52 protein-coding genes (2 of these 52 only partly in view) are annotated in these 57,671 nt (G+C 56.7%); 27 read left to right on the forward strand and 25 right to left on the reverse strand.

Annotated elements, in window-relative coordinates; genetic code table 11:
* From ACQG22_RS05875 to ACQG22_RS05900, 6 genes are all read right to left on the reverse strand, one after another.
* Positions 1–593, reverse strand: the 5' portion of a protein-coding gene (locus ACQG22_RS05875; RefSeq protein ID WP_248091050.1) for a glycyl-radical enzyme activating protein. It extends 367 nt beyond the left edge of the window; only the first 593 of its 960 coding nucleotides appear in the window; its start codon is at positions 591–593; its stop codon lies off the left edge, out of view.
* On the reverse strand, positions 556–2,937 hold the full coding sequence (gene cutC / locus ACQG22_RS05880; RefSeq protein WP_108453291.1) for a choline trimethylamine-lyase: 2,382 nt from the start codon (positions 2,935–2,937) through the stop codon (positions 556–558). Before cutC ends, ACQG22_RS05875 begins: the two co-directional genes overlap by 38 nt.
* Positions 2,938–2,948: 11 nt before the next feature.
* Positions 2,949–3,272 carry a DMT family transporter gene (locus tag ACQG22_RS05885; RefSeq protein WP_058651695.1) on the reverse strand — a complete coding sequence of 108 codons (324 nt, stop codon included), beginning with the start codon at positions 3,270–3,272 and terminating at the stop codon, positions 2,949–2,951.
* Between the two features lie 14 nt (positions 3,273–3,286).
* Positions 3,287–3,625, reverse strand: coding sequence for a DMT family transporter (locus tag ACQG22_RS05890; RefSeq protein WP_029883738.1), 339 nt, complete (start codon positions 3,623–3,625; stop codon positions 3,287–3,289).
* A 117-nt stretch (positions 3,626–3,742) separates the two neighbouring features.
* Positions 3,743–4,546, reverse strand: coding sequence for a PhzF family phenazine biosynthesis protein (locus tag ACQG22_RS05895; RefSeq protein WP_369706353.1), 804 nt, complete (start codon positions 4,544–4,546; stop codon positions 3,743–3,745).
* Positions 4,536–5,204 carry a helix-turn-helix transcriptional regulator gene (locus ACQG22_RS05900; protein ID WP_029883740.1) on the reverse strand — a complete coding sequence of 223 codons (669 nt, stop codon included), beginning with the start codon at positions 5,202–5,204 and terminating at the stop codon, positions 4,536–4,538. Before ACQG22_RS05900 ends, ACQG22_RS05895 begins: the two co-directional genes overlap by 11 nt.
* A gap of 223 nt (positions 5,205–5,427) precedes the next feature.
* On the opposite strand from ACQG22_RS05900, the gene ACQG22_RS05905 reads away from it, so the two are divergent.
* From ACQG22_RS05905 to ACQG22_RS05940, 8 genes are all read left to right on the forward strand, one after another.
* Positions 5,428–5,784 carry a hypothetical protein gene (locus ACQG22_RS05905; protein WP_246931587.1) on the forward strand — a complete coding sequence of 119 codons (357 nt, stop codon included), beginning with the start codon at positions 5,428–5,430 and terminating at the stop codon, positions 5,782–5,784.
* 139 nt (positions 5,785–5,923) lie between these two features.
* Entirely contained in the window at positions 5,924–6,049 is a 126-nt protein-coding gene (locus ACQG22_RS05910; protein WP_255250417.1) for a hypothetical protein, read from the forward strand.
* Positions 6,050–6,486: 437 nt separating this feature from the next.
* Positions 6,487–6,864, forward strand: coding sequence for a hypothetical protein (locus ACQG22_RS05915; RefSeq protein ID WP_130626529.1), 378 nt, complete (start codon positions 6,487–6,489; stop codon positions 6,862–6,864).
* 43 nt (positions 6,865–6,907) lie between these two features.
* Positions 6,908–7,456: a fimbrial protein gene (locus ACQG22_RS05920; RefSeq protein WP_246931586.1), complete on the forward strand. Its 549-nt coding sequence runs from the start codon at positions 6,908–6,910 to the stop codon at positions 7,454–7,456.
* A 108-nt stretch (positions 7,457–7,564) separates the two neighbouring features.
* Positions 7,565–8,263 (forward strand): fimbrial biogenesis chaperone, encoded by a 699-nt coding sequence (locus ACQG22_RS05925; RefSeq protein ID WP_246931585.1) that lies wholly within the window; start codon positions 7,565–7,567, stop codon positions 8,261–8,263.
* 19 nt (positions 8,264–8,282) lie between these two features.
* Positions 8,283–10,793 (forward strand): fimbria/pilus outer membrane usher protein, encoded by a 2,511-nt coding sequence (locus ACQG22_RS05930; RefSeq protein WP_369706354.1) that lies wholly within the window; start codon positions 8,283–8,285, stop codon positions 10,791–10,793.
* Positions 10,793–11,329: a helix-turn-helix transcriptional regulator gene (locus tag ACQG22_RS05935; RefSeq protein ID WP_058651700.1), complete on the forward strand. Its 537-nt coding sequence runs from the start codon at positions 10,793–10,795 to the stop codon at positions 11,327–11,329. Before ACQG22_RS05930 ends, ACQG22_RS05935 begins: the two co-directional genes overlap by 1 nt.
* 14 nt (positions 11,330–11,343) lie before the next feature.
* Positions 11,344–12,342, forward strand: coding sequence for a fimbrial protein (locus ACQG22_RS05940; protein ID WP_369706355.1), 999 nt, complete (start codon positions 11,344–11,346; stop codon positions 12,340–12,342).
* A gap of 298 nt (positions 12,343–12,640) precedes the next feature.
* On the opposite strand, the gene ACQG22_RS05945 is transcribed toward ACQG22_RS05940, so the two are convergent.
* From ACQG22_RS05945 to ACQG22_RS05965, 5 genes are all read right to left on the reverse strand, one after another.
* Complete coding sequence (locus tag ACQG22_RS05945) at positions 12,641–12,997, reverse strand: hypothetical protein (RefSeq protein ID WP_130626524.1); 357 nt, start codon at positions 12,995–12,997, stop codon at positions 12,641–12,643.
* Positions 12,998–13,430: 433 nt separating this feature from the next.
* Positions 13,431–13,763, reverse strand: a complete 333-nt coding sequence (locus ACQG22_RS05950; protein ID WP_146257225.1) for an SMR family transporter — start codon at positions 13,761–13,763, stop codon at positions 13,431–13,433.
* A 115-nt stretch (positions 13,764–13,878) separates the two neighbouring features.
* A complete protein-coding gene (locus ACQG22_RS05955; RefSeq protein ID WP_353798200.1) occupies positions 13,879–14,301 on the reverse strand; it encodes a DUF2000 domain-containing protein in 423 nt (140 codons plus the stop codon).
* Positions 14,302–14,310: 9 nt separating this feature from the next.
* Complete coding sequence (brnQ, locus tag ACQG22_RS05960) at positions 14,311–15,615, reverse strand: branched-chain amino acid transport system II carrier protein (protein ID WP_102751653.1); 1,305 nt, start codon at positions 15,613–15,615, stop codon at positions 14,311–14,313.
* Positions 15,616–15,706: 91 nt separating this feature from the next.
* Positions 15,707–15,889, reverse strand: a complete 183-nt coding sequence (locus ACQG22_RS05965) for a hypothetical protein (protein WP_154819466.1) — start codon at positions 15,887–15,889, stop codon at positions 15,707–15,709.
* 316 nt (positions 15,890–16,205) lie between these two features.
* On the opposite strand from ACQG22_RS05965, the gene ACQG22_RS05970 reads away from it, so the two are divergent.
* Positions 16,206–16,664: an SgcJ/EcaC family oxidoreductase gene (locus ACQG22_RS05970; protein WP_369706356.1), complete on the forward strand. Its 459-nt coding sequence runs from the start codon at positions 16,206–16,208 to the stop codon at positions 16,662–16,664.
* Positions 16,665–16,702: 38 nt separating this feature from the next.
* On the opposite strand, the gene betA is transcribed toward ACQG22_RS05970, so the two are convergent.
* Genes betA through betI form a run of 3 tightly spaced genes read right to left on the reverse strand, consistent with a single transcriptional unit; the run spans position 16,703 to position 20,454 of the window.
* On the reverse strand, positions 16,703–18,367 hold the full coding sequence (gene betA, locus ACQG22_RS05975; protein WP_045902366.1) for a choline dehydrogenase: 1,665 nt from the start codon (positions 18,365–18,367) through the stop codon (positions 16,703–16,705).
* A 13-nt stretch (positions 18,368–18,380) separates the two neighbouring features.
* Positions 18,381–19,853, reverse strand: a complete 1,473-nt coding sequence (betB, locus tag ACQG22_RS05980; protein ID WP_045293331.1) for a betaine-aldehyde dehydrogenase — start codon at positions 19,851–19,853, stop codon at positions 18,381–18,383.
* A gap of 13 nt (positions 19,854–19,866) precedes the next feature.
* The gene (betI, locus tag ACQG22_RS05985) at positions 19,867–20,454 is read right to left on the reverse strand and encodes a transcriptional regulator BetI (protein ID WP_058651704.1); all 588 of its coding nucleotides are present in this window, start codon (positions 20,452–20,454) and stop codon (positions 19,867–19,869) included.
* 128 nt (positions 20,455–20,582) lie between these two features.
* Between betI and betT the strand changes: the two genes are divergently transcribed.
* Together betT and nadS are read left to right on the forward strand one after the other, a co-directional pair.
* On the forward strand, positions 20,583–22,616 hold the full coding sequence (betT, locus tag ACQG22_RS05990; protein WP_013097646.1) for a choline BCCT transporter BetT: 2,034 nt from the start codon (positions 20,583–20,585) through the stop codon (positions 22,614–22,616).
* 138 nt (positions 22,617–22,754) lie between these two features.
* Positions 22,755–23,039, forward strand: a complete 285-nt coding sequence (nadS, locus tag ACQG22_RS05995) for a NadS family protein (RefSeq protein ID WP_013097645.1) — start codon at positions 22,755–22,757, stop codon at positions 23,037–23,039.
* An 80-nt stretch (positions 23,040–23,119) separates the two neighbouring features.
* Here nadS and entD read toward each other — a convergent pair whose 3' ends face one another.
* Together entD and ACQG22_RS06005 are read right to left on the reverse strand one after the other, a co-directional pair.
* The gene (gene entD, locus ACQG22_RS06000) at positions 23,120–23,767 is read right to left on the reverse strand and encodes an enterobactin synthase subunit EntD (RefSeq protein ID WP_369706357.1); all 648 of its coding nucleotides are present in this window, start codon (positions 23,765–23,767) and stop codon (positions 23,120–23,122) included.
* 82 nt (positions 23,768–23,849) lie between these two features.
* On the reverse strand, positions 23,850–26,090 hold the full coding sequence (locus ACQG22_RS06005) for a TonB-dependent siderophore receptor (RefSeq protein ID WP_013097643.1): 2,241 nt from the start codon (positions 26,088–26,090) through the stop codon (positions 23,850–23,852).
* Positions 26,091–26,157: 67 nt separating this feature from the next.
* On the opposite strand from ACQG22_RS06005, the gene fes reads away from it, so the two are divergent.
* The 3 genes from fes to entF are packed head-to-tail and all read left to right on the forward strand — an operon-like array spanning position 26,158 to position 31,515.
* Complete coding sequence (gene fes / locus ACQG22_RS06010) at positions 26,158–27,435, forward strand: enterochelin esterase (protein WP_369706445.1); 1,278 nt, start codon at positions 26,158–26,160, stop codon at positions 27,433–27,435.
* Positions 27,436–27,445: 10 nt separating this feature from the next.
* Positions 27,446–27,658 (forward strand): MbtH family protein, encoded by a 213-nt coding sequence (locus ACQG22_RS06015; RefSeq protein ID WP_013097641.1) that lies wholly within the window; start codon positions 27,446–27,448, stop codon positions 27,656–27,658.
* Positions 27,655–31,515 (forward strand): enterobactin non-ribosomal peptide synthetase EntF, encoded by a 3,861-nt coding sequence (entF, locus tag ACQG22_RS06020; protein ID WP_369706358.1) that lies wholly within the window; start codon positions 27,655–27,657, stop codon positions 31,513–31,515. Before ACQG22_RS06015 ends, entF begins: the two co-directional genes overlap by 4 nt.
* An 83-nt stretch (positions 31,516–31,598) precedes the next feature.
* On the opposite strand, the gene fepC is transcribed toward entF, so the two are convergent.
* Genes fepC through fepD form a run of 3 tightly spaced genes read right to left on the reverse strand, consistent with a single transcriptional unit; the run spans position 31,599 to position 34,392 of the window.
* On the reverse strand, positions 31,599–32,399 hold the full coding sequence (fepC, locus tag ACQG22_RS06025) for an iron-enterobactin ABC transporter ATP-binding protein (protein WP_214452893.1): 801 nt from the start codon (positions 32,397–32,399) through the stop codon (positions 31,599–31,601).
* Complete coding sequence (fepG, locus tag ACQG22_RS06030; RefSeq protein ID WP_044158800.1) at positions 32,396–33,388, reverse strand: iron-enterobactin ABC transporter permease; 993 nt, start codon at positions 33,386–33,388, stop codon at positions 32,396–32,398. The genes fepC and fepG overlap by 4 nt, the downstream gene beginning before the upstream one ends.
* Positions 33,385–34,392 carry a Fe(3+)-siderophore ABC transporter permease gene (fepD, locus tag ACQG22_RS06035; protein ID WP_023621325.1) on the reverse strand — a complete coding sequence of 336 codons (1,008 nt, stop codon included), beginning with the start codon at positions 34,390–34,392 and terminating at the stop codon, positions 33,385–33,387. Before fepD ends, fepG begins: the two co-directional genes overlap by 4 nt.
* A gap of 108 nt (positions 34,393–34,500) precedes the next feature.
* Between fepD and entS the strand changes: the two genes are divergently transcribed.
* Positions 34,501–35,748: an enterobactin transporter EntS gene (gene entS / locus ACQG22_RS06040; RefSeq protein ID WP_369706359.1), complete on the forward strand. Its 1,248-nt coding sequence runs from the start codon at positions 34,501–34,503 to the stop codon at positions 35,746–35,748.
* 46 nt (positions 35,749–35,794) lie between these two features.
* Here entS and fepB read toward each other — a convergent pair whose 3' ends face one another.
* Positions 35,795–36,754: a Fe2+-enterobactin ABC transporter substrate-binding protein gene (gene fepB / locus ACQG22_RS06045; RefSeq protein WP_013097635.1), complete on the reverse strand. Its 960-nt coding sequence runs from the start codon at positions 36,752–36,754 to the stop codon at positions 35,795–35,797.
* A gap of 188 nt (positions 36,755–36,942) precedes the next feature.
* Between fepB and entC the strand changes: the two genes are divergently transcribed.
* The 5 genes from entC to entH are packed head-to-tail and all read left to right on the forward strand — an operon-like array spanning position 36,943 to position 41,768.
* On the forward strand, positions 36,943–38,118 hold the full coding sequence (entC, locus tag ACQG22_RS06050; protein WP_248032140.1) for an isochorismate synthase EntC: 1,176 nt from the start codon (positions 36,943–36,945) through the stop codon (positions 38,116–38,118).
* Positions 38,119–38,127: 9 nt separating this feature from the next.
* The gene (entE, locus tag ACQG22_RS06055; protein ID WP_095427322.1) at positions 38,128–39,738 is read left to right on the forward strand and encodes a (2,3-dihydroxybenzoyl)adenylate synthase EntE; all 1,611 of its coding nucleotides are present in this window, start codon (positions 38,128–38,130) and stop codon (positions 39,736–39,738) included.
* Positions 39,739–39,748: 10 nt separating this feature from the next.
* The gene (locus ACQG22_RS06060) at positions 39,749–40,603 is read left to right on the forward strand and encodes an isochorismatase (RefSeq protein WP_013097632.1); all 855 of its coding nucleotides are present in this window, start codon (positions 39,749–39,751) and stop codon (positions 40,601–40,603) included.
* Complete coding sequence (gene entA / locus ACQG22_RS06065; RefSeq protein ID WP_013097631.1) at positions 40,603–41,355, forward strand: 2,3-dihydro-2,3-dihydroxybenzoate dehydrogenase EntA; 753 nt, start codon at positions 40,603–40,605, stop codon at positions 41,353–41,355. The genes ACQG22_RS06060 and entA overlap by 1 nt, the downstream gene beginning before the upstream one ends.
* A complete protein-coding gene (gene entH, locus ACQG22_RS06070; protein WP_047351875.1) occupies positions 41,355–41,768 on the forward strand; it encodes a proofreading thioesterase EntH in 414 nt (137 codons plus the stop codon). The genes entA and entH overlap by 1 nt, the downstream gene beginning before the upstream one ends.
* Before the next feature lie 67 nt (positions 41,769–41,835).
* Here the strand turns inward: entH and ACQG22_RS06075 are convergent, their stop codons facing one another.
* Positions 41,836–42,948 carry a M20 family metallopeptidase gene (locus ACQG22_RS06075; protein WP_038420892.1) on the reverse strand — a complete coding sequence of 371 codons (1,113 nt, stop codon included), beginning with the start codon at positions 42,946–42,948 and terminating at the stop codon, positions 41,836–41,838.
* A gap of 292 nt (positions 42,949–43,240) precedes the next feature.
* Between ACQG22_RS06075 and cstA the strand changes: the two genes are divergently transcribed.
* Positions 43,241–45,346, forward strand: a complete 2,106-nt coding sequence (gene cstA / locus ACQG22_RS06080; protein WP_013097628.1) for a pyruvate/proton symporter CstA — start codon at positions 43,241–43,243, stop codon at positions 45,344–45,346.
* A 103-nt stretch (positions 45,347–45,449) separates the two neighbouring features.
* The gene (locus ACQG22_RS06085) at positions 45,450–45,647 is read left to right on the forward strand and encodes a YbdD/YjiX family protein (RefSeq protein ID WP_013097627.1); all 198 of its coding nucleotides are present in this window, start codon (positions 45,450–45,452) and stop codon (positions 45,645–45,647) included.
* Here the strand turns inward: ACQG22_RS06085 and ACQG22_RS06090 are convergent.
* From ACQG22_RS06090 to ACQG22_RS06105, 4 genes are all read right to left on the reverse strand, one after another.
* Positions 45,644–46,048, reverse strand: a complete 405-nt coding sequence (locus ACQG22_RS06090) for a helix-turn-helix domain-containing protein (protein ID WP_013097626.1) — start codon at positions 46,046–46,048, stop codon at positions 45,644–45,646. The two genes, ACQG22_RS06085 and ACQG22_RS06090, sit on opposite strands and share 4 nt — an antisense overlap.
* A complete protein-coding gene (locus ACQG22_RS06095; RefSeq protein WP_029882114.1) occupies positions 46,029–46,325 on the reverse strand; it encodes a type II toxin-antitoxin system RelE family toxin in 297 nt (98 codons plus the stop codon). The genes ACQG22_RS06090 and ACQG22_RS06095 overlap by 20 nt, the downstream gene beginning before the upstream one ends.
* Before the next feature lie 183 nt (positions 46,326–46,508).
* A complete protein-coding gene (locus tag ACQG22_RS06100) occupies positions 46,509–47,252 on the reverse strand; it encodes an SDR family NAD(P)-dependent oxidoreductase (protein ID WP_013097624.1) in 744 nt (247 codons plus the stop codon).
* Positions 47,253–47,309: 57 nt separating this feature from the next.
* A complete protein-coding gene (locus ACQG22_RS06105; RefSeq protein WP_369706360.1) occupies positions 47,310–48,398 on the reverse strand; it encodes an oxidoreductase in 1,089 nt (362 codons plus the stop codon).
* Between the two features lie 159 nt (positions 48,399–48,557).
* Between ACQG22_RS06105 and ACQG22_RS06110 the strand changes: the two genes are divergently transcribed.
* The 5 genes from ACQG22_RS06110 to ACQG22_RS06130 form a co-directional block, all read left to right on the forward strand.
* Positions 48,558–50,060 carry a sugar ABC transporter ATP-binding protein gene (locus ACQG22_RS06110; protein ID WP_219246994.1) on the forward strand — a complete coding sequence of 501 codons (1,503 nt, stop codon included), beginning with the start codon at positions 48,558–48,560 and terminating at the stop codon, positions 50,058–50,060.
* A complete protein-coding gene (locus ACQG22_RS06115; RefSeq protein ID WP_045293358.1) occupies positions 50,057–51,052 on the forward strand; it encodes an ABC transporter permease in 996 nt (331 codons plus the stop codon). The genes ACQG22_RS06110 and ACQG22_RS06115 overlap by 4 nt, the downstream gene beginning before the upstream one ends.
* A gap of 19 nt (positions 51,053–51,071) precedes the next feature.
* Positions 51,072–52,136 carry a sugar ABC transporter substrate-binding protein gene (locus tag ACQG22_RS06120; protein ID WP_029882119.1) on the forward strand — a complete coding sequence of 355 codons (1,065 nt, stop codon included), beginning with the start codon at positions 51,072–51,074 and terminating at the stop codon, positions 52,134–52,136.
* Between the two features lie 43 nt (positions 52,137–52,179).
* Positions 52,180–53,421: an LVIVD repeat-containing protein gene (locus ACQG22_RS06125; protein WP_369706361.1), complete on the forward strand. Its 1,242-nt coding sequence runs from the start codon at positions 52,180–52,182 to the stop codon at positions 53,419–53,421.
* Between the two features lie 132 nt (positions 53,422–53,553).
* A protein-coding gene (locus ACQG22_RS06130) for an Ig-like domain-containing protein (protein WP_369706362.1) crosses the window boundary here: on the forward strand, positions 53,554–57,671 show its 5' portion. Its footprint extends 40 nt past the window's final position; only the first 4,118 of its 4,158 coding nucleotides appear in the window; it begins with the start codon at positions 53,554–53,556; the stop codon falls past the right edge of the window.

The raw sequence follows: 57,671 nt of genomic DNA on the forward strand, positions 1-57,671 counted from the left end.
AAATCGTACATAATCAGATTGCAGCCAGCGGACGCCTGATGAAGCGCATGCCAGGAGGCATAGCCAGCAGTTTCAAGGGTGATATGAATATCCTCGGTCTTCAGTCGATCAATAAGCGCCCGGGCAAAATTGGGCTGGGTAGCCACTTCGCCGCCGCTCAGCGTGACGCCGCCGCCGGACTGCCGGAACCAAATCTCGTCCGCCATCACCCGTTCAAAGACCGTCCCTGCGCTGACATGCTCACCAACTACACCGATCGCGGCGGTGGGGCAGTGTGCTTCGCACAGGCCACAGCCTGTACAGCTACGGTCGCGTTCCAGGGTGTGGATATTCTCCATCCGCCGATGAAGCCCTGTCGGGCACAACGCCGCGCATTTGCCGCAGTGCAGGCAGCGGTCAGCGTGGTAAAAGAGCTCCCTGCCGGGGGTTATTCCCTCCGGGTTGGCGCACCAGGCGCAGCGCATCTGGCAACCTTTGAAAAAGACAATACTGCGGATCCCCGGCCCATCATGTAACGAAAACCGCTGAATGTTGGAGATCCAGCCGGACACCTGATCAGAAGGATCGCTGAGTGGTTCTGCTGATAATCTCATCCTGGACCTCTTTACTTAATTCAACGAAGAACGCGCTGTATCCCGCTACCCGAATCATCAGGTTGCGATAGTCGGCGGGATTTTGCTGGGCCTTACGCAGCGTCTCATCATCCACGTAGCTGAACTGCAGCTGGGCATTTCCCAGAACGCTGGCGGTGCGCAGCAGGTGGATCAGGCTGTTCTGCCCCTCTGTCGTTTCCAGCATGCCGTACATCAGCTTGATGTTATGCACCATGCCAATGTCCATCTCTTCAACGTTAATCCGGCTGACGGAGTTGATAATGGCGGTAGGGCCGAGGTAATCCGTTTGCTGAGCCGGGCTTATCCCGTCCGCGAGCGGTTTACCTGCCAGACGCCCGGAGGGCAGTGCGCCGGTGATAAGCCCGAACGGCGTGTTATTGGAGATAGAGAGCGTGCCGAAGGCGAATGGCGCATACAGCATCCGGTACCGGCGGTGCTCCTGCTCAAGAAAACGCACCAGCTCCCGTGCGATCTCGTCCACGGCCAGAATGTCGTTACCGTACTTCGGTGCCCGCAGACAGGCGGTCTGGATCTCGTCGTAGCCGACAAAATTGTGGTCGAGTGCTTCTACGATCTCTGGCAACGTGAAGCGGGAGGTTTCATAGACCAGAGTTTTGATCGCCATCAGCGAGTTCACGCAGTCGGCGAGGCCGGTCCAAATCAGGCCCGGTCCGGCATTCAGGGAGGCGCCGCCCTGGGTGACATCTTTTGCCGTCGCCATACACCCGTCGATAAAGCATGACATCAGGGGCTTACGGGCATGCTCGGCGTGCAGTTTCTGTACAACCCGCGTGGCCTGTGCCGCGTTGCGAACGATGGCGGAGAGCTGGCTTCGCACCGCCTGTTCTACCTCTTCATACGTGGTAAATTGCGTCACATCACCGGTTGCCGGGCCGCACGGCTTTCCGGCACGATTGTGGCCGTTGCGCAGCGCCAGCTCGATGGCGGCCGTAAAGGTGGTGTAACCCACCGAGGTCCACTGGTACATTTTTCCTGACTTCTGCGGCTCGACGCAGCCCATCAGACAGTAGTCGCGGGCGTCTTCGTAGCTGAAGCCTTTATGTAGCATCATCCTGATATGCGCATCGTCAAAGTGGCAGGCCGGGAATCCCATCCCGCTGCGCACGACGTCGACCACTTTGCGCATAAACGGCTGGGGAGACTGGTTGTGGATACGTACCGCCAGCCCGGGCTGGTAGATTTTTAATTGTGCCGAGCAGTCCATGATCATCAGGGTCAGCGGGTTGGTGGCGTCGCCGCCTTCGCGTTTCTGCCCACCCACCACAAGATTGATAAAAGGCTGGTAACCCGCAAAATACATGGCCGTCGGTTCACTGCAGATCCACAGGGTTTCGGCCATTTTGATCATCCAGCAGCAGAGCAGCTCTTCTGCCTGCTGCCGGGTGAGCGTACCGTTGTTGAGATCGCGCGCCAGCAGCGGCCAGAGATATTGATCGACGCGGCCAAGAGAGATGCCGGTCTGGTTCTCCTCCAGCATAAAGAGAGAGTGAACGAACCAGATAGCCTGTAGCGCATCGTGAAAATGGCGCGGCGGATGTTCCGGTACGTGACGACAAATGTCGGCAAGCTGCAGCAGCTCGTCCCTGCGCAGAGGGTCATTTTCCGTTTCGGCAAGCTGCGCCAGGTAGCGCGAGTAGCGTTGTGCATAGGTCACTACACCGTCGCAGGTATGCAGCATGGCGGTGTAAAAATTAAAGGCGTCGCTATAGTCGGGCGTAGTCGCATCGAGTGCAGCCAGACGTGCCGATGCTTCGTCCCGAATCCCTTTTATGCCTTTGCCAAGCAGGAGCGTGTCGTAGCCCGGGCAGGAGTCGCCACCGCCGTTTTGGGTTTTGATGGTGACATCGCAGATCCCGTCGTCGTGGCACCACTCCCACAGCCCGAGCGTCGTGAGCCGGGTTTGCGCCATCTCGTCCAGCGAGCGACCTTCCCAGTAAGGAAACACCTCTTCCCGCAGCAAACGCCGTGTTTCATCATCAATCTGGTACGGGTCCTGCGCGCGATGGGGGAGGTTATCCAGCTCTCCGGCCACCCAGCGCCAGCTTATTTCAGGCGAGACTTCGCCGCCCCGTGCGCCCCCGGCCGGATGGCTGACGATCAGTTCATTATCGGCCACGTACAGGGGAGCCTTTTCACAGGCGCGGCGGAAGGCCAGCGCCCTTAACAGGGTGTTATCCATCCCGGGGTTTTCTTTATACACTTCGGTGACGCTGACGGCCCGGTGTGCAGAGACAAAAGGCTTTGCCTGCAGGTACTTATCACGAAGCTGTATCACTCGCAGGGAAAGATGTTCTGTGTTCATGCTGTCTCTCCTCAAATGGCGATGACGATCAGTCCTGCCACAATGCAGCAGATCCCAACTTTTTCGAGAATGCTGCTGCGCAACTGGTAAAACAGGCTGCTCATAAGCGTAATCATGACTATCCCCATACCTGACCAGAGGGCGTAGGCCGCCACGGGTGAAATGGCTCCCATAAGCATCGACAAGGCATAAAATGAAATGACGTAGCACACCAGACATTGAATGGTTAGCGGGATATTTTTAAAATTATCCGTTTTAGGTAGCAGAAGCGTGCCGATAACTTCCATCGTGACTGAAATAATCAGCCAAAACAGATAGGTTAATAGAGTAAACATAATTGTTCGCTGTGTTATTTATTTTGCTTAATCGCCAGGTTTAATATGATTATTCCACTGATGACCAGGCATAAACCCATCCATGCATTCTGCCCGAGCGTAAAATGAAAAATACGCGTCTGAATATAGCTAATGCTGAATATGCCGAACGCAGACCAAATTGCGTACGCCACGCCAATATGAATTCTGCGTAATGCGAGGGATAAAAAATAATAACTGATTCCGTAGCATATTATCGCAGCGGTTCCCACAGCAGGACGCTGAAAACTGTTTGAGAGCGATAATAATGTTGTGGCAATCACTTCAATGGATACCGCCGCAATCAGTGCGGTAACGCTTTTGGATAACGTCATTGAATTATTCTCACAAAATAAAATAATACGTAGGGATTACAATAAAACCGATGCTGTGTGTTCACCTCCCGGAAATGAATAATTTAAATATAAGAAATTAAACACACATCCGTGTGCTTACAGAATAAAGGTCCCTTCAATAATCAGACACGCTTCACCCGTCAGCGCGATACGCCCGTTATCCTTAATATGGCAAATCAGCTCTCCTTTACGGCATCCCCCTTGTTGGGCATGCAGCGTTTTCTTGCCCAGCTTTTCACTCCACAGCGGTGCCAGAAAGGTGTGCGCGGAGCCCGTCACCGGATCTTCGTCCACACCTACCTGAGGGCCAAACCAGCGAGAACGAAAATCATAGGTACGTGATGCAGCGGTAACGACCACGCCACGCGTGTTAAAAGTATTGAGGGCGGCAAAGTCAGGGTTAAGGGTGTCTAACTGCGCTTCGTCATCAATCACCACGATGAGATCGGCGGCTTGCCAGATTTCGCCTGTCCCTTCTTCCAGCCCCAGCGCGCTAAGCAACCCCTGCGGAGCCTCAATGAGAGAGGGGATGGACTGTGGAAAATCGAGCGTGAATTTGCCGCCGTTTGAGGTCACCGTCAGTTCACCGCTGCGCGAAAAGAAGCGAATGCTTTTGCCAGCACTTTCGTCACCTAGCAGAACGCTGGCCGCCGCGAGCGTTGCATGGCCGCAGAGATCCACTTCCACCGCAGGCGTAAACCAGCGGATCCTGAAACCGTCGTCCTGTTTAACCACGAACGCAGTCTCAGAAAGGTTATTTTCTGTGGCGATATGCTGGAGAACAGAGTCTTCTGGCCAGGCGTCCAGCAGGCAGACTGCTGCTGGGTTGCCGGTAAAGGGGCCGTCAGAGAAGGCGTCAACCTGGTAAAACGGGATGCGCCGGGGGCTGTTATTTTTCACCCATCACCTCAAGATCGTTATAGACCGTATAGCGGGTCACTCCCAGGGCCTGCGCCGCGTGCTGGACACCGCCTCGCATTTTGAAAATGCCTTTAGCATGCATTTCCGCAACAATTTTTAGCCGCTGTGCTTTCTGGACTTTTTTACCCGGGACCGAATGCTTATCAATAATTTCCTGGATTGACTGCTCGATGATACCTCCCAGGTTCATATCCTGCGGGTCCGTCTCTGCAAGCGGGCTGACCGCTATCGCGTCCAGGTACTTGCGCATTTGCTCATAAGGGGAGGTATCGACATTGATGCAAAAGGCCATTAACGGTACCCCTTCATCACTGTAATAAATGGTTGAGGCGCTGTTCAGGATCTTCCCGGATGCAGTGACGGTTTTATAATTTTTGACTGTAACCGGGGTGCTGTCCTGGCTGTTTTTCAGCAGCAGAGCAAAGCCTTTGTCCTTTTCAGGACCGGATAAGAGATTGTCACCCGCCTTTCTACCGCTCACATGCCCGTTGATAATTTTTACAACGGACTGTTCAGGTGTGGTCAGGTTATGTAACACAATCTCCTGGTTCGCCGACAACGTACCTGCCAGTGCTTCCATTGCCGCTTCCAGTGGCCCGGAAATCAGTTCAATATGTTTCGCGTAATCTGATTTCATTCGTGTTCCTCTCTATCCGGCATGGTCAGATGTTCTGTTTAATCGCTCGTTTTCATTTCCGTCCCTCGCCATTCCTGGCTGAGACGGCCTCTCCGTAGCGTCAAATTATACCTGTTATGTTTAAATATCAACAAAAAGTTGATGTTGGTGTTATGTGCGCGTAGATTTCAGGGCTCACCGTACGGTTAAAGAGACCGGAACAGCATAATTTTTAAGGAATACGATGAAGATCCTGAGCGTAATGGTGGCCGTAGTGCTGCTGACAGCATGCCAGCTGGTACGGCCTTTTGGCGAGGCTACGACCTATCAACCCTTCACTGTTTCTGCCCATCCCGGGCTGGATGGGCGCTATCACTGTATGCGAAGCGCACTCATTGCGGACGGCTACGACGTGGAGCTGATTTTCCCTGAGCGGGATACCCCCAACTTTTTTGATATTGCTAAAGGGGACAGGCTGATTGCCCAGATCGATATGTCTCATACAACGGGGGCAAACTTTATCGATATTACCCTCATCTCTGGTGCAAAACAGACCAATGAAGAACTTGCTCGGGTGTTAACACCCTGTGTTGGCGGGTGATTGTCGAAATAGTGGGACATGTGGGCGGTCCCCCTTCCCGTATCGTCCGCGTAACTGAGAAGTCATAATTCAACAAAAAGTTGATTATTACTCATTGTGTTTATAATATACCCCCACTGGCATCCGTTAAGGGGGGTATATGAACAGCGATCGTCAAAAGAACACCGGCTGGAGCAAATGGTCAGAGCGAGGCTTCGTTTATGCCGTCGTTCTGCTTTGCATCATCAACTACGTTTACCAGCTCTTTCGCATATTTTCTGCCTGAGGTTCGCCGCCTTATGCCAGACGGGTGAGAAAGAGGCATTTTCCCGCCTGACAAAAACAAATGAAGCATTAGTTAAGCTGTTATTACTTTTCGTAATCAGTATAAATCGCTAAAAAAAATAGTTTTTCAGACAAAAAACCTCACAAATTTAGTGGTAATTACAATTCAACATTATCATTTATAAACTGTGGAATTATAAATTGGAGTGGTTTTTTGCTTCATTTTTCTTTCTGTTTTTGGTGTGTTTGACTGCTTTTTTGCATTTTATGTGGTTAAAGGGGTTGGTTTTTTCACTGATTGACACATTTATCGTTACTAAACACAATATAACCTCACAGTGACAGTGGTATTAATCCTGAAGCCAGTTTTAGGGAGGTATTCGTATAAAAAAGAATAGGGATCTTGTCGCCTGTCAGGCAGCGTGTAGCGGTTATATTGTGGAATTTAATAATGGCTCCCGTCTCTGGATAAACCGGGAAACATTGCTTGTCGGATGGATTGATAATTCGCAGGCTCCCCGAAAAGGAGGGATGCGTTTTCAGAAGACAAAGATGAATCTTTTTGCCTATCTTCTGGAGCACGCAGTCCGAAAAGAGATCAGCCGCGATGAATTATTACATCAGGTATGGGAAAAGTACGGCCTTAAGTCATCCAGCAGGCAATTATGGCATGCAATAGGCCAGCTGAAACTCAGCCTGTTTACATTGGGTATCCCTTACGAATTTATTTCGTCAAATAAAGGGAAGACCTATTCGCTCGAAAAAGTGAAGGTCTTCTTTATTACCCAGGCTGAGATTAATGATGAAGCATTTTAAGAATGCATAAGCAACTTAACTTTTTTTAAATGAGATTGTAAGGATGTCTAATCAATTTAAGATATTTCTGGCGGTATGCACTTATGCCATCACCAGCACTCTGGTTTATGCCGCGAGTTCGGGGACGATCACCTTTACCGGTTCGGTAAACAGTGAGACCTGTGCGGCGGTGGTAAATAATGGTAGTGCTGATGGCACGGTATCTTTACCCGCCGTACCGACCTCAGCATTAAGTGCAGCAGGAGCGACAGCGGGGGCAACCGCGTTCACCATTAATTTGACCGGTTGTGACCCTGCAAATACTAAAACCCGCGCTTTTTTTGAAGCGGGGGGACAGGTTAACAGCGCCGGGCGCTTAAACAACTCGGATACCGCCGGAGCAACAAACGTCGAGCTGGAATTGCTTGATGTGGATGACAACAGCTCCGTCATTATGGCGGGTGACTATGCTTCACAGTCCACGTCCGGAACCACGATTGATGCGTCGTCCAGTACCGGCACGCTGAATTATGCCGTCCGTTATTATGCGACCGGGGCGGCGACATCCGGGGCAGTAGCCAGCTCTGTGACGTACAGTATTATTTATCTCTGATTTAATCGCACAGTACGGATATAACAATAATTAAACAAGGAGTGTGATCTTCTTGAGGTCTGTCGTCGGCCTGAGGAATCAGGCCGTTTTTTACCAGAATGGAACAATATGAAATTAAAATTTATCGGTACGCTTATTTTATTCTGTTTTTTTAATCATATCGCTGCGGCAGCGATCTCTCTTTCCGGAACGCGCGTTATCTATCCGCAGGGAAAAAAAGAGATAGCGCTGGAAATTAAAAATCATGGCTCACAGCCGGTGCTGACCCAAAACTGGATAGATGACGGAAACAGTGAGGCATCACCCGACAAACTGAATACGCCTTTTGTAATTACGCCGCCTATCGCCAGAATTAATCCGGAACAGGGGCAGTCATTGCGTATATCTGCTGTGGAAAATACGCTACCCCGGGACCGGGAATCGGTTTTCTGGATCAATGTACTGGAAATTCCGGCGGTCAATAAAACGGCGGTAAATAAACTGCAAATGGCTTTCCGGACACGCATTAAATTATTTTATCGCCCTGAAGGCCTCGCCGGAACACCTGAAAAAGCCGCGCAGCAGCTCAGCTGGCGAAAAGTATCTACCACGCAGCTGGAAGCAATCAATAACACGCCCTGGAGCGTTTCTCTGGCAGGGGTGGCATCCGGTAACTGGAAGACGGTGGGGGATGTCGTGCCTGCCTGGGGCAAAAAAACGTTCACGATAAAACGCGGACATGCTCTCGCCTCCGGCGGAGATATCACCTGGACATATATCAATGATTATGGTGCTGAGCGTTCCGCAAATGGTCTCCTGAAAAATTAATTCACAGGACTCGGATGTTATGAAGAAGGGATTATCGGTATGGCCACCGCTTTCAGGCGTGGCTTGCGGGGTGATTTCTGCGCTGTTTTTCTCTTCCGGCGTTCAGGCTGACGATGACATACAGTTTGACAGTAATTTTTTGCGCATCTCACATCCGGAAAAAGTCGACCTGTCGGCGTATATGAAAAACGGACTGCCGGCGGGCCGGTACCGGGCGGATATTTACCTGAATAATAAGCTGGTCATGATCGATGATATTCGCATTAGCGGAAAAGAGACTGACTCGCAGAGAATTCTGTTGTCGCCAGCGACCATCGCAGGATTACAGTTAAAACAGAACAGACTGTGTGTAAATAACGACGGGCAATGGTGCGATCTGCAGGCTGTCCTGCCAGAAAGTCATCTGGAATTTAACGGCGGCAGACAGCGGCTTGATGTCAGTATTCCCCAGGCCCTGCTGCAGCATGCCGCGCGCGGCCAGGTAAGCCCGGCGCTCTGGGATGCCGGGATCCCCGCGCTATTACTTGGGTATAACGTGAATGGCTACCGTAGCGAGAATAGCGGCGGAGAATATAACAACCTCTATGCGGCGCTGAACGGTGGGCTGAATATCGGCTCCTGGTATTTTCGCCATAACGGGACGTTAAGCTGGCAGCAGCAGAATGGCACGCAGCAGAAAAAATATACCGTGCTTAACAGCTACGTGCAGCATCCACTGGCGGGTATTGAGGGAAACCTGACGTTAGGGGAATCGAACACCTCCGGGCAGCTATTTGACTCTGTGGCGTTTACGGGGGCATCGGTCGCCAGCGATGACCGGATGCTGCCCGCCTCCCGGCGGGGGTACGCGCCGGAGATCCGTGGCGTGGCGCAAACCAACGCGAAAGTGATGGTTCATCAGAACGGTAAACTCATTTACGAGACGTCTGTTTCGCCCGGGGCCTTTGTTATCAACGATCTGTATCCGAGCGGTTATGGCGGCGATCTGAACGTCACGGTACGTGAGGCGGACGGCTCACAACATTTTTTTGACGTTCCCTATGCATCGGTTGCGCAGCTGCTGCGCCCGGGAACACACCGTTACAGCGCGACGGCGGGCAGGCTGAGGGGGGATTATCTCAGTGAACGTTCGGCATTTGGTGAAGTGACCTATCAGCGGGGGCTGACGAACCGCCTGACCGGCTCAGGAGGGATACAGGCGACGTCATTTTATCAGGCCATGCAGGCCGGCTTTGCGGTGGGAACGCCTGTCGGCGCGGTGTCATTCGATACCACCTGGTCGCAAACCCGGCTAAGAGAACAGACGCTGCGGGGAGAAAGCATCCGGCTGAGTTACAGCAAATTTATTCCGGCGAGCCAGACGCAGTTTTCACTGGCTACCTGGCGATACTCGACGGGAAATTATCTTTCTCTGATGGATGCCGCCCTTTTACATCAGCAGCGGCCTGGTGAGGGAACAGACGGACGGACAGGTAAAACCCGCAATCGTATGACGCTGACCCTCAACCAGGGGTTACCCGATAAATGGGGACAGCTGTATGTGACGGGTATCCTGCAGGATTACTGGGGCCGAAAAGGCTACGACCAGCAGTATCAGGCGGGCTACACCCTGACCACGGGCAGGGTGAACTGGAATCTGGGGGTTAACCGCAGCCGCACGGCCGGGGGTGATTTTCAGAATATCTGGACACTGAGTTTCAACATGCCGCTGGGAGGGATCTCCTCGCCGCTGCTTACCGGGCAGATGTCGCGTGACGGTAAGGGACATTTCAGCGAGCAGGTTGCGCTTTCCGGCAGTGCAGGTGAACGACAGCAATTTAGCTGGAATGCCGGGGCATCGCATCAGCATCAGTCGGGAGATTCCGGGCAAATTGGCGGCACGTGGACCGGGCCGGTTTCCACCCTCACGGCAAACTATGCCCAGGGTCAGGCGTGGAAGAGTGGCTCTCTGGGAATGAGCGGTACCGCAGTCGCGCATTCCGGTGGCGTGACTTTCTCTCCCTGGACCGGCAACACCTTCGCGCTGGTTGAGGCGAAAGGTGCTGAAGGGGCTGAAATACCGGGCTACGCCGGAACGCGCGTTAACCGTGCTGGTTATGCGCTGGTGCCAAATCTGATGCCCTATCAGAAAAATAGCGTGTCGATAGATCCCACCTCGGTAGAGGATGACCTGGATCTCGACAGCACCAGCCAGCAGGTGATCCCGTACGCGGGTGCCGTGGTGAAAGTGAAATATCGTGCCGCTGAAGGCGTGCCGGTACTGGTGACGGTACGTCGGAGCAACGGAGAAGGTGTGCCTTTCTCGGCTCGTGCCATCGATGCCAGTCATCAGACAGTGGGATATGTCGGGCAGGGGGGGCGCCTGTATGCCCGTCTGGCGCAGCAAAGCGGAGTACTGGAACTTCGCTGGGCAGATGACACAGCGTCCCGCTGCAAAATGAAGTATTCGCTCCCGTCCACGGCGGGAAAAAAATTGCTGACCTTCGACGCAATCTGTAATTTATACGACGTAACAACGTCAGGACGCTAATGAAAGTTTTAGTTTGTGTATTTACTGATAATGAATTTTTCTTTTCAGCCATGGTGGAATTGATCGCCTCGCATCCGCTATTAGCGAAAAAATATACGCTGTGTAAAATCCGTTCAGATGAGACAGGTGCGTGGATGCGGACAGCCAATAATGAACATATGATTATTGCAGGGCCGGACATGGAATCGCTGGTCAGAATTTTTTGCCTGGAAAAACAATGGGATTATTTGACCGCGCGTTACAATGCCCGCGAAATGCAGGAGTTTCTGTCCCGGAGAATAAACCGACAGCATGAAGCAAAAAAACACCTTGTACGAACAAGAACACACTTAAAACTTTCAACGCAGGAGTTACGCGTACTGTCCTGGTTTATTCTTGGGATATCGCCGCATAACATGTCCAGACACTATGGTTTATCAATTAAAACGATCAGCACCTATAAGCGGCGCCTGATGGATAAACTGTATATTAAATCTGATGCCGAGCTGTTTAAGGTTGGCTTGATGTATCAAACATACCGTAACCATTTTGGCTGATTGATGAGGGTTGAATGAACATTTCTGTAAAGGCAGGGGTATTCGTATTTCTGTTTCTGATGATAATTTCAAAAGCGGTAATAGCTGCAGACTGTAGGTTTTACATTGGTAACGTGAATGATATAGCAATCGATGTTGGCGATATTCAGGCGCCGATAGATTCTCAGACTGGAACCGTACTTTACCGTAAAGTCTACCAGTATGATTCTATTGCGTCTCATCAGGGGATTATGTGTAGCGATACTGCCACGGATGCGGTCAGTTTCGTCCTGACAACCACAATGAGTAACGCATTGAGCTCAGTTACTAATACCTATAATACTAATATTGATGGTATTGGTATTAGACTTTCGCTTTATGATTCTAAGGGCTATGCGCAGTTTCCGGCGAACGAAACGAATCTTCCTTTTACCACCAATATTTTCATTAACGGCTGTGCTACCGCATGCAATAATAACTTTGGTACTGGCTATATGAAGTTTGTGCTTGAACTAATCAAAACGGCCCAAACTACCTCTGCGGGTAGTTTATCTTATTCGGTGTCAAACCTGATAACCGCAGGGAATCTTACAATGGCAAATATAATTGTATCAGCCAATATCAAAGAAAGTACCTGTAACGTAGACGCGGCCACACCTGATATCGTCCAACTGAGTCCGGTTACAGTCAGTGCGCTTCCTTCTATTGGCAGCACTGTCGGAGCAACAGCTTTTTCAGTCAAACTGAATTGTCAGGGTAGTCCTAAGGTAAGTATTACCTTGACTGATAAAAACCAGATTACCTCCTCAGAAGAGGGAGTGTTAAATATTGATGCCGATAGTACGAGCTCAGGTGTGGGGGTCCAGTTATTGTTCAATAACAACCCTGTAAAACTGGGCGAGGCGCTGGATGTGGGTGTTGCCGATAATTCTGCTTTTGAAATCCCTTTTGTTGCTCAGATTATTAGAACCGATACAGCCATTAGCCCCGGGAGTTTTACTGCTGGTTTTTACTATAACATTTCCTATTTATGACTATTGATAAAATCTAACTTTGTGGAATTTAACTATACACTGCATTTAGTATGTCATTAACAGGCAGCCTGACCATAACCTTACCACCCAGAATTACACCGTGAATTATGGAAAATTCTGTGGTGGCAGGGAACGTAACGGGAAAAGTGGTGTATACGCTCAATTATCTTTAGCGTGATATTTGCTGTCAGCGAATGTAATTCCACTCTGATAAAACATTCCCCTTTTTACATAAAATAATAACATTAGCGCCCAAAAAGCCTCTGCTAAAAGAGGCTCAGGCAATCTTTTCTCACTGTTATGGCGTTAAGCGTGTTTTGCCGTGAGGGCAGGTTTTGAAAATGCATCGTGTTGTTGAAGCGCAATACGGGGTTTCAGGCTCTCTGTCGCCCGGGCAGCTGGACATGTTGTGCATGACTCGCCAGAGTGTCGGACTGTATTTATCAATTTGTATAATGTTTACGGCACGTAATTTTTCGGAAATAATAAAACCGTTGTTGTTAACCGTAATTTTATCACCCGGTTTGATAAGATAATCACCTTTATACCACAGCAAATATTTATGATTATGTTGCGTGATTATTTTGGTAAAGAAGGTGCCTGTGATGGGACTGACAATAGTGCCTAATGAAATCCATAATTTTGTTATTTCCACTCATCTACCTTTTTAACAAATAAAATACTCTATAAATACAGTTTAGCCACCTCAGTAGAGAGTACATAATAGTTATTGCCTATTCATAAGATTAACGCTGATAAGCATCTGATAAATCTGCTGTCAAATATACGACAATACTTTACATTGATAAAACATTACGTTGAATATTTAACAGAAGTAATAATATGTTTTTGCTGCGGCGGTAATAAATGATTAAATATTAAACGACAGTCCGGATTTAATGTTCCTCCCACAAAGATAACACCTCCTCAACGTTTCTTACGCCATCGCGAAAATAATTAACATGGCGTTTTTCGATAAAAAAGACTTCAAGGGATAAGAGGAGAAACAGCAACACCACAAAAATAACGAGAAAATTTTTGATCATAATTTGTACCGTATGACGTAAAACCAGGCGGGATAGCGCTTTTCAATGACCTGATGAATTTGAAAACAGGTTTATCACTACCACGCCCGCAATGATCAGCCCCATCCCTGCCAGGGCGGCCATATCCAGTTTTTGGCCATAAACAACCCATCCCACCAGACTAATCAGGACAATTCCGGCTCCTGACCATATCGCATAGATAATGCCCGTCGGTATGGTTCGCATGGGAATGGTTAACGACCAAAACGCAAGAAGGTAGAAAAGAACCGTAACGGTGGCAGGCCATAGCCGGGTAAAGCTGTCGGATAATTTTAATGCTGTTGTTGCAATAACTTCACAAATAATTGATATAAAAAGAAAAAGGTAGCTATTCATATAAAGGCCTGTCACAACATACTTCTGTATCACCCAAATCGGGTGGAAAAATAGTATCAACATTTAGTTGTAAATTAAACTTGGTGTTTAATTTTGTGTGAGCCAGCGCACCTTCTCAGGCCAGCTTAAAAACAGAAAATTTTCTGGTGATCGGCGCTATCGCTTCCGTATCCCCGTAGAGCGCAATGGCGACGAATTCCAGTGCTTCAAGCGTGGTTTCTTTCGTTGCCTGAATCTGGGCTTCAGAGGAGGGGCCAAGCATCGTCGTCGTAAAGAAATTAAACGGGATCCCCGCTTCCTGACATTTCAGTGCCGCGGTTTTTAACTGATTGCTGTTTTTGGCCTGCAGGATCACGACCGGGTAATGGCTAAGATAAGCGTTCAGCCCGCTTTCAGCGTTTGGGTAGTCATGGAAGAGGACATCATCCGCCTTGCGCATGATCCCGGCGGCCAGGTGGGCCGTGGCATTCAGCAGCAACGCCGGATCCTGCGTGCGGTTAACAACGACATAGAGTTTTTTTTGATTGTCTTCAAACATCTCGATTCCTCAGTGATTTTTTGATTTATACCGTAGCTGGTCATTCACGAACGTTACGCAAAGTATGCCGACAGCAGGTAGCAGCCAGGCCAAGCCCTGATTATGTAGCGGCATCCTGGCACTGAGCGTAGTCAGCCATAAGGGGCCGCCCGCGGCGCTAAGTGCCTCAGCCAGACCAAACAGAAAGGTGACGAATGCCGCAGGGACAATGACCCGCGCTGGTGAGTGGAAGGTTGTCCGCATGAAAAAGGTCACGATAAGTACAACAAACACCGGATAAATCGCCGTCAGAACCGGCACCGATAACGCAATCAATTGGGTCAACCCGATATTTGATATCAGCATGGAGACGATGGCAAAAAACCAGATGCAGGTTCGATAGCTAAAACGGGTATGGTCGCTGAACCAGGCGCCACAGGCCGATGTCAGCCCGACAGCGGTAACCAGGCAGGCAAGGGTCATCAACACCCCCAGAAAAATGTCGCCGCCAGGCCCATAGCTAAAGTGGACATAAGCACTGAGCACCTGAGCGCCGTTTGTTGCCCCATCAATCAGCCCGCTGCTACTCAGGCCAAGCCGGAACAGGCCTGCATACACCACGACAAGGCCCACGCCTGCAATCAGGCCGGAACAGAACGCATAACGAGTAATAAGGCGGGGAGAGGTCACCCCTCTGGATTGAATCGCTCTGACAATCACCAGCCCAAAGACCAGGGCTGCCAGCGTATCCATCGTCAGATAACCATTGGTGATCCCCTGAGAAAAAGGGGAGGTGGCATACAGACCCTGTGGAGGCAGGGGAGCCCCCGCTGGTACGAGCATCGCCGTGATTGTCAGTACCAGAAGCGCCACGATTTTCAAAGGCGACAGGAACTTGCCTACCGTATCGAGAAGGCGGCCGGGATGAAGGGAGATCAGAACGACCAGCGCGAAAAAGCTCAGGCTCCACCATGCTAAGCCATACGCGCCAGGGTGATAATGTTGTAATGCCAGCTCGTACGAGACGGTGGCGGTTCGCGGAATGGCGAACAGCGGTCCGATACAAAGATAACAGGCAATAGTCAGGACCAGACTGCAGAGGCGTCCGGTGGGCTGGGTTATTGCCTGCAGCGATCCGCCGGCTTTCGCCATGGCAATGGCGGTCATCACCGGCAACCCGACACCCGTCAATAAAAAGCCCATTGCGGCATACCAGACGGATGTTCCTGCCTGTAAGCCGATCAGGGGCGGAAAAATGATATTACCGGCCCCAACAAACAAGGCGAAGTTGAGAAACCCCAGGATAAAAATGTCTCTGACGCGGAAAGTTGTCATGTGGATATCGTCTTCACTCTGGTTGTCGGCAGCGCCAGAGGTTAATTATAAAACACGCCCTGAAACCGGGCGTGCCAGCCGTGCATGGGGATCAACGATGGCCGTGATGCCCATGAAAATCATGCCAGCCATGTGCATGGGAAGGATCATGGTGCCAGTGATGATGATCCGGATGATGGCGATCGGTGGAGTGATGATCCCTGATCACGCAGCCGCTGAGCATCAGGCTCAGGATAACCAGGGAGACATTCAGACATAACTTACTGTTCGGCATACTGCCATCCTCTCAAGAGTGCTTAATGAGTTGAGGGCAATGATATAGATTAAACAAAAAGTTGTAATTTCAACATTTGTTGTATGTTGAAATTAAAGGTAACAAAATTATTCAATGCGTAAAATCTTATGAAAATAAAATTACAATTTAACTTATTGTTTTATAGGTGATTTTGTTTTGATGGATTTGTCTCGCTGTATAAAAATCGCCCTTTTCTCTCACTTCTGTAAAAAGCGTAATAATAAGTAATTGAGATTGTCACGCAGCGGAATAAAACGGATAGTGCGCCCCACAGGAACAAAACCACATAAGGAAAATGGTTATGAAAACGTTACTCTCTCTTGCTGCACTTCTTGGTCTTGCCTCATCTTCTGCTTTTGCTGCCACTGCACAGGACTGTGTAAAGGCAGATAACCCGCAAATTGAAGCACTCTTTGATAGATGGAATGCCTCATTACAAACAGGCGATGCCCATAAAGTGGCGGAAAATTATCTGAGTGATGCGGTTCTGCTACCGACAATTTCAAATCAGGTGCGACTGACCGATCAGGAGCGCGTGGATTACTTCCAGGATTTTCTGAAGAAGAAGCCTTACGGGAAAATTGATAGCCGCACCATTCGTCTGGGCTGCAATAAAGCTATTGATACCGGAACGTATACCTTCACTTTCGCCGATAAATCGACCGTGACTGCCCGCTATACCTTCACCTATGCGTGGGATGGAAAAGAGTGGAAAATTTCCTCCCATCACTCTTCCGCAATGCCTGAAGGATAAGATCTGTCCCCTCTCCCTTTGGGGAGAGGGGGAACCACTCAGCGTCTTACCGGCGCTCCGTTCGCCACGTAATACGCCGCTGTACTCTTCGCCAGCGGCTCGCGCCCGCGAATGGCATCAGCAATTTTCTCACCGATCATAATGGTGGTGGCGTTCAGGTTGCCGGTGATGATCTGCGGCATGATCGACGCATCCACCACGCGTAACCCTTCGAGCCCGTGAACGCGGCCTTCGCCATCGACTACCGCCATCTCGTCATAGCCCATTTTGCAGCTTCCACACGGGTGGAAGGCGGTTTCGGCGTGGTTGCGCACGAACTCGTCCAGCTGTTCGTCGGTCTGGCACTCAACCCCCGGGCTGATTTCGCGGCCACGGTATTTGTCCAGCGCGGGCTGATGCATGATTTCGCGGGTGATGCGGATCGCATCGCGGAATTCCTGCCAGTCCTGCTCGTGGGACATATAGTTGAACAGGATCGCCGGATGCTGGTGCGGATCGCGCGATTTAATACGCACATGCCCGCGGCTTGGTGAGCGCATCGACCCAACGTGACACTGGAAGCCGTGCTCTTTCACCGCGTTGGAGCCGTTGTAGTTAATCGCCACCGGCAGGAAGTGATACTGAATATTCGGCCACTCGAACTCCTCACGGCTGCGGATAAACCCACCCGCCTCGAAGTGGTTGCTCGCCCCCACGCCGGTGCCGCCAAACAGCCACTCGGCGCCAATCTTCGGCTGGTTCCACCACTGCAGGGCAGGGTAGAGGGAGACCGGCTCTTTGCATTCGTACTGGAGATACATCTCCAGGTGATCCTGCAGGTTTTCGCCCACGCCGGGCAGGTCATGCACCAGCGGAATATCAAACTGCTTCAGCAGTTCCGCGTTGCCCACGCCGGAGCGTTGCAGGATCTGCGGAGAGGCAATCGCCCCGGCGCACAGCAGCACCTCTTTGTTTGCCGATGCTTTGGACGGGATGGTGCTTTCGCCTTCCAGCCACTCAACGCCCACGGCGCGCTTGCCGTCAAAGAGAATGCGATCGGTCATGGCGTGGGTGCAGATGGTCAGGTTCGGGCGCTGCTTCGCCTGGTCCAGATAGCCGCGCGCGGTGCTGGCGCGTCGGCCCTGTGGCGTAACCGTTCTGTCCATCGGGCCGAAGCCTTCCTGCTGATAGCCGTTGAGATCGTCCGTGCGCGGGTAGCCCGCCTGCACGCCCGCTTCCACCATTGCCTCAAACAGCGGGTTCACGCCCGGTTTGGAGGTGGTGACGCTCACCGGGCCGTCGCCGCCGTGGTAGTCGTTTGGACCCACGTCGCGGGTTTCAGCCTTACGGTAGTAGGGCAGGCAGTTGAGGTAGCTCCAGTGCTCCAGACCCGGCTCTTTCGCCCAGTTGTCCAGATCCATCGCGTTGCCGCGCACGTAGCACATGCCGTTGATGAGCGAGGACCCGCCCAGCCCTTTACCGCGTCCGCACTCCATGCGGCGGTTATTCATATAGGGCTCTGGCTCGGTTTCGTACGCCCAGTTGTAGCGCTTGCCCTGCAGCGGGAATGCCAGTGCGGCAGGCATCTGGGTGCGGAAGTCAAAGCGGTAATCCGGGCCGCCCGCTTCAAGCAGCAGAACGGTGGTATCCGGATCTTCAGTCAGTCGTGTTGCCAGAACGTTGCCGGCAGAGCCGGCACCAATAATGATGTAGTCAAATTGCAAAAAAACCTCCCGGTTAAAATATGGACTGGAATTTACCCATCTCAACCTGGATGGACTTCACCTGGGTGTAACTCTGGAGCGTCATCACGCCGTTTTCGCGGCCGATGCCGGAGTGCTTGTAGCCGCCGACCGGCATCTCTGCCGGGGATTCACCCCAGGTGTTGATCCAGCAAATACCCGCCTCGAGCTGATGAATCGCGCGGTGGGCGCGGTTCAGATCCGCCGTCACGATGCCTGCCGCCAGCCCGTAGTCGGTGTCGTTGGCGCGGCGGAGAGCTTCTTCTTCAGATTCATAGGTGAGGATGGACATCACCGGCCCGAAGATCTCTTCGCGCACAATGGTCATCTCGTCGGTGCAGTCGGTGAACACGGTCGGGGCGACCCACGCGCCGTTGTCAAAGCCTTCGCCCTTCAGCACGTCACCGCCGCACAGCACGCGCGCGCCTTCCTCTTTGCCTTTGGCGATATAGCGCAGCACATTGTCGCGGTGCGGGAAGCTGACCAGCGGGCCAAAGTTGGTGTTTTCATCGAACAGATCGCCCGCGCGGATGCGGCCCACGCGCTCAACGATTTTCTGCTCAAACGCGGCCTTGAACTTCGCGGGTACGAACACGCGGGTGCCATTGGTGCAGACCTGGCCGGAGCTGAAGAAGTTGGCCATCATCGCGATGTCGGCAGCGAGATCGAGATCCGCATCGTCAAACACAATCAGCGGGGATTTGCCGCCCAGCTCCATCGTCACCTCTTTCAGGGACGAGGCCGCCGAGTTCGCCATCACCTTTTTGCCGCTGGCGACGCCGCCGGTGAAGGAGACTTTCGCGATGCCCGGGTGTTCGGTCAGGTACTGGCCGGTCTCCGCGCCCACGCCCGGCAGAACGTTAAACACGCCGTCCGGCAGGCCCGCTTCGGTGTAGATTTCCGCAAGCTTCAGGGCGGTGAGTGGGGTGACTTCGCTCGGCTTGAAGATCATCGCGTTGCCCGCCGCCAGCGCCGGGGCGGATTTCCACAGGGCGATCTGGATCGGGTAGTTCCACGCGCCAATACCCGCCACCACGCCCAGCGGCTCGCGACGGGTGTAGACGAAAGAGGTATCGCGCAGTGGGATCTGGCTGCCTTCCAGCGCCGGGATCAGCCCCGCGTAGTACTCCAGCACGTCCGCACCGGTGACGATATCCACGGTTGAGGTTTCCGAATACGCTTTACCGGTGTCGAGGGTTTCCAGCTTCGCCAGTTCGTCGTTCCGCTCGCGCAGGATATCGACGGCGCGACGCAGAATGCGCGAGCGCTCCATGGCGGTCATTGCCGCCCAGATTTTTTGCCCTTGCCGGGCACTCTGGACGGCGCGATCGACATCTTCGCGCCCGGCGGCCTGTACGGTCGCCAGAACGTCGCCGTTAGCCGGGTTAATGGTCTCGAAGGTGCGACCGCTGGTGGCGGATGTATAACCACCATTGATATAAAGCTGCTGTTCTGCCATTCGGGACATAAATTCTCCTCGGTTATTCGGTCGGTAAATGCTGGCTGATAAAGTGGCTGGTGAGCGACTGGGCTACGTTTTTATCCAGCGGTTTGCCGCTTAGCGCGGCGCGCAGCCACAACCCGTCGATCAGCGCTGCAAGCCCGTAGCCCGCCTCCTGCGCCTGTTCACGCGGCAGTTCGCGGCGGAATTCGTACACCAGGTTTGAAAGCAAACGGCGGCTGCTTACCTGTTGCAACCGGTAGAGCATCGGCTGATGCATGCTGCTCGCCCAGAAGGCCAGCCAGGCTTTCATTGCCGCGCTGCTGATCTGGGTTTCATCAAAGTTGCCGCCGACAATCGCCTGCAATCGTTGCTCTGCGCTGCCATCCGGCAGGGCATGCAGGCGGCTCAGAACCGCGTCGCGCAGCTGGCCGGTGATGTCGCGCATGGTCGCTTCCAGCAGGCCATTTTTATCTTTGAAGTAGTGACTGATGATCCCGGTTGAGACTCCCGCCCGACGGGCGATCTGCGCGATGGTTGCGTCATGCATTCCCACTTCATTTATTGCTTCCAGCGTGGCGTCGATCAGTTGCCTGCGCCGGATCGGCTGCATCCCCACTTTGGGCATTTTTGCCACTCCATTCATCAGCGTTGGTTAACCATTAAAGCGGTTTTTGATTGGACGTTCAATATAAAATGTGTCTTAATTGTTGCGGATTTGGATTTTAATAGTTACAAAAATAGTGGGGATACTGGATGACAGATCTTTCGCAAGACAGAGAAAAGGACAAAATCAATCCGGTTGTTTTTTATACATCCGCAGGACTGATTTTGTTGTTTTCCCTGATGACGATCTTCTTTAGCGACTTCTCTGCCGAGTGGATTGGGCGCACCCTGAACTGGGTGTCGAAGACCTTCGGCTGGTACTATTTGCTGGCGGCGACGCTCTATATTGTCTTTGTTGTCTGCATTGCCTGTTCGCGCTTTGGCTCGGTGAAGCTCGGGCCCGAGCAGTCAAAACCCGAGTTTAGTCTGTTAAGCTGGGCGGCGATGCTGTTTGCCGCCGGTATCGGCATCGACCTGATGTTCTTCTCCGTGGCCGAACCGGTCACGCAATATATGCAGCCGCCGGAAGGGGCAGGGCAGACGATGGAGGCCGCGCGCCAGGCGATGGTCTGGACGCTGTTCCACTACGGACTGACCGGCTGGTCGATGTACGCCCTGATGGGCATGGCGCTCGGATACTTTAGCTATCGTTATAATTTACCCCTCACCATCCGCTCCGCGCTGTACCCGATTTTCGGTAAAAAGATAAACGGCCCGATAGGGCACAGCGTCGATATTGCGGCGGTGATCGGCACCATCTTCGGTATCGCCACCACGCTTGGCATTGGCGTGGTGCAGCTCAACTACGGGCTGAGCGTGCTGTTTGATATCCCGGATTCGCTGGCGGCGAAAGCCGCGCTGATCGCGCTGTCGGTGATTATCGCCACCATCTCGGTCACTGCCGGCGTGGATAAGGGGATCCGCGTGCTCTCCGAGCTGAACGTCGCGCTGGCGCTGGGGCTGATTTTGTTTGTGCTGTTTGTGGGCGACACTTCGTTCCTGCTCAATGCCTTAGTGCTGAACGTGGGTGACTACGTGAACCGCTTTATGGGCATGACGCTGAACAGCTTCGCCTTTGACCGCCCGGTGGAGTGGATGAACAACTGGACGCTGTTCTTCTGGGCGTGGTGGGTGGCGTGGTCGCCGTTTGTCGGCCTGTTCCTGGCGCGTATTTCACGTGGTCGCACCATCCGCCAGTTTGTGATGGGCACGCTGATCATTCCGTTCACCTTTACCCTGCTGTGGCTGTCGGTCTTTGGCAACAGTGCGCTGCATGAGATCATCCACGGTGACGCGGCGTTTGCGCAGGAGGCGATGGCGCACCCGGAGCGCGGATTCTACAGCCTGCTGGCGCAATACCCGGCGTTCACCTTTAGCGCCTCCGTGGCCACCATTACCGGCCTGCTGTTTTACGTCACCTCGGCGGATTCCGGTGCGCTGGTGCTGGGGAACTTCACCTCGAAGCTGAAGGACATCAACAGCGATGCACCAAACTGGCTGCGTATCTTCTGGTCGGTCGCCATCGGCCTGCTGACGCTCGGCATGCTGATGACCAACGGGATTTCCGCCCTGCAAAACACCACGGTGATCATGGGTCTGCCGTTCAGCTTTGTGATCTTCTTTGTGATGGCCGGGCTGTATAAATCGCTCAAGGTGGAAGACTACCGCCGTGTCAGCGCCAGCCGCGATACCGCGCCGCGCCCGCTGGGCGCCCAGGACAGACTGAGCTGGAAGAAGCGTCTCTCGCGCCTGATGAACTACCCGGGCACGCGCTACACCAGCCAGATGATGGAGACGGTCTGCTTCCCGGCAATGGAAGAGGTGGCGCAGGAGTTGCGATTACGCGGTGCCTACGTGGAGCTGAAAAACCTGCCGCCGGAAGAGGGTGAGACCCTGGGGCATCTGGATCTACTGGTGCATATGGGCGACGAGCAGAACTTTGTCTATCAGATCTGGCCGCAGCAGTATTCGGTGCCCGGGTTTACCTACCGCGCGCGCAGCGGCAAATCGACCTACTACCGGCTGGAGACCTTCCTGCTGGAAGGCAGCCAGGGGAATGATTTGATGGACTACAGCAAGGAGCAGGTGATTACGGATATTCTGGACCAGTATGAACGGCACCTGAACTTTATCCATCTGCACCGGGAAGCGCCGGGGAATAGTGTGATGTTCCCGGATGTTTGAAGTTTGATCTGAATAACGCGTTTGAAAGTTGAGGGGCCAGATTGTTGTGAATCTGGCCCTGTACTTTTCAAATAGTGCTTATTATATCTTGAATCGGAGGTGTACTATGTACTCCTTTGTATTGTTTCAAGGTATAGAATGAGTATCTTTGATGAGTTAAAAACTTCGCTTGAAGAGGCCGTTGAGATCCATAGCGGAAGGAAAGCCGCTTCCAGGGTAACTCGCTATGAAGTCGCGGATGTTCGCGCAATCAGAGAACAGCTAAATGTTACTCAAAGCGAAATGGCGAAGGCGCTTGGCACGAGCGTTGATACGATAAAAAGCTGGGAGTCTAAACGTCGTAACCCAACCGGGCTGGCGGCGAAGGTTCTCAATGTGATTCAGAAGGATCCCGCGTTTTATAAAGCGCTTGCAGCTCAATGAGCCCCCTCATGCCGGGTGGCGGCTTCGCCTTACCCGGCCTACCGCGAGCCAACTTTGTAGGCCTGATAAGCGAAGCGCCATCAGGCTTGTAGCAGCGTCAACACGCTGTCATCCCTTTTGTGCCAGAAGAGGGTGAAACGTGTGCCCTCCGCATATTCTCCAGCCGGGTGTGAAAGCACCAGCACAAGAGTTTTATCATCTAACGCTGCGACTCTCGCACAGTCAAAACCCATGTAAATCTTTACCTGCGGAAACAGCGCTTTAAACAAACTTTCTTTCGCGCTAAACGCGAGCGTCAGCGCCTGTGCAAAAGGGTAGCCTGAACGCGTTAAACACGCCGCTTCCTGCGCATTGATGATACCGTCCTGGATTTCATGGGCTTCACGGTTGGAAAGGATCGCCTCTGTATCGATACCTACAAGGGCATGAGGATGGTGAACCACAACCGCCATCGCCTGCGTGCCGCTGTGGGTGATGCTGCCCGAAATCCCGTCCGGCCAGAGCGGTTCGCCGCTGGGGCCGATGCCGGGAACGGCGTGGCCAGGTAAGGCATGCGCGGCGGCGATGCGGCCCGCCAGATGCTCGGCTTTGCGTTTGCGTCCGGCGTCAGCCAGCTGTGCGTGATGGGGGAGCCAGAGGAGATCGGCGTCGGTGAAGGTGGTGGGGGCGAAGGTGATGCGGTGAATGGTGAGGCTGGCGAGAACGAAAGTGCTGTGGGTTGTGTGCATGGTTTTCCCTTCAGAATTGTGCGGCCTGTTGCCCTCACCCCGACCCTCTCCCACAGGGAGAGGGGGGAAGTCACTGCCTGTATCAGAATCGGGTATTCACGCTCATATACCACGTGCGGCCTGGCTCATTATAGGTATAAGCCCCTGCGCCGTACATATAGGCACCCGTCGAGGTATTCCCGGTGGTCTGGGCATTACCCGCACGCCACTGACGTTTGTCGAAGACGTTATCCACGCCGCCGGTCAGGCTGACGTTTTTGGTCACGTCCCACGTCGCGCTCAGGCCAAGGATGCTATACGGGCTGACCTCGTCTTTCTCAGACCCGGTCACCGGCTGACCTTTGTAATTGTACTTCTTCGGCTGCTGCTTGCCGTACCAGGTGAAGGTCGACTGGAGCGACACATCCTGATGCACCTGCCAGCTCAGGGTAGAGTTCAGCGTGTACTCCGGGATGATCGACAGACGGTCGCCGGTCTCCTTGTTCTTGCTCTGCAACATGTAGGTGATGTTGTTGGTCCAGTTGATGGTATCGCTGACTGGCACGTTCAGGGAACCTTCCAGGCCTTCAACCACCGCTTTCGGCACGTTCTCCCACTGGTAGATATCGGTGGTGACTTTGCTGGTGGAGGTCTGGCCGATTGGCGCATAGCCCGCTTCAATCTTGTTGCGATAGTCGTTGCGGAACCAGGTCACGCCCGCCAGCCAGCCGTCGCGTTTCCACTCCAGACCAATCTCTTTGTTGATGCTGGTTTCGGCTTTCAAATCGTCGTTACCCATCATGTAGCAGCCCACGCCGTCAGAGCTGGCGTAGCAGCCCTGGCCCTTGCTGTATAACAGGTAGTTCGGGTTGGTCTGGTACAGGCTCGGTGCTTTGTAGGCACGCGCAATACCCATCTTCAGGGTGAAATCATCCCCCAGACCCTGCGACAGGTTCAGGGACGGGCTCCAGTTGTTACCCACGATGGTGTGGTGGTCGAAGCGCAGCGCCGGGGTCAGCATGGTGCTGTCGGTCAGCTCCATATTGTTTTCCGCAAACAGGGAGAAAATCTCTGCGGAGGTATACGGGCTGCGATCGTCGCTCATCCCTGGAATGGTCCCGCCCTGCAGGGTTTGCGAGAAGGAGGTGGAATCCTTCATGCGCTGCTGGTTCCACTCGGTGCCCAGCGTCAGGTTCTGGTTGACGATGAAATCAATCGGCAGGTTGATCTCACTGTGCAGCATGACGTCGGCCAGGTCGGTATCGGTGAATTTATCGCTGTTGAACAGCCCTTCGGTTCCTCCGGCCAGCCCTTCACCCAGACGCGAGTTGCGGGTGTGTTCGTACTGCGCCCAGTTGCTGGTGGTAATGCCGTTATCCCAGCCGCCATTCCACGTGACGGCGAAGTTCTGACGATAGATACGGTTGGTCTCTTTACCGTAGTTCTTCTTCACCAGCGCATTGTCGTTGTTGGTGTTCTGGGTATCACCGGCGTAGAGGTTGTTCTGGCGGCTGTAGCCCGCTTCAAACTCCAGAGACTGCATTGGCGCAAAGTCCCAACGCACCACGCCATTGATGTCTTTGTTTTCTACCCCTTCACGGCCTGCAGGCAGGGTGTTGGCATAGGCGCCGGTACGCTCGGACTGATGGCCCTGGTTGATGTCCCACGCATCGGCCTGGGTTTTGTCGAGGTTACCGTACATGCGGAAGCTGAAGTCGCCGCCCAGCGGGCCGCTCAGGCTGAAGTTGGTGCGTTTTGTGGAACCTTCATCCTTGTGTTCAGGCGCGTTCAGATAGGTGTTCCAGGAGCCGTGCCACTGGTCGTCGAATTTTTTGGTGATGATGTTCACCACGCCGCCTGCCGCACCGTTGCCGTAACGCGCGGCGGCCGGGCCACGGATCACTTCGATACGCTCGATCATCTCAGGCGGCACCCAGCCGGTATCACCGCGGGTGTCGCGCTCGCCGCGCCAGCCCAGACGAATCGAGTTGCGGCTCGTGACCGGCTTGCCGTCGATCAGGATCAGCGTGTTTTCCGGGCCCATACCGCGGATATCAATTTGGCGGTTGTTACCGCGCTGGCCGCTGGTGGAGTTACCGGTCAGGTTAACGCCTGGCATGGTGCGGATGATTTCAGACACGTCACGCGCGGGCGGATTTTTACGGATCTCATCGGCGGTAATGGTGGAAACCCCCGGCGCCTGCAAATTCTGCTCGGCGGCGGTGATCACCATGGTGTCTTCATGCTGCGCGGAGGCGGTATTGTCGTCTGCCATGGCAGGCAGCGCGACGCCATAAATCCCTAAATTGACCAGCAAGGCCAGAGAGTGAATCTTCTTATTCATTGGATGTCCCGCTTTTATGGTTTCTTATGAACGCGCTTCCCACAGCGCGGGCATTACGCTATTGCAAATGCAAATAGTTATCAATAATATTATCAATAAAATTTGTCCTGAAACAAAAAAGACTGTTAAACATGAGGTTAGAAGGGTGACGGTGTTAACAACGGGAAGTGAAGCCTGGTGGCAGTCGAAAAACGGCCCGGAATGGGTGCGTGAACAGGGGAAATATAGGGTCACCTTCTGGTGGCGCGATCCGGCGGGAACGCAACACACCTCGGCGGTGAAACGCGTCTGGCTGTATATCACGGGCGTAACCGATCACCATAAAAATGCCCGCCCACAATCCCTCGAACGCATCCCGGATACCGACGTCTGGCAATGGCAGGGCGAGTTCAGCCCCCAGTGGCGCGGCAGCTACTGCTTTATCCCCTCAGAGAATACAGACGATTTTGCACCCGATGTGTTTCACGGTGAGCAGCCGGATCGCCTGGCGCTGCGCGAAGGCTGGCGCAAGCTGTTGCCGCAGGCGATATCCGACCCGCTTAATGCCCAGAGCTGGCGAGGCGGGCGAGGGCATGATGTCTCTGCGCTGGAGATGCCCGACGCTCCGGTGCAGCCCGGCTGGGATCGCCCCAATACGTCATACCGGCAGCCGGTCTGCATTGACTGGCAGAGCAAGCGGCTGGGCAATCGTCGTCGCGTCTGGATATTTACCACCGGCGATGACGATCCGGAACGCCCGCTGGCGGTGCTGCTCGACGGCCAGTTCTGGGCCGAGAGCATGCCCGTCTGGCCAGCGCTGACAGCGCTTACCGACGGACGCAAACTGCCGCCTGCCGTCTACGTTTTAATCGATGTGATAGATATGGCGCATCGCAATAACGAATTGCCCTGTAACCCCGATTTCTGGCTGGCGGTGCAGGAAGAACTTCTCCCTCTTGTAAAACAACGCACGCCATTCAGCGACCGCGCAGACCGTACGGTGGTCGCAGGCCAGAGCTTCGGCGGTCTCTCATCGCTTTATGCCGCACTTAACTGGCCGCAGCGTTTTGGCTGCGTGCTGAGCCAGTCCGGCTCTTACTGGTGGCCGCATCGCGGCGGGCAGCAGGAAGGGCTGCTTATCGCGCAACTGAAAGCGGGTGAAAAAACCGCACGCGGCCTGCGCATCGTCCTTGAGGCCGGGTGCAACGAGCCGCTGATTTATCGCGCAAATCAGGCCATTTACGACGAACTGCACACACAGCAGCAGGTTTACTGGCGTCAGGTTGACGGCGGACACGACGCGCTTTGCTGGCGCGGTGGGCTGACGCAGGGGCTGATGACCCTCTGGCAGCCGCTTATTCACTAACGGAGTCTGTATGGAATTCAGCAATCCTTTCGATAATCCGCAGGGGCAGTTTGCTATTTTGCGTAACGATCAGGGGCAGTACAGCCTGTGGCCGCAGCAGTGCGAATTGCCCGCAGGCTGGCGCGTGGTATGCGAAGCGCAATCGCAGGACGCATGCCAGCAGTGGCTGGCCGAACACTGGCAGACGCTCAGCCCCTCTAATTATGCGGGGGAGCATGCATGAACCGTCTGCCGCTTGTCGCCGCCCAGCCGGGCATCTGGATGGCGGAGCAGCTTTCCAGCCTGCCGAACGCCTGGAGCGTGGCACACTACACCGAACTGAAAGGCGATATTGACGCACCGCTGCTGGCAAAAGCCGTTGCCGAAGGCATGATGCAGGCCGACACTCTGCGCATGCGCTTCACCGAGGATAACGGTGAGGTGTGGCAGTGGGTGGATGCATCAATGACGCTGCCTGAACCGGAAATCGTAAATGCCGGTTCCCATGACGCCGCCGTGGCGCTGATGGACGCCGACCTTAACCAGAACCTTCGTGTCGACAGCGGTCAGCCCCTGGCGTTTCACCTGCTGATTCAGATCGGTCCGCAACACTGGTACTGGTATCAGCGCTATCACCATTTAGTGGTCGATGGCTTCAGCTTCCCGGCGATTACCCGCCAGATCGCTGCGATTTATGCCGCGTGGAAGAGGGGCGAGCCCACGCCGGACTCCCCGTTTACGCCGTTCGCCGGGGTGGTGGAGGAGTATCAGCGCTACCGCGCCAGCGAGGCGTATCAGCGCGACGGCGCCTTCTGGGCTGAGCAGCGCAAACAGCTTCCTTCTCCGGTTTCGCTTTCCTCTGCGCCGCTACCTGGGCGCGCCGCCACCACCGACATCCTGCGCCTGAAAATCGCCGCCGATGGCCGCGCCTTCAGCCAGCTTGCGCAGGCCGCAGGACAGGTACAGCGCACCGATCTGGCGCTTGCGCTGGTGGCGCTGTGGCTGGGCCGTCTCACCGGACGGCTGGACTACGCCGCTGGGTTTATCTTTATGCGCCGCATGGGCTCCGCTGCGCTGACCGCAACCGGCCCGGTGCTCAACGTGCTGCCGCTGGCGGTGAACATTCATCCGCACGAGAGCCTGCCGGAACTGGCGCAGCGCCTGGCAAACCAGCTGAAAAAAATGCGTCGCCACCAGCGCTACGACGCCGAGCAGATCGTGCGCGACAGCGGGCGTGCCGCAGGGGATGAAGCCCTGTTCGGCCCGGTGCTCAACGTCAAGGTATTCGATTACCAGCTGGACATCGACGGCGTGGAGGCCACCACCCACACGCTGGCCACCGGCCCGGTTAACGATCTGGAGCTGGCATTGTTCCCGGACGAGCAGGGTGGGCTGAGCATTGAGATCCTCGCCAATAAACAGCGCTACGATGAAACCACGCTGGCCCGTCACGTGGCGCGCCTGAATGGGATGTTGACGCAATTTGCCGCTAACCCGGACCTGCGCTGCGGCGAGGTTGAAACGGTCTCAGAGCAGGAATACCAGCAGCTTGCACGCATTAACGACACCGGGCTGGCGCTACCGTCCACCACGCTTGCGGAACTGGTGGCGGAACAGGCGAGCAAAACGCCGGACGCGCCCGCGCTGGCGGATGCGCACATCGAGCTCAGCTATCGCCAGATGCGCGAGCAGGTGGTGGCACTGGCGCATCTGTTGCGTGAGCGCGGCGTGAAACCGGGCGACAGCGTGGCGGTGGCGCTGCCGCGCTCGGTATTCCTGACGTTAGCGCTGCACGGCATTGTGGAGGCGGGGGCCGCGTGGTTGCCGCTGGATACCGGCTACCCGGACGATCGTCTGCGGATGATGCTGGAGGACGCGAAGCCGTCGCTGCTTATCACCACCGACGAACAGCGCCCGCGCTTTAGCGATCTGTCCGTCGGGACATTTAGTTACAACACACTATTACCGGCTGCGGAGGCTGAACCGCTGCGGCTGGCGAAGCCGGAGCAGACGGCGTACATCATCTTTACGTCGGGCTCGACAGGGCGTCCGAAGGGGGTAATGGTCGGGCATACTGCCATCGTTAACCGTCTTAAATGGATGCAGGATCACTACCCGCTGACGGCGTGTGACGTGGTGGCGCAGAAAACACCGTGCAGCTTTGACGTGTCGGTCTGGGAGTTCTGGTGGCCGTTTATCGCCGGGGCGAAGCTGGTGATGGCCGAGCCGGACGCGCACCGTGATCCTCAGGCCATGCAGCAATTCTTTGCGCACTATGGCGTCACCACTACCCACTTTGTGCCGTCGATGCTGGCGGCGTTTGTCGCCTCGCTGACGCCGGAAAACACCGACTGCTGTAAGAGCCTCAGGCAGGTATTCTGCAGCGGGGAAGCACTGCCGACGGAACTTTGTCGCGAATGGGAGCGGCTCACCCACGTGCCGCTGCATAACCTCTACGGCCCGACGGAAGCGGCGGTGGACGTTAGCTGGTATCCGGCATTTGGACCAGAGCTGGCGGCAGTTGCAGGTAACAGCGTGCCGATCGGTTTCCCGGTATGGAACACCGGGTTGCGGATCCTGGATGCGATGATGCGCCCGGTACCGTTTGGCGTGGCGGGCGATCTCTATCTCACCGGTATTCAGCTGGCGCAGGGGTATCTGGGGCGTCCGGATCTCACCGCCAGCCGCTTTATTGCCGATCCGTTCGCGCCGGGCGAGCGGATGTACCGTACCGGTGACGTCGCCCGCTGGCTGGACAACGGCGCGGTGGAGTATTTAGGCCGCAGCGACGACCAGCTGAAAATTCGCGGCCAGCGCATCGAGCTTGGCGAAATCGACCGGGCGATGCTGGCGCTGCCCGACGTAGCGCAAGCCGTGGCGCACGCCTGCGTGTTCAACCAGGCGGCGGCCACCGGCGGCGATGCCCGTCAGCTGGTGGGATATGTGGTTTCTGAATCCGGCTTACCGCTGGATCGCGACGCGCTGCTTGCCTCACTCAGATCGCAATTGCCGCCGCATATGGTGCCGGTGGTGTTACTGCAAATTAGCGCGCTGCCGTTAAGCGCAAACGGCAAACTGGATCGCAAGGCGCTGCCGCTGCCGGAGTTGACCAGCAAAACCATCGGACGCACACCGGAAAGTGCAACCGAAATTGCCGTCTCGCAGGCGTTTGCGTCTTTGCTGGGCTGTGCGGTGAACGACATCGAAGCCGATTTCTTTGCCCTCGGCGGCCACTCGCTGCTGGCGATGCGCCTGGCCGCACAACTCAGCCGTACGTTCGCCCGCAAGGTGACGCCGGGGCAGATAATGGTCGCCTCTACGGTCTGCAGGCTGAGTGCTCTGCTGGATTCGCCGATAAGCGACGAGCAGGCACAGCGTCTGGGTTATGAAACCTTGCTGCCGCTGCGCGTAAGCGACGGCCCGACGCTGTTCTGCTTCCATCCGGCTTCCGGTTTTGCCTGGCAGTTCAGCGTGCTGGCGCGCTACCTTAGCCCGCGCTGGTCCATTACCGGAATTCAGTCGCCGCGCCCGGAGGGGCCGATGCAGCAGTGTGCGGATCTGGATGGGGTGATTGAACATCATCTGACTACGTTACGTGGCCGGCAGCCCCACGGGCCGTATTACCTGTTCGGCTACTCGCTTGGCGGTACGCTGGCGCAGGGGATTGCTGCGCGTCTGCGTGAACAGGGCGAAACCGTCGCCTTCCTGGGTCTGCTGGATACCTGGCCACCGGAAACCCAGAACTGGGCGGAAAAAGAGGCCAACGGACTCGACCCGGCGGTGCTGGCCGAAATTGAGCGCGAGCGACAGGCGTTTATCGCTGCCCAGCAGGGGCAGGGCTCCAGCGCGCTATTCAACGCCATTGAAGGTAACTACGCCGACGCGGTGCGGCTGCTCACCACGGCGCACAGCTCGCGGTTTGACGGGAAAGCAACGCTGTTTGTTGCCGAGCGCACGCGAACGATGGATCCGCAGGTGGCGTGGTCGCCGTGGGTAAATGAACTGGAGGTATACAGCCAGGATTGCGCCCATGTGGACATCATTTCGCCGCAGGCGTTTGAGAAGATTGGGCCGGTGTTGCAGAAGATGTTGGGGGAGTGATTTCCCCTCACCCTAACCCTCTCCCACGGGGAGAGGGGATGATTTGCTCCCTCTCCCTGTGGGAGAGGGCCGGGGTGAGAGCATCAGCGCGCACGCTTTCCAAGCGGCACCACCAGCGGCGTGCCCGCCACCGGGTCGTCAATAATCATGCAGCGCATGCCGTAGATCCGCTCGATAAGCTCTGGCGTCACAATCTCCTTCGGCGCGCCCTGCGCCACAATTTCGCCGTCGCGCAGTGCAATTAAATGCGTGGCATAGCGGCAGGCCTGATTCAAATCATGCAGCACCGCCGCCAGGGTGTAACCTTGCGTGCGGTTGAGCTCGCTCAGCAACTCGAGCAGATCGATCTGATGGCTGATATCAAGCCAGGTCGTCGGTTCATCCAGCAGCATAATGGAGGTCTCCTGCGCCAGCACCATCGCGATCCACGCCCGTTGACGCTGGCCGCCGGAAAGCGTGTCCACGCTCTGCCGGGCGAGGTCCGTAATGCCCGTTGCCTGCATCGCGCGGTTCACCGCGTCTTCATCTTCCTTGCGCCAGCGGGTAAACAGCGGCTGGTGCGGATAGCGTCCGCGTGAGACCAGCTCCTGCACCGTGATGTCTCCCGGCGTGGTGGCGTTTTGCGCCAGCAGCCCGATGCGCCTGGCCACCTCTTTACTGGCAAAGCGCTGGATCTGCTCGCCGTCGAGGAATACGTGGCCTTCAACCGGCGTCATCAGGCGACTGAGGGTGCGCAAAAGGGTCGACTTGCCGCAGCCGTTCGGGCCGATAATCGCCGTGAAATGGCCGTCAGGAATGTTGACGGTTAAGTCATGGGCAACGATTTTTTTGCCGTAACCGAGAGTAAGGCTTTCGCCGCGCAAGCGGTTGGTTGAATCGGTCATTTCTTGCGTGACTCCTGAACGAGCAAGACGATGAGGTAAATCCCGCCAAGGCTGACGGTGACAACGCCCACCGGAAGTTGATAAGGCATAAACAGCCGCTGGGCGCAGAGATCGGCGGCCAACAGTAACATTGAGCCGCACAGCGCCGCCTGGGTTAAGCCCCAGCGGGCCGTACCGCTAAGACGACGCGCAATGTGAGGGGCAACAAGGGCGATAAAGGAGATGGGGCCGGCAATCGCAGTGGAGGCCGCGGTGAGCAACACGGCGACCAGCATCAGCATCAGGCGCGAACGCTCAACGCCGACCCCCAGCGCACAGGCGCTGTCGTCACCCATCTCCAGCAGCCGCATGCGCCGCACCAGCAGCAGCGCGGCGATAAACATCAGCAGAATCAATGGCGCGGCAGGCCAGACTTTGCCCCAGGTCAGGCCGTTGAGGGAACCGGCATACCACAGCCCGGCCGACAGCGCCGTTTCCAGCGAAGCCTGCAAGAGCAGCCAGGTATTGAACGCCATCAGCATGGCACGCACGCCGATACCGATAATGATCAGGCGGAAAGTGTCGATACCGTTGCGCCAGGCGAGCAGCCAGATCACCAGCGCGGTCAGTATCCCGCCGGTCATCGCCGTCACGGTGATGGCCGTCAGATGCTGACCAAACAGCACCATCGCGACCAGCACGCCGCTCCAGGCACCGGTGTTGAGACCCATTACATCCGGGCTGCCGAGCGGATTGCGCATCAGCGACTGGAAAATCGCGCCGCTGACGCCAAGCGCGGCACCCACCAGCATCGCCATTGCCACGCGCGGCAGTCGCCACTCCGTCACCACCATCGTGACAGCGCGCGGGGCGCTGCCGGTGAGCGCGTTAAACACCTGGGCGAGATCGAGCGTCACCGCGCCGCTGCACAGGCTTGCGATCGCCAGCATCAGAATGGCGATAACCAGCAGCGAAACGCTGAGGATCAAACGACGAGAGGGGGCCATCATGCGTCACCTCCGCGTTTACGTCGTACCAGGAAGATCAGGACCGGCGCGCCGATAAAGGCGCTTACCACCGAAACGCGCAGTTCGCCGGGAACCAGAAGACGCCCGACAACATCAGCGAACAAGAGCAGGGCCGGGGTGGCCAGCAGCGTCACCGGCAGCGACCAGCGGTGATCGGCCCCCACCAGCCAGCGCGACAGATGCGGCATCATCAGCCCGATAAAGGCAATCGGGCCGACCACTGCCGTCGCACTGCCGCACAGCACGGTGATGACCACTAATCCCGTCAACTGGGTTCGCGCCACGCGGTTGCCGAGCGCGGTGGCGGTGTCGCTGCCAAGGCTCAGGCTGTTCAGCGCCCGGCTTAAACCGAGTGCCACGGCGGCGGCAATCATCACCGGGATGACCACCACCTTAAGCGTCTCCAGCGTGCGGATATCCAGCGAACCGGCCTGCCAGAAGCGGAGCTGATCGTAAACGTCCGGGTTAAGCAGGGCGATGCCGTTAGATAACCCTTCCAGCACGGCGGCAAGCGCCACGCCCGCCAGCGTCAGACGTACCGGGCTAAGCTGCCCGCCGCCCTGGCTGCCGGTAAAGGCGACAATCAGCGAGGCCGCCAGCGCGCCGCAAAAGGCCATTACCAGTTGTTCTGAGGGAGAGGTAAACCCGAACAGCGCCGCACCAAGCACAATGGCAAAGCTGGCACCGCTATTCACGCCAAGAATGCCGGGGTCAGCTAGCGGGTTGCGGGTGAGGGTTTGCATAAGTGCCCCCGCAAGCCCCAGTGCGCCACCGGCAAGTAATCCGGCCAGGGTACGGGGCAGGCGGGCATCCAGCACGATGGTGCAGTCGGCGCTCTGACAGGTACCAAAGAGCGCATCAACAATCACGGAGGCGGGCAGCGGTTTCGCACCAACCAGCAGACTGAGCGCCATCGCAAGGATTAACAGCAGCAATAACACGGGCACGGCAACGGCGCGCACCGCAGAAGAAGAGGAAAACGACATAGCAACATCCATGATTTGATAATGATAGTGATTATCGTTATCTATCTTATTTGGCTATGTTAGCATGTGCGCCCATGGAATGGGTAGAAATAGACTCAAGGTCTTGTCATGAATCAAAAATCCTGGCTGATTAACCTCAGCCTGCTGAAGACGCACCCGGCGTATCGCGCCGTGTTTATCGCGCGTTTTATCTCCATTTTGTCCCTCGGCCTGCTCGGCGTTGCCGTCCCGGTACAGATCCAGACGTTGACGCACTCCAGCTGGCTGGTCGGGCTGTCGGTCACCTTAACCGGCGGGGCGATGTTTATCGGTCTGATGATCGGCGGCGTGCTGGCCGACAGGTACGAACGCAAGAAGCTGATCCTGCTGGCACGCGGCACCTGCGGGGTGGGGTTTGTCGGATTGTGCCTGAACGCGATGCTGCCGGAACCCTCCTTACTCGCCATTTACGCCCTCGGGCTGTGGGATGGTTTCTTTGCTTCGTTAGGCGTGACGGCGCTGCTGGCCGCCACACCCGCGCTGGTAGGGCGTGAGAATTTGATGCAGGCGGGGGCAATTACCATGCTTACGGTCCGTCTTGGCTCGGTGATATCGCCGATGGTGGGCGGCCTGCTGCTGGCCACCGGTAACGTGGCGTGGAACTACGGCCTCGCGGCGGCGGGGACGTTTATCACCACCTTAACCTTGTTGCGTCTGCCGCTTCTGCTACCGCCACCGCAGCCGCGTGAGCATCCGCTGAAATCGCTGATGGCGGCGATCCGGTTTCTGTTCAGCAACCCGCTGATTGGTGGTATTGCGCTGCTCGGTGGTCTGCTGACGATGGCGAGCGCCGTACGCGTGCTGTATCCGGCGCTGGCGGGGGTGTGGCAGATGAGCGCCTCAGAGATTGGCGTGTTGTACGCCGCCATTCCGCTCGGCGCGGCGTGTGGTGCGCTAACCAGCGGCAGGCTGGCGCAGAGCGCGCGTCCAGGGTTAATTATGCTGTTGACGACACTGGCATCGTTTATCGCGATGGGGTTCTTCAGCCTGATGCCGGTCTGGGCGTTGGGTGTGCTGTGTCTGGTGCTCTTCGGCTGGCTGAGCGCCATCAGTTCTCTGTTGCAGTACACCCTGATCCAGACCCAGACGCCGGAGGGGATGCTCGGGCGCATCAACGGCCTGTGGACCGCGCAAAACGTGACGGGCGATGCCATTGGCGCGGCGATCCTCGGTGGGCTGGGGGCCGTCATGACACCGGTGGCTTCGGCGAGCACCAGCGGGTTTGCGTTAGCCGTTGTAGGTGGGATCCTGTTAATGGTATTAGCAGAATTGCGCCGGTTCCGGCAGGAAGTTGTATTGAACGACGGTGCGGCCTGATGCCCCCACCCCGCCCCTCTCCCACGGGGAGAGGGAGGGAAAATGCCTACTTAAACAATGCATTTAATCTCTCTAACACCAGCATCGCGCTGTAATAATCCAGGCGGAACGTCTCCGTTCCCAGTGCCCACACGCGTTTATTCTTCACCGCAGGCAGGTGAGCCAGCAGCGGGTTGGCGTAAATCGCCTCAACGTCTTTTTGATCGCCGGCAAACAGGAACAGGCCTTCACCGTTCAGCCCGGTAGCCAGATTTTCACCGCCTAACTGGATGATGTCGTGACGTTTGCCCTGACTTTTTGAGGTGTGCAGCCCGGCAGGCAGTTCGGCCAGGGTAAAGCCTAACTGGTGCAACAGCTGGCCCTGGGCAGACTCCGCGGTCCACAGGTTAGCGCTGTGCGCGGCAGCGGTGTACACAATGGCGTTCACCGGTTGCGGCGGCAGCGTCATCTGCTGTTTCACCTGCGCGAGTTGTTTATCGAATGCTGCAATGCGTTCGGCGGCCTGTTTTTCCTGTCCGGTTATCGTGCCTAACTGCTTCAGCAGTTCCTGCCAGCTTTTGTCGTCGTAGTTGATGATGAGCGTCGGCGCGATGGCGGAGAGCTGATCGTACAACGCCAGGGCCGAATCTCCGCCGGTCGCGCTAATCAGAATCAGATCCGGCATCTGCGCCGCCACCGCTTCCGCACTCGGCTCGCCAATGTACAGGCGCGCCACGTTGCGCTGTTTCGCAATATCACCCCACTGACGTAAAAAGCCCTGCGCATCCGCCACGCGGTTATTGGGCGTGGTCGCCCCGCTGGCCACTACCGGAGCGTCAATCGCCAGCAATGAGCCGGTCAGGGTCACGCTGGTGGAGACAATGCGCGTGGGTTTGCTCTCCAGGGTATGCACGCCGCGGCTGTCGGTTACCTGACGCGGCCAGTCGGCGGCGATGGCTGAGGTTAGTCCTAAAACAAAACATCCCGTTAAAAGAAGGGCATTACGGCAAACGGCGGGGAATTTCACAACGCGGCATCCTGTTCTCTTTGAAGTTAATGCTTCTCATTTTCATGATTGCGGCGAGGGGATGCAAGCGATACTCGCACAAGATGTTCGCTCTGCGGTTGACACCGGCGCGATGTGGGATTAGGTTAGCCAACGAAAATATAAATGATAATCATTATTGCTTCTTTTATCATTTTATGGAGGATGATATGGATACGTCCCTGGCTGAGGAAGTTCAGCACACCGCGACCACGCTGCCATCAGACAGCTTTTTCTTTATGTCGCCTTACCGCAGTTTTACCACGTCAGGCTGTTTTTCCCGTTTCTCTGAACCCGCCGAGGGCGGTGATAACCCGTCGGGGGCCTTCCAGCAGAAACTGGCTCAGGCTTTCCGCAACGCGAAGGCCAGTGGCATTGCCCATCCCGTGATGGTGGGAGCCATCCCGTTCGATACCCGCAAGCCCTCATCCCTGTTTATTCCGCAGCACTGGCAGACCTTTTCGCGCCCGGCGCGTCAGCAGTCCGCGCGCTATTTTTCCGCTTCCCAGGCGTTGAGCGTGGAAACCCGCACTGAGATCCCGCCGCAGCCCGTGTTTGAAGAGATGGTTGCCCGTGCGGCAGCGCTCACCGCCACGCCACAGGTGAACAAAGTGGTGCTGTCGCGGCTGATTGATATTGCGACGGATAAAAAGATTGATAGCGGCGCGCTGATGGAGCGACTGATCGCCCAGAATCCGGCCAGCTTCAACTTCCATGTGCCGCTGGAAGATGGCGGCGTACTGCTGGGCGCGAGCCCGGAACTGCTGCTGCGTAAAGAGGGGACACACTTTAGCTCTCTGCCGCTGGCGGGCTCTGCGCGTCGTCAGCCGGATGACGTGCTGGATCGCGAGGCGGGTAATAAGCTGCTGGCCTCCGAGAAGGATCGCCACGAGCACGATCTGGTGACCCAGGCGATGAAAGCCATTCTGGCACCGCGCAGCCATCATCTCAGCATGCCAGCTTCCCCGCAGCTGATCACCACCCCAACGCTCTGGCATCTGGCGACGCCAGTGGAAGGGGACGCCCGTGAAAATGAGAACGCCCTGACTCTGGCCTGTCTGCTGCACCCGACGCCTGCGCTGAGCGGTTTCCCGCATCAGGCGGCAAAAGAGCTGATTGCCGGGCTGGAGCCGTTCGACCGCGAACTGTTTGGCGGCATCGTTGGCTGGTGTGACAGCGAAGGCAACGGCGAGTGGGTGGTGACCATCCGCTGCGCGCGTTTGCTTAAAAATCGCGTTCGCCTGTTTGCCGGTGCGGGCATTGTGCCAGCCTCCTCCCCGGTGGGCGAGTGGCGCGAAACCGGGGTGAAGCTCTCCACCATGCTCAACGTTTTTGGTTTGCACTGAGGAATTATCATGACCATCCCCTTTACCCGTTGGCCTGAGGAGTTTGCCCGGCGCTACCGTGAAAAAGGCTACTGGCAGGATCTGCCGCTGACTCACATTCTGACCGACCACGCGGAGAAAGATACCGTCGCCATTATTGACGGTGAACGTCACCTGACCTGGCGCGCGTTCAACCAGGCGGTGAATAACCTGGCCTCCGCCCTGCAGGGGCAAGGCGTGCGTCGTGGCGAGACCGCGCTGGTTCAGCTCGGCAACGTGGCTGAGTTTTACATCACCTTTTTCGCGCTTCTGCAGGTGGGGGTGGCTCCGGTGAACGCGCTCTTCAGCCACCAACGTAACGAGCTGAACGCCTACGCCGCACAGATCAAACCTGCGCTGCTGATTGCCGACCGCGAGCATGCCCTGTTTGCGGGCGATGATTTCCTGAACCGTTTTGTGGATGAACATCGCTCTGTGCGTGTTGTCCTGCTGCGTGGCGATAACGGCGCACATGCCCTGGAGGCGGCCATCGCCCACCCGGCGGCCCATTTCATCCCCAACCCCACGCCCGCCGACGAAGTGGCGTTCTTCCAGCTTTCAGGCGGCAGTACCGGCACGCCAAAACTGATCCCGCGTACGCATAACGATTACGACTACAGCATCCGTCGCAGCAACGAAATTTGCGGCATTACTGCGGATACCCGCTATCTGAATGCGCTACCGGCGGCCCATAACTACGCCATGAGTTCCCCGGGTTCGTTAGGGGTATTCATGGCTGGTGGTTGCGTGGTGCTGGCGCACGATCCGAGCGCCACGATCTGCTTCCCGCTGATTGAACGCCATCAGATTAACGTCACCTCGCTGGTGCCCCCGGCGGTCAGCCTGTGGTTGCAGGCGATTGCCGACGGCGCGGGCAATGCGCAGCTTAAATCGCTGAAGCTGCTGCAGGTGGGGGGCGCACGCCTCTCCGCCACGCTTGCCGCGCGTATTCCGGCGGAAATTGGCTGCCAGCTACAGCAGGTGTTCGGCATGGCGGAAGGGCTGGTGAATTACACCGCTCTCGACGATACCCCGGAGCGCATCATCCACACCCAGGGCCGTCCGATGTGCCCGGATGACGAAGTATGGGTGGCGGACGAGCAAGGCAACCCGCTGCCGCGTGGCGAAACAGGGCGTCTGATGACCCGTGGGCCGTACACCTTCCGCGGCTATTTCAACAGCCCGGAACACAACGCCAGCGCCTTTGATGCCAACGGGTTTTACTGCTCCGGCGATCTGATTGCCATCGACGAGCAGGGGTACATCACCGTGCAGGGGCGCGAGAAAGATCAGATCAACCGCGGCGGGGAGAAGATCGCCGCTGAAGAGATCGAAAACCTGCTGCTGCGCCATGAGGCGGTGATCCACGCCGCGCTGGTGAGCATGGAGGACAGCCTGTTGGGCGAGAAAAGCTGCGCGTTTCTGGTGGTGAAACAGCCGCTGCGCGCGGTTGAGGTGCGTCGCTTCCTGCGCGAGCAGGGCGTTGCCGAATTCAAACTGCCGGATCGCGTGGAGAGCGTGGATGCGCTGCCGTTAACGCCGGTCGGCAAAGTCGATAAGAAACAGTTGCGCCTGTGGATCGCTGAACGCGCCCGGGCCTGAGGAACAGAGTATGGCTATTCCAAAATTAACCGCTTACGCGCTGCCAACTGCCGCAGAGTTGCCGACAAGTAAAGTGAACTGGGCGTTTGAGCCTGAACGTGCCGCGCTGCTGATCCACGATATGCAGGAGTATTTCCTGAACTTCTGGGGCGAAAACAGCGCGATGATGCAGCAGGTGGTGGCGAACATCGCCAGGCTGCGCACGTACTGTAAAGCACACAACATTCCGGTTTACTACACCGCCCAGCCGAAAGAGCAGAGCGACGAAGACCGCGCCCTGCTGAATGACATGTGGGGCCCGGGCCTGACCCGCTCCCCGGAGCAGCAGCGCATCGTCGCTGAACTGACCCCGGACGAAGCGGACACCGTGCTGGTGAAGTGGCGCTACAGCGCGTTTCATCGCTCGCCGCTGGAGCTGATGCTGAAAGAGACAGGCCGCAATCAGCTGCTGATCACCGGCGTGTATGCCCACATCGGCTGCATGACCACCGCCACCGATGCGTTTATGCGCGACATCAAACCCTTCTTTATTGCCGACGCGCTGGCAGATTTCACCCGCGAAGAGCATCTGATGTCGCTCAACTATGTGGCGGGGCGTTCCGGCCGCGTGGTGATGACCGATGATCTGTTGCCGTCGGTTCCGGCCTCAAAAGCGGCGCTGCGTGAGCTCATCCTGCCATTACTCGATGAAACCGACGAACCGATGGATGATGAAAACCTGATCGACTACGGCCTGGATTCGGTGCGCATGATGGCGCTCGCCGCACGCTGGCGTAAAGTCCACGGCGATATCGATTTCGTGATGCTGGCAAAAAATCCGACCCTCGACGCCTGGTGGGCGCTACTCTCCCGCGAGGTGCAGTAATGGTTTTTGATTTCACCGGCAAAACCGTCTGGGTGACAGGGGCGGGTAAAGGGATTGGTTATGCGACGGCGCTGGCCTTTGCCGACGCGGGCGCGAAGGTGACCGGATTCGATCTGGCTTTCCCGCAGGAGAATTATCCGTTTGCTACCCAAACGCTGGACGTATCTGACGCGGCGCAGGTGAGCGATGTCTGCGGGCGCTTGCTCGCCGTAGAGGAACGTCTGGATATACTGGTCAACGCCGCCGGCATTCTGCGCATGGGCGCCACGGACCAGCTTTCGCAGGAGGACTGGCAGCAGACGTTTGCGGTCAACGTTGGCGGGGCGTTTAACCTCTTTCAACAGACGATGGGCCAGTTCCGTCGTCAGCAGAGTGGGGCGATTGTCACCGTGGCGTCCGACGCGGCCCACACGCCGCGCATCGGGATGAGTGCCTATGGCGCCTCGAAAGCGGCGCTGAAAAGCCTGGCCCTCACCGTCGGGCTGGAGCTGGCGGGCAGCGGCGTGCGCTGTAATCTGGTGTCGCCGGGGTCAACGGATACCGATATGCAGCGCACCCTGTGGACCTGCGACGATGCGGAGCAGCAGCGCATTCGCGGTTTTGGCGAGCAGTTTAAGCTGGGGATCCCGCTCGGGAAAATTGCCCGTCCTCAGGAGATTGCCAGCACGATCCTGTTCCTGGCCTCCGATGCTGCCAGCCATATCACCCTGCAGGATATCGTGGTGGACGGCGGCTCCACGCTGGGGGCGTAATGATCTGGAAACGCCATTTATCGTTAGATGCGCTCAATGCCACCAGCCAGAACACGCTGGTGGCGCATCTGGGCATCGTTTATACCCGCCTTGGCGACGATATGCTGGAAGCGGAAATGCCGGTGGATGCGCGCACCCATCAGCCGTTTGGCCTGCTGCACGGTGGCGCGTCGGCGGCGCTGGCGGAAACGCTGGGCTCGATGGCCGGTTTTCTGATGACCCGCGACGGGCAGAACGTGGTGGGAACGGAGCTGAATGCCACCCATCATCGTGCGGTAGCGCAGGGGACCGTGCGCGGCGTGTGTCAGCCGCTGCATCTGGGTCGATCCAGCCAGAGCTGGGAGATTGTGGTGTTCGACGAGCAGGGACGGCGGTGCTGTACCTGCCGGTTGAGTACGATGGTGCTGGGGTAATGTTGTGCGGCCTGTTGCCCTCACCCTAACCCTCTCCCACAGGGAGAGGGGACGGTGTAGTACAAAATTAGAGCATTGAGACGACGCGTTTAAGTAACCGAATTCGCGGCGCAATGGACGCTTTGTCCAGCCACTCCGCCGGGCTGTGGAAGCCCGCGCCAATCGGCCCTAAGCCGTCAAGCGTGGGGATACCCAGCGCAGCGGTGTGGTTGGCATCGCTGCCGCCGCCAACCGCCTGCCAGGTAATGGCGATGCCTTCCGCTTTACCTGCCGCTTCAACCTGCTGCATCAGTGCCTGAGTCGCAACGCTTGCTGCCATCGCCGGTTTGTGATTGACCCGCGTCAGCGTCGTCGTCACGCCGTCTAAAAAGCCTTTTTCACATAAGGCTTCCAGCGCCTGATTCACCCGGTCGTACTCGTCGTTTTCCCAGAAGCGAACGTCGAGCTCGGCCACGGCGTGGTCCGCCACCACGTTTGCCGCGCTGCCGCCGCTAATCACCCCTACGTTGAGTGTGGTGCCGCGCGACCCATCGCTCAGCGCATTCAGGGCAACGATGCTGTTTGCCAGCGCTGTGATTGCCGAACGGCCTTTTTCCGGGTCGTTACCCGCGTGTGCCGCCACGCCCTTGAAGGTAAGGTGATAGCCCGCCATACCTTTACGGGCTTTCACCAGAGAGCCATCAGCACGGGCAGCTTCGCACACCAGCACGCAGCGGGAGCGTTGTGCCAGCGCACCGATCCATTCGTGGGAGTATACCGAGCCCGTTTCTTCGTCCGGGTTCATCGCGACCGCGATTGCCAGGCGATCTTTATCCGCAGGATCTAGCTCGCGCATTGCCCACAGAATATTGAGCAGTCCGCTTTTCATATCAGACACGCCGGGGCCGTAGAGACGCGTATCGTCCTCGCTCAACGGGCGTTCGGCCACGGTGCCGGGGGCAAAAACGGTATCAAGATGGCCGACCAGCAGCACGTCGAACTGCTCTGCCTGCGGCTTGTTGCTGACGAAGAGGCCCGGGCCAACCTTCTCGCCCAGGTTTACCTGCCCGGTATGCCAGCCTTCGCGTTGCCAGAGTGATTCTAAAATGCCAGCCACGGCGGCAACGCCCGCGATGGTCTGGGTGCCGCAGTCCACGTTCACCAGGCTTTTCAGCTCTTCAATGTAGCGATCCAGATTCATTTCCTTTTCCTTGTAAGCGGTAAGCGCGCGATCGCGCAGGGTCATTCTGGCGAGGTTGAGCGTAAAAAAAATGATACAAATCATCCCGTAAGGTTGAGCCAGGACGAAAAACGCAGAAGTGTGACCGATGACAGCGACGGGGTTGTTTCAGCCTGAAAGTGATCGACTTAACACTGTGGTGTAAATCTCTGGTTTGACCACGCATTATTGCGTTTCAAAGTTGTTAAATTTTACGCGTTGTTCTAGAAACAAAATGTAACATCTCACTGTTCCACAACAACGGACAACAACTATGAACAACTCAGGGAAATACCTTACATGGGCACTGCTTTCCGTTGTGGGAGCTTTTGCCCTGGGCTATATCGCCCTCAACCGGGGGGAACAGATCAATGCGCTCTGGATTGTCGTTGCCTCCGTCTGCATTTATCTGATCGCGTATCGTTTTTATGGTCGCTATATTGCCAAAACGGTGCTGGCGGTTGACGGCACGCGCATGACGCCCGCCGTTCGTCATAACGACGGGCTGGACTACGTTCCGACCGATAAGAAAGTGCTGTTCGGTCACCACTTTGCGGCGATTGCCGGGGCAGGCCCGCTGGTGGGGCCGGTGCTGGCGGCGCAGATGGGCTATCTGCCGGGGATGATCTGGATCCTTGCCGGCGTGGTGCTGGCGGGGGCCGTACAGGACTTTATGGTGCTGTTCGTCTCCACCCGTCGCGACGGCCGTTCGCTTGGGGAGCTGGTGAAAGAGGAGATGGGCGCGACGGCCGGGGTGATTGCGCTGGTGGCGACCTTTATGATCATGGTGATCATCCTTGCGGTGCTGGCGATGATTGTGGTGAAAGCGCTGACCCACAGTCCGTGGGGGACTTACACCGTCGCGTTCACCATTCCGCTGGCCATTTTTATGGGGATCTACATTCGCTACCTGCGTCCGGGACGCATTGGTGAGGTGTCGGTGATTGGTCTGGTGCTGCTGGTGTTCGCCATTATCTCCGGCGGCTGGGTGGCAGAAAGCCCAACCTGGGCACCGTTCTTCGACTTTACCGGCGTACAGCTGACCTGGATGCTGGTGGGGTACGGGTTTGTGGCCGCGGTGCTGCCGGTGTGGCTGCTGCTGGCCCCGCGTGATTACCTTTCCACGTTCCTGAAAATTGGCACCATCGTCGGGCTGGCTATTGGTATTTTGATCATGCGCCCGACGCTGACCATGCCAGCGTTAACCAAATTCGTTGACGGTACGGGCCCGGTCTGGACCGGTAACCTGTTCCCGTTCCTGTTTATCACCATCGCCTGTGGTGCGGTGTCTGGCTTCCACGCGCTGATTGCCTCCGGGACCACGCCGAAGATGCTGGCGAATGAAAATCAGGCCTGCCTGATTGGCTACGGCGGCATGCTGATGGAGTCCTTCGTGGCGATCATGGCGCTGGTCTCTGCCTGCATTATCGACCCGGGCGTCTACTTCGCGATGAACAGCCCGATGGCGGTTCTGGCTCCGGCGGGCACCGCCGACGTGGTGGCATCCGCAGCACAGGTGGTAAGCGGCTGGGGCTTTGCCATTACCCCGGATACGTTATCGAGTATCGCCAGTGAAGTGGGTGAGCAGTCGATTATCTCCCGCGCGGGTGGCGCGCCTACGCTGGCGGTGGGCATGGCCTACATCCTTCACGGTGCGCTGGGCGGGCTGATGGATGTCTCGTTCTGGTATCACTTCGCCATTCTCTTTGAAGCGCTGTTTATTCTGACGGCGGTGGATGCGGGGACGCGTGCGGCGCGCTTTATGCTGCAGGATCTGCTGGGCGTGATCTCCCCGAATCTGAAGCGTACCGATTCGCTCCCGGCGAACCTGCTGGCAACGGCCTTGTGCGTGCTGGCGTGGGGGTACTTCCTGCATCAGGGCGTGGTGGATCCGCTTGGCGGTATTAACACGCTGTGGCCGCTGTTCGGTATCGCTAACCAGATGCTGGCAGGGATGGCGCTGATGCTGTGTGCGGTGGTGCTGTTCAAGATGAAGCGCCAGCGTTATGCCTGGGTGGCGCTGCTGCCTACTTCCTGGCTGCTGATTTGTACCCTGACGGCGGGCTGGCAGAAAGCCTTCAGCCCGGACAATAAAGTGGGCTTCCTGGCGATTGCCAATAAGTTCCAGGCGATGATCGACAGCGGTAAAATCCCGGCACAGTATACGGAATCACAGCTGTCGCAGCTGGTGTTTAACAATCGTCTGGATGCCGGGCTGACCATCTTCTTTATGGTGGTGGTCGTGGTACTGGCGTTGTATTCTCTCAAAACCGCGCTGGCGGCGTTGAAAGTCGACAAGCCAACGGCAAAAGAGACGCCTTACGAGCCAATGCCTGAAAACCTGGAAGAGATTGTCACCCAGGCCAAAGGGGCGCATTAACCTGTGTGCCGGGTGGCGCTAGCGCTTACCCGGCCTACATTTCTTATCCTCCCTCTCCCTTTGGGAGAGGGCCGGGGTGAGGGAAACAAACGAGAAATGACTTATGTTCGACACCCTTTCCAAAGCAGGCAAATACTTAGGCCAGGCCGCCAAAATGATGATTGGCGTGCCGGACTACGATAACTACGTCGAGCATATGCGCGTCAACCATCCGGACCAGACGCCAATGACCTACGACGAATTTTTCCGCGATCGCCAGGACGCCCGTTACGGCGGCAAGGGCGGGGCGAAGTGCTGTTAACCCTCTTTCGGTAAATAGAGGCTGATCTGTTCCTGTTTACAGCCGTAGATCGCCGCCAGCTTTTCACGGGTGCGCTTTTGCGGACGGGAGTCCAGCGCTTCCAGCTGTGATACGGCAGACTGGGTGATGCCGAGTTTCTCTGCTACCTCCTGCTGGGACATGCCGCGCAGGATGCGCCAGGCGGCCTGCAGGCTGACGTTCTGCCAGGTCATGATGCTGCAAACCTCACCTGGAAGTTCAACGTCATCCAGCTCATCGTGTTCGACTTCAATATCCTCCAGATCGTCGTCGGTTTCGTCGTCGATTTCCGCCATCTGCAGGCACATACGAAAATATTCATCATAGGGAATAACCACGTACTGCGTTTTTCCGTTATCGTCCTTAATTAGCTGAACAGCCATAGGTGGCTTTCTCCTCGTGCAGGTAAGTTGTTGATGTTCTGCGCTTAACGGCCAAAACATAACAATGGTTATCGGGTTCGTCCCGAAGCGTATAGACGATGCGGTAATCGCCAACGCGTAGCCGGTAGTGATCTTCTGTCGCCGATATTTTTTTGATATCGGGCCGGGGAGCCGAGCGGTCATCCAGCTCAACAAGCTTCAACTCAATGCGACGCTGATATCGCTCGTCAATCTTTAAAAATGCCTTCTTTGCCCCATTGGACCAGACAATCTTCATCCGTACCTCCACTGTACGCCCACACAAAGTATAAGGAAATAATAAGACTATTAGATAAATTCCGAATTTCTTATGGGCTACTGTAGAGCGGAGAACAAATGCAGGTAAGAGGCAAAACGCAAACCGTCGAGGCGGTGCGAAAACGCCTCTGCCGGGCGACAGAGGCATGCAGAAAATGTGCGATCATGCGTTCAAACCGCCGTCCACATCCAGCCCTGTACCGGAGATCTGTCCGGCGGCCGGGCTGGCGAGGAAGGTGACCGCCGCCGCGATATCTTCCGGTTGTCCGTAATGACCGACGGCAATCATCTGACGCTGGGCTTCTGCCTGTTCGCCGTCCTCCGGGTTCATATCGCTGTTGGTCGGGCCGGGATGCACCAGGTTCACGGTAATACCGCGGGGCCCCAGATCCCGCGCCAGACCGCGCGTGAAGGAGTTAAGCGCGGATTTGGTCATGGAGTAGACGGAGATACCCGGCATCGCCACGCGGTTTGCCAGACAGCTACCGATATTGATAATGCGTCCGCCGTCAGACATATGTACCAGCGCTTCCTGCGTGGCGATCACCACGCCGCGAATGTTGACGTTAATCAGGGCATCGATATCCGCCAGCGTCATGGACTCCAGCGGGCCGCCGCGGGCGATACCGGCGTTATTGACCAGAATGTCCAGCCCGCCGAGGGTGCGCGCCGCATGGGTGACCGCGTCCTGAATAGCCTCTGCGCTGGCGCTGTCGGCCTGAACCGCCTCACTGTGCCGCCCCAGCGCGCTTATCTCATCGACCACGGCCTGGGCTTTATCGACGGACTTTTCATACGTGATAACCACATCGGCACCGGCGCGTGCCAGCGACAGCGCGATAGCACGGCCCAATCCCCGGCTGGCACCGGTAACCAGCGCTTTCTTACCTGTTAAATCGATCTGCATGATGACCTCGTTGCGAGAGTGGTGAGAATCATCATTAGGTATAGTCGCTCGGCGCGTTTAACGGCTGAAGGATTCCACTTTCTCGAACGCCGCGCGCAGAACGTCAGGTGTGAGCGCCACGGGCAAATAGTGAATCGAATCCACCGGGCGCAGGGTGTGATTGATGACCTTGTCCAGTTCGTCACGGTTGTTGATATCCACCTCCAGCTCGCGAAGCCGGGTCGGCAGGTTAAAGCGCTGATACGCGGTGATAAGCTGCGCCAGCACGTCGTCCTGACCGAGCAGGGCGCTTTGCACCAGAATGCCGTAGGCCACTTTGGTGCCGTGCAGGTATTTTTCCGTCTGCGGCAGGACGGTTAAGCCGTTATGCACCGCATGTGCCGCCGCCACGCGTGTATAACGTTCGCCGAGCCCACCGACCATGCCGCCACCGGCAATAATGGCATCCACCACATCCCTGAATGCCTGCGTTGCTTCGCCGCGCTGCTGGTCAGCCAGCGCGTCCTCGCTGCGTTCCAGCAGCACGTCGCGGATAGCCAGCGCGCCGTTAATCCCCAGACGTACGGTCAGCGGCAGGTGTTCAGGCTGCGGTGCGAGTACAACCGCTTCATACCACTTCGCCAGGGTATCGCCGATACCAGCCAGCAGGTATTCCGCCGGGGCGTTAAGGATGATTTGCGGCTCCACCAGCACCAGGAAGTTGGCATCGTCGAAAATTTCAAACTGCAGCGCCTGCCCGGCATCGTTGTACCAGACGGAGAGCGGCGTCCATGCCGCACAGGTAGCGGCGATGGTCGGGATACCCACGAACGGAACGCCCAAACGACGTGCCACGGCTTTGACCGTATCCATCACCGCTCCGCCGCCAACACCAATCACCACGGCCGCCTCGCTGCCGGATTCATTCACCAGATGGGTGACGTCACGCTCGCTGCAGTGGCCTTTGAACAACAGGTGTTTTGCGCCGGGGGCCGCAAAGCTCTCCGGCAGGTAGGGAAGAGCGCCTTCAAGCGCGCGTTCGCCGTAGATCCACACCGCGCGGGAAAGCTGCTCCGGGGTGAAGAAGTCATGCAGATGCGCAAGGCTTCCGGGATGAGAAAAGTAGTTCGCCGGGCCGGGAACGACGCGGATATCGGTGTTGCTCATGGTGTTGTCCTTTTTTAGCAAGCGCTAACCCGATGTTATGTCTGGACATCCGGATGGCTAATAATATTTGGCTTTATCTTATGCCTTTTCTGTCGTTGTCAGTCAACCGGAGCTGTGAAAAATTCAATAAATCAAACTATTAATGAGGATCCTACGCGGATGATTTCCAGTCGCCTTGAGATGCGCGGTATCAGCCTGGCCTTTTCCGGCTTTCAGGCACTGTCGCGCGTGGACTTTACCCTGAACGGCGGATCGGTGCATGCATTGACCGGGGCTAACGGCGCGGGGAAATCGACGCTGATGGCGGTGCTGTGCGGAACGCACGATCGCTATGAGGGGGAGATCTGCATTAATAACCAGCCGGTGACGATCCGCGAACCGCTCGATGCCAAACGGCTGGGGATCCACCTTGTGCAGCAGGAAGTGGACGTGGCGCTGGTTCCGGGGCTGAGCATCGCTGAAAACATCATGCTCGACCAGCTGGCGCAGCCGGGACATCGCTACCGCTGGCGTGCTATTCGTCAACAGGCGAAGCAGGCGCTGGCGCAGCTCGACGTTACGCTGGACGTTCGCCGTTCCATCGACAGCTGTTCGTTGGCTGAAAAACAGCAGATCCTGCTGGCGCGGGCGCTGTCGCATCACTGCCGTTTTTTGATCCTCGATGAACCTACCGCACCGCTGGATGCCCACGACAGTGAACGCCTGTTCGCGGTGGTGCGGCGTTTAAAGCAGCAGGGCATTGGCGTGGTGTTTATCTCGCACCGCATTCATGAGCTGAAAGCCATCTGTGACACCTTAACGGTGTTGCGCGATGGCAAGCTGATTGAGACCGGCCCGATGGCGGATCTCAGCGGTGAAGCGATCGTCGAGAAGATGCTCGGCCACGAACTGAGCGATATCTACCCGCCAGCACGTCCTGTGCATAGCGACGAGACGCTGCTGCGGGTTGAGGGGCTGCACGACGACGCGTTGCTGAAAGATATCTCCCTGCATCTGCGTAAAGGCGAAATCCTCGGCATTGCCGGGCTGGCGGGCGCAGGCAAAACCGAACTCTGCAAGGCGCTGTTTGGTGCCAGCAAAAGCCGGGTGGAGCGTGGCGAGCTCAATCATCAGCCCTGGAAACCGCGCGATCCGGCCGATTCCGTGCTGCGCGGGCTGGCGCTGGTACCGGAGGAGCGGCGCAAGGAGGGGATTTTCATCGACGAGCCGGTGAGCATGAACCTGGCCGTGACGGCAGATACCAGCTTTTCGCGCTGGAGTCTCTTTGGCCATCGTCAGGCGTGGCGCTGGGCGGAAGAGGTGATAGCCCGCGTTGGCGTGCGTACGCGCGGGCCGGGGCAGGTTTTACGTCGGCTTTCTGGCGGTAACCAGCAGAAGGTTGCTATTGGCAAATGGCTGCGCAATGACGCCAGCGTGCTGATATTTGACGAGCCGACCAAGGGCGTTGACGTCAAAGCGAAGACCGATCTGTTTCAACTGATCGACGGTCTGGCCCGCGAGGGCAAAGGGGTGATTTACGCTTCGGGCGAATTTGCCGAACTGGTAGGGCTGTGCGACCGCATCTGCGTGCTCTGGGACGGACGCATCGTGGCGGAAATCCCCGGGGCCGAGGCGCGGGAAGAGACACTACTTTATTATTCAACCGGAGGAACGGCGTCGTGAGCAAGGCCCTTTCAGTAACGGCGACGGTATCTGGCCGTCAGCAACTTTTCGATTTTCTCTACCGGTGGGGCATGTTGCTCACCGTGGTGGCGCTGGTGGTGGTTTTTGGCCTGGCCTCAGACAGCTTCCTCGACCCGAACAACATCATCAACATTCTGCGCTCGATCGCCATCGTGACGGTGATCGCCATCGGCGTATCGATTTCACTCACCGTGGGCGGGTTTGATCTCTCCGTCGGCTCAACGGCGTCGCTGGCGAATGCGCTGGTGATCTCGCTCTTCGTCTGGCACGGCTTCGGCACCACCGAATCGATTGTGATCACCCTTGCGCTCTGTACCCTGGTCGGGCTGTTTAACGCCTTTCTGATCGTCATTCTGCGTATTCCGGACATGCTCGCCACGCTTGCCAGCCTGTTCGTCATTCAGGGCGTGGCGATGACCTACAGCTACGGCGGCTCGATTACCGAAAACATGGTGCTGCCGAGCGGTGATATGGCGGAAGGAACCATTCCGGCGGCGTTCAGCCTGCTGGGGCAGGTGCCGACCATCGTCATCATCATGCTGGCGGTGACCCTGCTGGCACAGCTGGGATTGTCACTGACCACCCACGGCCGACGCATGTATGCCATCGGCGGCAACCCGGAGGCGGCGCGCCTTTCAGGCATTCGCACCACGCGCTACAAGGTTGCGGCCTACGTGCTTGCCTCGCTGCTGGCCGGACTGGGCGGGATTTTGCTGGCCTCGCGCATTGGGTCGTCGCAGGTGAATGCGGGCGGCGGGTATCTGATGGACGCGGTGGCGGCAGCGTGGATCGGCTTTTCGCTGGCCGGTTCCGGCAAGCCGAACGCACTGGGAACGCTGGTGGGGGCGGTCATTCTGGGCGTGCTGTCGAACGGGCTGGTGATGCTCTCCGTACCGTATTACGCCATGGACATTATAAAAGGGCTGGTGCTTGCCGTGGCGCTGGCGATTACTTACATACAAAAACGCTGACAACACAACGGGATAAAAAATGAAAAAGATTGCACTCTCTTTGGTGGCTCTTGGGTTACTCACCTCTCTGCCGGGCTTTGCGGCCACGCCTGCACCGGTTCCGGCGGCCATTGCCAACCACGACGGCCCCATTCGCATTGCGGTGATCCGCAACCTTGGCTCGGATGACAACACCACGCAGTTTGTCGCCGGGGCGATTCAGGAAGGGAAAAAACTTGGCTTTAAGGTCAGCACCTTTTTAAGTAACGGTGACGACGCAAAATTCCAGGACTTTGTGAATCAGGCGATCAGCCAGAAATATGACGGGATTATTCTCTCTCAGGGGCGTGATCCGTATGCGACCGCGCTGGTGAAGAAGGCGGTGGATGCCGGGATTAAGGTTTCGGTGTTTGATACCGCCGTCAACGGCGAGATCCCAGGCGTGACGGTCACCCAGCAGGACGATGCCTCCCTGACGAATCTCTCCTTCGGCCAGCTGGCGAAAGATTTCAACGGCAAGGCCAATATCGTCAAGCTGTGGGTCGCCGGTTTCCCGCCGATGGAGCGTCGTCAGGCGGCGTATAAGGAACTGCAGAAACAGTACCCGAATATCAAAGAGCTGGAGTCTATTGGCGCGGTGTCGTCGGACGTGCAGGGCGATACCGCCAACAAGGTCGGCGCAATTCTGGCGAAATACCCGAAAGGTAAAATCGACGCTATCTGGGGCACCTGGGACGCCTTCAGCCAGGGGGCGTATAAAGCCCTCAAGGAGAATGGCCGCACTGAAATCAAGCTCTACAGCATCGACATCTCCAACCAGGATTTACAGTTGATGCGCGAGCCGGGAAGCCCGTGGGCAGTGAGCGTGGCGGTGGATCCAAAGCTGATTGGGGCAACTAACGTGCGTCTGATCGCTAACAAGATTGCCGGAGAGCCGACGCCTGCGACCTATGATTTTAAAGCAGCGGCGATCCCGCAGGCGCTGCTGACCGCTCAGCCGGGTGCGGTGAACGTGGCGTCGCTGGGGAAAATCATTCCGGGCTGGGGACAGACCGAAGACTTTATTGCGCCGTGGTTTGCGACGCTGGAAGCTAAGTCAAAATAGTGCCCGGTAAGGCGCTGCCGCCACCCGGCGAAAGGAGCTAAAGGTGACAACATTACCCACCCCTGAATACAGCCGCAATATGCGGCTGATTGGCCATAGCGACCAGGGCGGTCGCCCGGACGGCGTGCAGCTGATGGTGCACCGCGGTTATGCGTATATTGGCCATATGGTGTCGCAGGGCTTTTCGATTGTTGACGTGCGCGACCCGAAAAACCCGAAAGCGGCGGGTTATGTACCTGCGCCGCCCGGCACCTGGAATGTGCATTTGCAGGCACACGACGATTTACTGCTGGTGATTAACGCCCGGGATCTGTTTGCCGATGCCCGCTTCGCCGATGAAAAGGTCTACTACACCCGTCAGGTGGGGGAGACCGTCAGCGACGTGCAGGAAAAAGGCTGGAGCGCCGGGCTGCGCGTGTTTGATATCTCCACGCCGGACAGGCCGCGTGAAATCGGTTTTCTGTCGTTAAATGGCATTGGAATTCACCGCATCTGGTACGTCGGCGGTCGCTGGGCCTATGTGTCGGCGCTGATCGACGGCTTTACCGACTATATCTTCCTGACCATCGACCTGGCCGATCCGCGTAAGCCCGAAGTGGCAGGGCGCTGGTGGCTGCCGGGGATGAACCAGGCCGCAGGTGAACGGCCAGAGTGGCCGGAAGGCAAACGCTACGCGCTGCATCATGCCATTATTGCCGGGGATACGGCATACGGCAGCTGGCGTGACGGTGGTTTAACGCTGCTGGATGTCAAAGATCGCACTCAGCCGAAGCTGATTAGTCACCGCAACTGGAGCCCGCCGTTTGGTGGCGGGACGCATACCGCGCTGCCGCTGCCGGACCGCGATCTGCTGGTGGTGCTCGACGAAGCGGTGCTCGACAACCAGGAGGACGGCGAGAAGTTCATCTGGCTGTTTGATATCCGCGAGCCGTCGAACCCGGTAAGTATCTCCACCTTCCCGCAGCCGGATGAAAGAGACTACGTGGCGAAAGGCGCGCATTTCGGCCCGCATAATCTGCACGAGAACCGGCCGGGAAGCTTTGTCAGCTCCACGCTGATCTTCGCCACCTTTCAGAATGCAGGGGTGCGTGCGTATGACATTTCGAATCCCTACCGCCCGGTGGAAACGGGGGCGCTGGTACCTGCTGCACCTGAAAGGATGATGGATACACGCCCGAATCGCCCGCAGGTGATCCAGTCGTGTGATGTTTTTGTGGATGCGCAGGGAATTATTTACAGCACGGATTATAACGGCGGGTTGTCGGTGATTGAATATTGGGGCTGAAAGGGAATGCGGGGCTGAAATATATTTATTAGGTGAATGCTTATATTTATAGATTCTTAAAATAAACGCGCCGACTTTATCTTTAAGTCCTGATACGTACTATGGCTCTTTTTTTATTCAAGGATGAATTTAATGAGCCTGAAAAAATGTGCAGCCTGGTTGCAAATAGCACTGCAACTCCTTCCGCCGTCATTATTTTCGCTGGGCGCGACGCCCGTCGCCGCGCAGGATAAGGTAGCCGAGCCGCAAACCACCGAGCGGGTAGTGGCACAAACCGCCGTGCAGGCGGGGTCACTGCTGGAGAGCGGCAGTGGCCGTTCTGTCGCCAGCGCAATTACGTACCAGGCAACAAATACCGCCACGCAGGAAATTGAGTCCTGGTTAAATCAATTTGGTACCACGCGTCTGAATATCGGTACTGATGAGCATTTTTCCATTCAGGACGCGGAGTTAGATCTGCTTATCCCTTTATACGAGCAAAAAACGTCGCTGCTGTTCACCCAATTGGGTGGCCGTCGTCACGACGACAGAAATATCGTTAATGTCGGGTTTGGCTACCGTGAATTTAATACCGCATGGATGTGGGGCGTGAATACCTTTTACGATCGCCAGGTTTCGGCGAATCAGCATCAGCGCCTTGGTGTTGGAGCCGAGCTAGGCTGGGACTATCTGCGTCTTTCAGCCAACGGCTACTACCGTTTAAGCGACTGGATGTCTTCGTCCCGCTATCGCGATTATGACGAGCGCGTGGCGAACGGCTTTGACCTGCGTGCAACCGGGTATCTCCCCGCGTATCCGCAGCTTGGGGCGAACCTCGTCTACGAACAATACTATGGTCAGCACGTCGGGCTTTTCGGTGACGATGAGGACGATCGTCAGAAAGATCCCTACGCCGTAACCGTTGGACTGAGCTACACGCCCGTTCCACTGGTTACCCTGGGCGTAAACCAAAAAATGGGTAAGGGCGAGGCATCGGATACGCAGTTTAACCTTGCGGTCAACTGGGCGCCGGGCGTGCCGCTGCGCACGCAGCTTGATGCGGACCAGGTGGGGGCACGCCGTACGCTGCTGGGGTCACGTCAGGAGCTGGTCGATCGTAATAACAATATTGTCCTGGATTACCGTAAGCAGGAGCTGATTTCACTCGCACTGCCAGAAAACATTGCCGGGAATGAAAATGCCCGCCAGACCGTAACCGCGAAGGTTAAAACGAAATACGGGCTCGAACGCATCGACTGGCAGGGTGACAATTTGATACGTAACGGCGGCAAAATCACACCGGGTGCCGATCCGGCCCAGGTGGTGATTACGCTTCCAGCCTGGAAAAATGGCGGTTCCAACGCGTATACGTTAACCGCAACGGCCTGGGATAAGCACGGTAACGCTTCTGATACCGCGCGGATGACGGTGAACGTAAACGGCATGGACGTGACCACGCTGCAGCCCAGCCTGACGGCGTCTCCGTCCCGCTTACCGGCGGATGGCACCAGTCAGTCGGTATTAACATTGGCGCTAAAAACCGCATCCGGCGAGGCTGCAACCGGGCTATCGGAGCGTCTTGGCGCATCGATCACCCTGAAAAATGCCGTTACAGGCACCGCGGCGCCTGTCGCACCGCAAATAAGCGCGTTTCGCGAAACGAGCAGCGGCGTATACAGCGCAACGCTTATCAGCGGAACCGCGCCTGCCACCCTCACCATTCAGACGTTCATCGACGGCAATATTAAGCTTGCTACCGCCTCTGTGACTGAAGAGGCGGTGTCCGAGGTTGTGGAACTTGCCTCACTCAGTCCGTCGGCCGTAAGCGCACCGGCAGACGGCGTAACGCCGATTGTCGTAGTGGCAAGCGTTGTCGATCGGTCCGGCAATCCCGTTTCGGGGCAAGAGGTGAAATGGACAGCGGATAACGCTGCGGTTCAGCTGTCTGCTGAACGCACCCTCACCAATGAACAAGGGCAGGCCAGCATTCAGCTCATTAGCCGTGACGTGGTTGCGACGACAGTGAGTGCGCAACTGGCGGACGGTAACCCGCTCTCTACCCCGACGCTAAAATTTGTTGCGGACAGCGCCAGCGCACAGGTGAGATCGGTCAATGTCGATAAAACCCGCATTGTTGCCAATAACAGCGACAGCGTAACGTATACCGCGCAGGTCGCAGATAACAGCAATCATCCGCTTGAAGGCGTGACGGTTAACTGGACGGTGAAGCGGGAAGATGGCACGACCGCAGGAAGCAAAACCTCGGTTACCGACGCCGCCGGAAACGCCACGTTGTCGCTGTCGTCAGCAAAAACGGGCGTAGCCTGGGTTTATGCTGATGTAAATCAGCAGAATGCGGTGAAAGCGGAAGCCGTAACGTTTGTCGCTGACACCAGCACGCAGCGTATCGCCGCCGTGGTGGCCGATAAGCAACAGGCCGTGGCCAACGGCAGCGACAGTATTACCTGGACGGCGCAGGTGCGCGATCTGCAGGGTAACGCCATTTCGGGCGTAGAGGTTAACTGGTCGGCAGATAACCCAGACGTTAAGCTCGCCGCCAGCAGTACGCGGACGGATGCGCAGGGCAATGCCTCGCTGGTGGTTACCTCGCTGAAATCAGGCAGCGTTGTCATCACGGCTCAGACCGCTGAAAGCGCACCCGTTCGTGCTGACAGCGCAACCTTCACGGCCGATCTCACGACCGCGAAAATGACGGAGATGGCCGCCGACAGCGTGACGGCGGTGGCCAATGGCACCGACGGTATCACCGTGCGCACTACCGTTGTGGATGCCAATGACAACCCGGTTGACGGAGCGAAGGTTGGCTGGGCGGTGAGCCCTTCCGGCGCGACGTTGTCCGATACGAGCAGCGTGACGAATGCATCGGGTGAGGCGAGCGTGACCTTACGTTCTGAAACCGCGGGGGAATATTCTCTTCAGGCCACGTTCGGCAGTAACACGTTACGCGTGACAAAACTGACCTTCACCGGTGACACCACCACGGCAAAGCTGGCTACCCTCACGGCGGATAAAACGACCGGCATTGTGGCTGACAGCGATACCGTACTGTTAACCGCAACCGTGGTGGATAGCCATCAAAACCCTGTACCAGGCGTTGCCGTTAACTGGAGCAGCAGTAATGCGGCTGATGTGACCCTGACGCCCGTTTCAGCAATGACCAATGCGCAAGGGCAGGCTGAAACGCGCTTCTCATCGCGCAAAGCGGGCAACATGACGGTTACCGCGACGGTGAATGGTAGCGGTCAGACGCTTACTCTCTCCGTGACCGGTAATCCGGCGACAGCGCAATTTAGGAGCCTGAGTGCGGATAAAAAAGAGGCGGTGGCTGACGGGAACGCGACCATACGCTGGACCGCCACCGTCGAAGACGCCAACCATAACCCGCTTAGCGGTGTGGATGTGGCGTGGCGTGTAGATAACAGCAGCGTGAAGCTTGCCAGCGCCAGCACAAAAACCAACGAAGCGGGTCAGGCGTTTGTAACGGCGTCAACGACAACGGCCGGAACGGCAACGGTTAGCGCAACAGTTGTCGGTTCAACGGCGGCGATAAACGCGGAGCCGGTAACATTTATTGGCGATGCGACCACCGCCAGGGTTGAGAGCCTCAAGGCCAGTTCTGACCACGCGGTAGTCAACACCGACCGCATTACTTACACCGCAGTGGTGAAAGACGTAAACGGTAATGCCGTCAAAAATGCGACGGTCAACTGGAACACCACGCTTAATACCCTTTCAGCGCAAACCAGTGTGACCAATGGCAGCGGCGTGGCGACCGTGAAGCTGAGTGGCCCGGATACCGGTACGGCAAAGGTGAGTGCAGAGAGTAATAACACCACTAAAACCGATCAAACGGTTGTGTTTATTGCCAGCTATTCAGCCATGTGGAGCGTCACCGGTTCGACAAGCGCATTCAGTACGGGCGCAATATTTGGCTTCCCTTCGCTTGGGTTCGTGGCAACGGGAAGTACGCAGGGGCCGACGTCCCTGGTATGGACCGCCGAAGGTTACAGCACGCTTGTCGTGCCGATGAAGGACGAACAAGGCAATACCCGGGACGTGAAGATTCGCGCGCAGCGCAGATCGGATTGCTCCACCCGTCCGTTCAATGTGGCGGTTCTGTGTAGCAGTTGGGAAACCACAGGCTATAGCGCCAGCCTTAAGTATGTTGAGGCCGATAACCCGGATCTCCCGAGCGGGGTTTACCGTGGGGATATCAAGTTTGCCGGTAAAGACTGGCATTCGTCGTGGTC

The organism is Enterobacter cloacae complex sp. 309I3 (assembly GCF_050031595.1).
In the GTDB taxonomy this organism is placed as follows: domain Bacteria; phylum Pseudomonadota; class Gammaproteobacteria; order Enterobacterales; family Enterobacteriaceae; genus Enterobacter; species Enterobacter cloacae.

Bases quoted from the DNA above. Each gene is read 5' to 3' on its own strand.
- cutC (WP_108453291.1), bottom strand. From the start codon at position 2,937: ATGAACACAGAACATCTTTCCCTGCGAGTGATACAGCTTCGTGATAAG.
- ACQG22_RS05885 (WP_058651695.1), bottom strand. From the start codon at position 3,272: ATGTTTACTCTATTAACCTATCTGTTTTGGCTGATTATTTCAGTCACG.
- ACQG22_RS05890 (WP_029883738.1), bottom strand. From the start codon at position 3,625: ATGACGTTATCCAAAAGCGTTACCGCACTGATTGCGGCGGTATCCATT.
- ACQG22_RS05900 (WP_029883740.1), bottom strand. From the start codon at position 5,204: ATGAAATCAGATTACGCGAAACATATTGAACTGATTTCCGGGCCACTG.
- ACQG22_RS05905 (WP_246931587.1), top strand. From the start codon at position 5,428: ATGAAGATCCTGAGCGTAATGGTGGCCGTAGTGCTGCTGACAGCATGC.
- ACQG22_RS05910 (WP_255250417.1), top strand. From the start codon at position 5,924: ATGAACAGCGATCGTCAAAAGAACACCGGCTGGAGCAAATGGTCAGAG.
- ACQG22_RS05920 (WP_246931586.1), top strand. From the start codon at position 6,908: ATGTCTAATCAATTTAAGATATTTCTGGCGGTATGCACTTATGCCATC.
- ACQG22_RS05925 (WP_246931585.1), top strand. From the start codon at position 7,565: ATGAAATTAAAATTTATCGGTACGCTTATTTTATTCTGTTTTTTTAAT.
- ACQG22_RS05930 (WP_369706354.1), top strand. From the start codon at position 8,283: ATGAAGAAGGGATTATCGGTATGGCCACCGCTTTCAGGCGTGGCTTGC.
- ACQG22_RS05935 (WP_058651700.1), top strand. From the start codon at position 10,793: ATGAAAGTTTTAGTTTGTGTATTTACTGATAATGAATTTTTCTTTTCA.
- ACQG22_RS05940 (WP_369706355.1), top strand. From the start codon at position 11,344: ATGAACATTTCTGTAAAGGCAGGGGTATTCGTATTTCTGTTTCTGATG.
- ACQG22_RS05950 (WP_146257225.1), bottom strand. From the start codon at position 13,763: ATGAATAGCTACCTTTTTCTTTTTATATCAATTATTTGTGAAGTTATT.
- ACQG22_RS05955 (WP_353798200.1), bottom strand. From the start codon at position 14,301: ATGTTTGAAGACAATCAAAAAAAACTCTATGTCGTTGTTAACCGCACG.
- brnQ (WP_102751653.1), bottom strand. From the start codon at position 15,615: ATGACAACTTTCCGCGTCAGAGACATTTTTATCCTGGGGTTTCTCAAC.
- ACQG22_RS05965 (WP_154819466.1), bottom strand. From the start codon at position 15,889: ATGCCGAACAGTAAGTTATGTCTGAATGTCTCCCTGGTTATCCTGAGC.
- ACQG22_RS05970 (WP_369706356.1), top strand. From the start codon at position 16,206: ATGGTTATGAAAACGTTACTCTCTCTTGCTGCACTTCTTGGTCTTGCC.
- betB (WP_045293331.1), bottom strand. From the start codon at position 19,853: ATGTCCCGAATGGCAGAACAGCAGCTTTATATCAATGGTGGTTATACA.
- betI (WP_058651704.1), bottom strand. From the start codon at position 20,454: ATGCCCAAAGTGGGGATGCAGCCGATCCGGCGCAGGCAACTGATCGAC.
- betT (WP_013097646.1), top strand. From the start codon at position 20,583: ATGACAGATCTTTCGCAAGACAGAGAAAAGGACAAAATCAATCCGGTT.
- nadS (WP_013097645.1), top strand. From the start codon at position 22,755: ATGAGTATCTTTGATGAGTTAAAAACTTCGCTTGAAGAGGCCGTTGAG.
- entD (WP_369706357.1), bottom strand. From the start codon at position 23,767: ATGCACACAACCCACAGCACTTTCGTTCTCGCCAGCCTCACCATTCAC.
- ACQG22_RS06005 (WP_013097643.1), bottom strand. From the start codon at position 26,090: ATGAATAAGAAGATTCACTCTCTGGCCTTGCTGGTCAATTTAGGGATT.
- fes (WP_369706445.1), top strand. From the start codon at position 26,158: ATGCAAATAGTTATCAATAATATTATCAATAAAATTTGTCCTGAAACA.
- ACQG22_RS06015 (WP_013097641.1), top strand. From the start codon at position 27,446: ATGGAATTCAGCAATCCTTTCGATAATCCGCAGGGGCAGTTTGCTATT.
- entF (WP_369706358.1), top strand. From the start codon at position 27,655: ATGAACCGTCTGCCGCTTGTCGCCGCCCAGCCGGGCATCTGGATGGCG.
- fepC (WP_214452893.1), bottom strand. From the start codon at position 32,399: ATGACCGATTCAACCAACCGCTTGCGCGGCGAAAGCCTTACTCTCGGT.
- fepG (WP_044158800.1), bottom strand. From the start codon at position 33,388: ATGATGGCCCCCTCTCGTCGTTTGATCCTCAGCGTTTCGCTGCTGGTT.
- fepD (WP_023621325.1), bottom strand. From the start codon at position 34,392: ATGTCGTTTTCCTCTTCTTCTGCGGTGCGCGCCGTTGCCGTGCCCGTG.
- entS (WP_369706359.1), top strand. From the start codon at position 34,501: ATGAATCAAAAATCCTGGCTGATTAACCTCAGCCTGCTGAAGACGCAC.
- entC (WP_248032140.1), top strand. From the start codon at position 36,943: ATGGATACGTCCCTGGCTGAGGAAGTTCAGCACACCGCGACCACGCTG.
- entE (WP_095427322.1), top strand. From the start codon at position 38,128: ATGACCATCCCCTTTACCCGTTGGCCTGAGGAGTTTGCCCGGCGCTAC.
- ACQG22_RS06060 (WP_013097632.1), top strand. From the start codon at position 39,749: ATGGCTATTCCAAAATTAACCGCTTACGCGCTGCCAACTGCCGCAGAG.
- entA (WP_013097631.1), top strand. From the start codon at position 40,603: ATGGTTTTTGATTTCACCGGCAAAACCGTCTGGGTGACAGGGGCGGGT.
- entH (WP_047351875.1), top strand. From the start codon at position 41,355: ATGATCTGGAAACGCCATTTATCGTTAGATGCGCTCAATGCCACCAGC.
- ACQG22_RS06075 (WP_038420892.1), bottom strand. From the start codon at position 42,948: ATGAATCTGGATCGCTACATTGAAGAGCTGAAAAGCCTGGTGAACGTG.
- cstA (WP_013097628.1), top strand. From the start codon at position 43,241: ATGAACAACTCAGGGAAATACCTTACATGGGCACTGCTTTCCGTTGTG.
- ACQG22_RS06085 (WP_013097627.1), top strand. From the start codon at position 45,450: ATGTTCGACACCCTTTCCAAAGCAGGCAAATACTTAGGCCAGGCCGCC.
- ACQG22_RS06090 (WP_013097626.1), bottom strand. From the start codon at position 46,048: ATGGCTGTTCAGCTAATTAAGGACGATAACGGAAAAACGCAGTACGTG.
- ACQG22_RS06095 (WP_029882114.1), bottom strand. From the start codon at position 46,325: ATGAAGATTGTCTGGTCCAATGGGGCAAAGAAGGCATTTTTAAAGATT.
- ACQG22_RS06100 (WP_013097624.1), bottom strand. From the start codon at position 47,252: ATGCAGATCGATTTAACAGGTAAGAAAGCGCTGGTTACCGGTGCCAGC.
- ACQG22_RS06105 (WP_369706360.1), bottom strand. From the start codon at position 48,398: ATGAGCAACACCGATATCCGCGTCGTTCCCGGCCCGGCGAACTACTTT.
- ACQG22_RS06110 (WP_219246994.1), top strand. From the start codon at position 48,558: ATGATTTCCAGTCGCCTTGAGATGCGCGGTATCAGCCTGGCCTTTTCC.
- ACQG22_RS06120 (WP_029882119.1), top strand. From the start codon at position 51,072: ATGAAAAAGATTGCACTCTCTTTGGTGGCTCTTGGGTTACTCACCTCT.